This is a genomic window from Oligoflexus sp., assembly GCF_035712445.1.
Classification (GTDB): Bacteria; Bdellovibrionota_B; Oligoflexia; order Oligoflexales; family Oligoflexaceae; genus Oligoflexus.
The window spans coordinates 57,672-102,953 of record NZ_DASTAT010000014.1 but is presented as its reverse complement, the minus strand read 5'-3'; the positions used below and the strand labels follow the sequence as shown (position 1 = coordinate 102,953).

Sequence of the window (45,282 nt, the reverse complement as noted above, 5' to 3'; positions counted from 1 at the left end):
GCCTTGGTATTGGCTGAAGGGTTTTAGTTAGCCAGAAGCGAAATTTGAAAGCCCGCAACCACCTTGGAGCTGGAAGAATGAAGTTATAACGATCATCGGCTAAAAAATAGGCTGAGATTGTTGGCAAGTCGACCAGCATCTCGTTGCGGTAATAACCGATAACGGGTTTGACGAAAAGGCCCCACGGAGTCTTAAGCCAGCGGGTTTCATCGCCGTCTGCATTGCTTGCACCAGTGAGTCTTTTATTCAGCTTTCTTTGCGTTTGGCCTCTTAAAAGCAAAAAGCACAGCCCTATTCCCAAAATTACTAGAACAACGGCCATGCTCTTTGAAGAAAAGAGGATTCGCTGCAGCGAATCCATTTTCATTGCTTATGCCCTCCCCGCCTCTGTTTTGCTTTCATTTTTGCTCTCTTTTTTTGTTGGTGGGGTCGCTGCTGCTGGTTTGACCAGCAACGTATTGAGGTCAGCTTGGGCAATGACACGAATAACTTTAAAATCACCATCCTTACCTTTGGCCTCGACTTCGCAAAGCCATTCGCCGCTCTGGGGCGGTTCGAAGTCGCAATTGACTTCCTTGCTAGACATTTTTTTTATTTTGCTCTTAGCGATTTTTGAATATTGACTATCAGCGTAGTCAACATCCGCAATGTAGGTTGCACCTACAGTAATTTCTTTTCCTGACTCTTTGTCTTTGAAGGATGAGGCTTCGCGAAAGATAGACTGCTTGAAGCGTAGGATTGTCAAAATTAACATTTTTTTCTCCTTAGTTAATATTCAAGGTTTACGTTAGGGTCGATCGGGAACAGATTGATTCTAAGTCTGCATTTTTCACCTCCTTTATTTTTAGAATATCGACAAACCGTGTTACTGATTTCTATTTCATCTATCGGAAATCAATTTTTGTTTGACTTGAAATTCTTCTTAATACGCTTGCATCATTGAAGTTTATTCCGCGCAGGCCTTTGTCGTTGGCCTCGTGAGTGTCTTTGTCATGATTTACGAGGGGGGTTTTGCTGGTGATATTTATTGGGTGAGGAGGGGATGTGATCTTATTTTGATAACGATCGTTGCGGAGAAAATCAAGATGAGCGGAGGCATCGCGATCAGGACCTGACTTCAAACAAATCCAGGCGGACTGGAAACCAATTTCCGATACCCCCTTTAACTGGCCAGTTACTAGGTCAAAAAAAGCATCACTCACATTTTGAAGCTATCAGTTACCACCCTTTCTGCAGGGTATGGCACCTAATCTATTGCGTATTTTGGACATATAGCGAAATGGTAGACACGCTGGATTCAAAATCCTGTGTCCGCAAGGACGTGTCAGTTCGAGTCTGACCTGAGGTACCAAAAAAAGCGCTTGAACAGGCGCTTTTTTTGTTTGTGTTTTAAGTGTGGTTAGCTCGCTGCGTTCCGCATCTCGCACAATATTGATCGACCTAATTTCGGTTTAAGAATGCAAGCTTACTCGGACGACAAGCGATTACTGAGCTAATACCAGGCAAGCGACGTAAAAATTTCTCATCATTCGTCAAGAAGTAGTCAGCTTCCACTACCACGGATTCAGCATACTGCCGTCCATCATTGTGCATCTTTTCAGGTAGCATGCTACTAAATGTTGCGAAGCATCTATCTCGATCCACGGCGATACCGTTTCTCCCTTCCTCCAAGTAAACATCATGGCGATGCTCAATCAAGCGATCCAGCAGTGATGAGTGCGTGTTTTGCTTTATGATGCTTTTAATTCTGGAAATTTCGTCCAGGGCCAGATCTGAAAATAGAAAGGTGAAATGGGCTACACGATCTAGTGCGTACAATTTTCGTAGAGCATCAATTTCCAGGAACATTTTTTCATCGATTTGTCTGCCCTAATGACGTTCCCAGAATAACAATTCGGCTTCAATTTCCCTCTGCCCTTCTATAAGAAATCCTTCGAAGAACGCGACATAGGTCAATAGATTGGTATCAAAAAATAACCTCATTCAGCTCTGACTTTCACCAGTGGAATAGCTTCAACATCATCTGCTAGTGGAAAAGAAAGGGTTCCAGGATAAACAACATAAAGCTTCTCAAGTCCCAAGGTTTCCTTGGCGGCAAGCATAGATTTAGTCAACTTTGGACTCTCAGTAAATTTAATTTCATAACCGACAGGCCGTCCATTTTGAAACGTGAGAAGATCCAATTCCGCTTGCTGATGGACTGCCCAAAAGAATATTTCTTCAGGTCTCAATGACAGTTGTCGCAGGAGTTCCTCCATCGCAAATCCTTCCCACGACGCCCCCATCTTTGGGTTGATCTGCAGCTCGCCTAAAGACGAAACACCCCACAAATGATGCAGGATCCCCGAATCTCGAAAATAAACTTTGGGGGCTTTAACCTGACGTTTCGAGATATTTGCGTGCCAGGGTTGAAGCCGCCTAACCATGAACGTACCTTCAAGAATATCAAGATACCGTCGCACTGTCGCATCCGAGATATCCAATGATCTGGCAAGATCGGAATGGTTCAAAACCTGCCCATGGACATGGCTGAGCATCATCCAAAAGCGTCGCATGGCCGAAGCAGCGATGTTAAATCCAAGCTGTGGAATATCGCGTTCTAGAAAAGTACGGACGTAGGATTCTCTCCACAACGTACTATCAGCATCGGAATCAGCAAGGAACGACCGGGGATAACCACCTCGTACCCATAACTTCTCCAACTCAGAGGCTCCAACCTCCCGTGAATCGAAAGGGTGAACATCAATATAGCGGATGCGTCCAGCTAGCGATTCAGAAGCGCCCTTTATCAAATCAAGGGATGCGCTTCCTAGAATGAGAAATTGTCGGACATTTGGTTGATTGTCAGCCAGAACACGCAGGACGGGAAACAGCTCCGGCATACGCTGAATCTCGTCAATGATAATTAAGCCATCGAGAGATTCCAAAGCCAAGCGAGGGTTCGCCAACCTCGCCAAAGCTATCGGATCTTCAAGATCAAAATAGTGAGTCAGAGGAATGGCGCCACCATAACGCTCTGAGGCATATTGACGAGCCATTGTCGTTTTGCCAACCTGCCTGGCTCCTATAAGGGCTACAATCGGAAAAACAGTCCATGATCTCTCAATGGTGTTCAAATATTCTTTTCGTTTCAAGGTATTACCATTTTTCATGAAAATTCGATACTAAATATCGAATTTTCACAATATGTCTTAATTCCCTTGAATGCAAGGGTAAACGATACGAGTCTGACCAGAGGTACCAATCCTTAGCTGAGATGGGTTTCCCAGCGCAACTACTAGACCTTGGCTCTTATAACTCACGACACTTTCAGTCAGAGGGCAGGTCGGCCTTCAAAGAGCTGATGTTCCATGCCTTCGTAATCAATCACCTGCCGATAACGGAAGCCAATTTTTTCCAAAACACGGATCGAGGCGCTGTTTTGTTTCACGGCAAACCCATAGAGGGAATGCGCACCGACCTTGTGAAAGAGGTAGTCACGCATGGCCAGCGCCGCCTCACTTGCGTAACCTTGACCCCAATGCGCCAGCAGCAAGCGATAACCCATCTCCATCTCGGGCCTGGACTCGAATTCAAAAAAATCGGCGCCGCAGGTTCCTATAAAAACTCCATCCTGCTTGCGAAAGATTGGAAACTTACTGATGCCATGCCTGTCGAAGGTATCCATACGTTTTTGAATTTTAGCGTTGAGGTCGTTAGCGTCACGGGCCAGATAAACACCAGGACTTGCAAAGCAGTTATAGCCGATATCCTTGGACATCGTTACATAGTGCGGCGCATCCGCGAGGCTCCAGGGACGTAGGATCAGTCGTGGGGTTTCAATCTGCATGACCGGCCTCCTTATGAGGCCGATCCTCGCATAGAATTGAGAGAGCGTCACGGGGTTTCAGCCTGCGTGCGGAACTTTATCTAGACATGCATGGTGTTCATGAAACTATGAGCGTGAAGCTGCTCCTGAGGATTCCGATTCTGGCCCAGTTTCCATTTGCTCGTCAGCGATTCGATCGTGAAATGAAGCACGGTGATCATCTTCAGCGAGGGTCCATAGAAATCGAGGTTAGCCTGGATCGGAAGATAACCGCCCTCCGGCTGATAGCGTTTCATCATCGAATCCAGGATAGCTGCAGCTTCATGCTCCGCTTCGATAACCCGTGCACTGGCCCTGATCTGAACAAAGCGGTAGAACATCGTGGCGAAGCTCGCATCCTCGGGGTGCTTCGCATACGAGGGAACATAGCCATGAAAATCCGTGAAGACCAAAGTGGCCTGCGGATTTTGCTGGAGCTGCTTCAGCTGGGGATCCTGCCGATGCAGATGTAAGTAAATATTCTGGTCCTCGACCAAGGGGTTAAAAAAGCCGGTTTCAGGGGGACCCGTATGCTCGGATGTTATCAGAAGACAATAAGGGCGTTGCCGCAGAAACTGCTGGACCATGGATGGCGACTGGGGTTGATAGATGGGATAGAGTTGCATGTTTCTGTCCTCCTTTATTCTCACTTTGCCTTGCTCCTGGTATAGTGAGGAGTACCAGTTTTCGTTTTTCTATTATACCAGGTTAACTATATGAATTTATTATCAATATTCGTCAATCAGGACGCAGGCCCGATTTATCGTCAGGTGGCTTCGGCCGTTCAGCGGGCGATTCAAAGAGGCATTCTGCGCGCGGGTGAACAGCTGCCATCGGCCCGTGAGCTCGCAGATCAGCTTCAGGTGAACCGGCATACCGTTCGAGCGGCTTATGAAGAGCTCCTGGCTGAAGGCTGGATTCGTGCGGAAGAACGCATCGGCTATTTCGTGGCGAATGATTTCCCGCAGGACTTCACAGGCCAGCCAGGTCTTTTGCGAGCCACGGGACCGGGATTGATCTGGGAAAAACTAAAGCAAAGCGGTGCGGAAAGCTCTCGATTGGGGCGGGCCGAGGAACCTCAGGTTGCAGCGTTTCCCTTTAATCTTCAAAGCAGTGTGCCGGACCTGAGACTCTTTCCGGTGCAGGAACTCAAATCATGTTTTTCAAGAGCATTGCGGCAGCTCACCTCGCATCTTGATTATCATGGGGCGCAGGGCGATCCCTTGCTTTTAAGTGTCCTGAGCGATCTGGTCCGCCAGCAGAGGCAGTTGACTGCGCATGAACTGATACTAACCCAAGGATCGCAGGAAGCCATTTTTATAGCCGCAAGTCTTCTCCTCAAGCCCGGTTGCGCGGTGGCCGTCGAGGAAAAAGGCTATCAACCCGCCTGGCAATGTTTCCGACATTTTGGGGCCGAGCTGGTGCCAATTCGTTTGGATGGGGAAGGCATAGTGCCTGAGGATTTGGAACGCCGTCTTCAGGAAAAGCGGATTGATCTGCTTTACCTTACGCCCATGCATCAGTATCCAACGACTGTGACCCTGACACCGGCTCGCCGGGCGCGTATTATGAGTCTACTCCGCGTTCATCGCGTGCCTTTGCTCGAAGATGATTACGATCACGATGTGCACTTTGATTCCTTTCCTCCGCTGCCGATGGCCGCCCAGGATCCGGAGCAGTTGGTGATTTATGTTTCCACCTTATCGAAGTTAATTTTTCCCGGCGCACGGCTTGGGTTTATGGCTGTTCCTGCGGCTACACTGCCCTGGTTTATTCAAATGAAGGCTTTTACATCGCGGGTGAACGAAACGCTGGCGTCGCGAGCTGTAGCCCTTTGGATACAGGATGGTGGATTTGAGCGGCATCTGCGACGCCTCAGACGAATCTATCGCGAGAGGCGGGATCATCTAATAGAGCGTCTCACAGCGCAGGCCTTTTTTCGTGATCACTGTGCGTTTATCGCGCCGCTTGGCGGAATGAACCTTTGGCTGGATATTGGCTGTCATCCTGGAAAAATTGTAGAAAAGGCCAGACAGCAGGGGCTGCTTTTATCAGGCGAGCATCTTTATTTAACGGCCGATCGCCGCCACGAAGCCAGGCATCTCCGCTTGGGGTATGCAGCTCATGATGAACGGGAAATGAAAAAGGGTTTGGGTATTCTGCAGAAGATTTTACAAGAGGAAAACCCTGACACAGATGTCCAGGGCAGGAGTTGAACAGCAGATTACGGCATGCGACAACGCCTCTTGCACATACTGGGAGTTCCCAGGCCTGATGAGGAAAAGCTGGGGCGCGGTCAGCAGCTCCTGGATATGGTCCAGCTCAAGAGGACCGGCTTTCCTGATGAGCTGACCATACCCGAAGCATTGGAGCAATCCTTGATGGATAGAGACTTTCTCCCCTTCCGCTTGGTTTTATACCTGCCCCGCAGCTAGGGAACGGAATGGAGCGGACTACTGCATTTGATCGTCGAAGCAGACCATGGTTTTGCGCGCTGGATAGAAAAATCCAATCGCCCCGCACATTTCTGTGGGATAGCTGAGCGGCTTATCAATCTTGTCTTTATATGTGCAGTCCACGATCAGCTCATCGCCTTTTCGCACCTGAATCTGCTCGAGATAGGCGGGAGGGACGGCGGTGAAATGAGGATTCCATGCATGATCGATGAGAGTCATGGTCTCGCCTTCTTTTCTCTTTAGAGTTACTTTAACGTGCTTGCCATACTCATGCATGTGCCCGGCCGTCATGAAAAAGGTCAAATCCTCGCGCATTGTACAGCGCCCTTGAGCCTCGCGATGCTTGTCCTCGGGATTAAGGTACAGCTTCGATGTGCTTACAAAGAAGAAGTCCGCGATTTTATCAGAGGGTTCGGGCTTTCTGCTTTGGATATGGAACACAGCCTGACCACGGAGGGGCTGATTCGTATAGTTCAGCCAGTGGGTTTGAATCATGATTTGCTGGCCTTTGGCGGCGCGGAAGAGGACACCGGCAGGAAGATTCACCTTGGTGCCCGGACCGGTTGGTGAATCACCGCCAGTTCCTGCGAGAAAGGTGGTTTCTTCCTGCATGCTTTCTTCAATGCTGCCACACTCGTAGGTTCCTGGAGCGCGATGCTTCTTCACTGTGTAAAGCACGGCATGGTGAGCCCCAACTGATGATTGAAAGGCACCGTAACTTTCGATGTAGAGATCGTCGGCAAGCTCACCTTCCAGGTACGTGCAAAGGATAGCTTCCTTGCCCGCCTTCACCTCGCCGAGTATCGGCGTTTGGATTTCCAGGACGCCGGGATCAGGCGCGGGCACGTTAAAGCCAGGGAGACGCCCAGGAGCATCCGCCATGAGAGGGATGGTGAAAATCAGGGAAAGATAGCAGCTGTGCAGTATACGCATAAGAACTCCTATGGATTCCATGAGTTTTTCAGGTGTGATGGAGCGAACATTAGAGGGAAGCGTGGCAGCCTGCAAATCAATAGGAGAAAAGTTTCTCTAATTTATGAATTGCAAGAATTTCTTCAGCAGCCATAGGTACTGACTTTTCCGGTATTCTCTATGAATTTTAGTGGATGATTTTGCAGTGTGCGCTTCAGCCTGCAAACGCATGAGCTGTGCCGGCAGCTGGGTGCACCAAAGGGTCGCGCATACTGTTTTGGACCGTTCGGAGAAACTAGATAAGAGTCTAATGCCGGTGCTGAGACTTAACCTCTGGTAGACGCCCAATGCTCATCCCGCCTTTCGCAGCGCCGCGCGGGCTTTGGGTATCCGCAGCGCGATCAAGGTACCCCGACCTTCCTCGCTGGAAATCGTGAGACTGCCGCCGGCATTTTCCACGGCCTGCTGGACGGCGTGCATGCCGACGCCGCGGCCTGAGATATCGGTGACGTTCTCCGAGGTGGACATGCCGCTGAGGAAGATGAGGCCGAGCCTTTGCTCCCGGGACATGGTGCCGAGGCTGCTTTCGTCGATATGCCCATTTTTTAGGGCTTTTTGAATGACTTTGGTGAGATTGACGCCGCGGCCGTCATCGGCGAATGTGATGTGCCAGGCGTCGGTATCCGCGCGGCAGTTGATGACGATCGAGCCGCGGATGGGTTTATGGATGGATTCACGCTCGTCTGGTGATTCAAGGCCATGGTCGATGGCGTTGCGGACGAGGTGGATCAGCGAATGCATCACGGGACGCATGACCTCGGGATCCATGCGGGTGTCGGTGCCTTCGATTTTGATCTCGACGGATTTTTCCAGGCGTGAGGCGAGACGCTCGCCGTATTCGGGAAGGGCGCCGATGAGCACCCGGGCCTGCTTATAGCGCATGTCCGCGACCCAGTCGTTCACGCGGGAACGCATCTCCTCGCTGCTGCTGCTCTCGCCGATGCGCAGAACGATGTCGTCGAGCTGCCTTTGCTCGATGACCAGGGTGCTATCCGTGCTGTCGCCCGAGAAATTGATCTGAAGGATCTCGTAGTTTTCCTGCAGGAAGAGTTCGAATTCCTTGATGTCTATGGAATCCAGGCCGATATCCGGCAGATCCTCGATGTTATGGATAAGGGTGGCTATATCCATAAGGTCGAAGGCCGCAGCGTTCCCTTTGATGGTATGCATCTCGGCCCGGACTTTGCTGTGCTCGCCGGCGCGGACAAATTTCCTGGTCAGGTTAAGACGGGCCTTCGTCTCGTCCAGGAAATTGCGGAAAGCCTCGATCTCCCGTAAAAGCCTGACCAAAGTCTTGTGACGCGTGTTCTCACGCTCGACTTTTTCCAGACTGGTCGCGTCAGCGATGGTAAAGAGGAGACTCGAAACCTCATGCCCACTGCGGACGGTCGTCACCTGCACATGAAGCATCCGCTCACTGATGTGGAGGCGACTGGGAATCTGCCGCAGAGTCATCTCTTCCGGCAGGAAGTCCTCGAAGGCCTGTTCAATGAAGGCTTCATAAAGCGCGACATTCCGATGGTCCTGCAGGTGGAAGAGCTCGCGAAAAGGCAGGCCGGCTCGCAGATTATCCCCCAGAAGATCGAGGCAGCTCTTGCTGAAACCTTCACGCAGACGAAGATCGCGACCCAGGAGGAGGAAACCAAACTTCACGTTATCGAGTATGGTATTGATGGTCACCGTGCGCTCGGCCACAATCTTTTCCAGATTCTGGTTCACACCCTGAAGATCGGCGTTCTTCCGGGCAATCTCGCTGTTCAGTCGGGCGACGTTATCCGTCATCTGATCGAAGGACTGGGCCAGCGAGGTCCACCGCACTGCGAAAACGCGCAAGATCAAAATCCCCGGTCTTTTTCACCTGACCCAATTCCTGCAGATGCTCGATGATGGGCGTGACGCTCTGCGAGACAAGCTGAAGACCGAGCGGCAGGGTTTTCTGCATGGAACTGTTCGTTCCGTAAAAGTTCGGATCTTCATTCAGAGCCGTCTGGGAACTGAGGACGATGCGATCCCGATCGGCTTCCTTCAGGAAGGCAGCATAGACGCTGGCCTGAATGCGCTCCTTATCCGTGATCACAGCGCGCGCGTGAATCTCCTCCACGAAGACAGCGATCTCCTGCATACGATCCTGGATCTGTGGCAAAGCGAGAAGACTCACGTCCATCAGATAATAGGAATCCAGGTCCGGATCGAGGATCAGATTGGATGTGTCGCCGGCATGCGTGATCATGGTTCGAATATGCTGAAAAAGGCTCGCGTAATCCTGCGGCGTAAGAGTCGCAGGATCCTTGTCTATAAGTGACCTGAGTCCAAGCCTCAGCCGCTCCGCTGTGAAAGCTTCGCGATTCCTTTTGCCCAATCCATCAGCTGTGAACTGCAGATCCTTTCCGATTTGGGCATCAACAGTTATAAGCTCCTGCAGATGAGACTCAAGGACCTGACGAATGCCCTGGAGCTGGACTGCTGATTCCGCGTGACCGGCCTTCATCCTGACCACCGCCACGCGATGGCGGCTCAGGTCATCCATGATGCGTTCCAGTGGCTTTTGATAGCTATTCCCAAGGGTTTCCTGAACAGCGAAATCAATATCCTTCTGCTTGGCTGTACTGATCAACGAAAGCATCGTGGCGATCGGCAAGGTGAATGAAAAACCCACGATCGCCAGTTTTGTGCTGATTCGATTTAAAAACACGACCGTTTCCTCGCGCAATGGGACCACCCTGGGGCCATAGGAAAGCTTTCGGATAACCGCGACGTAAGACTTGAGATTTTTTCCGGTATGAATTTTTTTTCAGAGTTTTCCGCCAGTTAAAGGCGAAATCCAACCAAGCCTTTTCGGCCTATCATGCCTGTACCCGGAAAGAGTACACAAACTTCAGCTCAGCCGCGCAGAGTGCTGTCACTCACAGAAGGCTTATGCGAGAAGAGACTCGTCTGAAGAACACACAGAAGGAAAGGGAATCCCATGAAAAAGTCTCTCATCACATTAGGCCTTGCGCTCTTCGCTTCCATCGCTTCTGCTCAAAGCAGCCGCGCTCCCAAAAGCGGGGTCGGCCTTAACATTTACTGCGAGCCGCTTGAAACCATGTATGCGGGCGGCAGCCCACTGTTCAACGAAGCCACTGGCGAATTCACCGAGCTGCAGGATTACCTCGCTGCCAAGCAACTGAACATCTACTGCGAACCTGCTGATCGCATGTATGCGGGCGGCAGCCCATTGTTCAACGAAGCCACCGGCGAATTCACCGAGCTGCAGGACTACCTGGCCCGCAAACGCTGGGCCCGCGGCGTGAATCAGTATTGCGATGCCCTCGGCACGGTTTATATCGGCGGCACTCCACTGTTTGACGAGACGACCGGCCGACGCATCTCGAAAGTCGACTACCTGGCCACCAAAGGATTTAACATTTATTGCGACGCCCTCGGCACTGTGTACGCAGGCGGCAACCCCCTGTTTAACCCAGCCACGGGCCGCACCCAGTCCTTGGCCTCGTATCTGGCGAAAAAATTCGTGATCCTAAGATAAGCCAAAAGGTTTGGTTGTCCCTGACCTCAAAGGCAGGGACAGCTTGACCTACATACTCTTCAGGCTGATCTATTCGTATAGCATTGCATTGACTTAAGGCCCTTCTTAGCCTACTAAAGGTGCGGAATCTTCTCGCGGACCCACTCCTTTCGGTGTCTATGCAATCCATCGTTCATTCCATACTCCTCTCACATCCAGGCATTCCAGCATTGGAAAAGCTCATTGTGATGAAAAAAATGGAAAACAGCGCCTTCACCAAAAACCACCTCACGAGGCGGGTGGGACTCAGCTCGCGCGCTTATCTTACCGATGTTTTCAAAGGTCGGAAAAAACTCAGCGCCCGCTATGTGCGGCCTTTGGTGGCCACGCTGGATCTGGAGGCCTTCGAAGCCTCGTATCTGGAAAAAAAGCTGCTTCTGGAAACCGAATACGCTAAGTCACCCGGCATCCGCGAGGAACTTCAGAACGAACTCGTTATCCTGGAACGCAATTTCCGCTCCATGACTCTGACGGTGGACGACAGCTTCGATGTCTATGCGCTGTCCCTCGTCTATCTGAGCCTCTTCCTTTTCCCCGGGAAAAAAGCCAGTCAGCGCGAACTCATGAAGGTGCTCGACATGCTGCCGGCTGCGACTCTGGAGCGTTCCATCCATTTCCTTTTGGCAAAGAATCTGATCGTCGACCAGGACCATCGACTGGCGGTGAATCCGGAAAAGGATTTTTCCTTTCTGAGCGCCCAGTACAGCGCGGCTCAGGAGGCTGATTATCTGAAGAAGAGCTTCACCGAAGGCATCAACCGTTTGCCGCTGCTGCAGGAAAAGCGGGACGATGTGATCTTTCACAGCTCGATCCTGACGGTCAAACGCAGCGTTTATCGTGAATTCATCAAAAAAATAAAGCAGGATTTCCGAACCTATCATGCGGAGCTCGATCATGAGCATCCGGATACCCTGGTTCGTTTCAATGTACAAATTTATCCACTATGAATATCAGGAGTCCAAGATGAAGACATGGCGTCTCGCACTGGCCAGCGTTGCCCTTTTCGTATCGACCAGCGGTTTTTCCAGGGCTCCGGCCGCCGACTGGAGACAGCAGATGTTCGAGCGTCTCTCGGCCCATCCCGATTTTGAAACGACGCTTTATAATAAGCAGGCTTTGATCATGGAACGCGGCGGCACGTTCTATGCGGCGGTCGCCGTCGTGCAGAGCGAGTTCAGTTCCCTCGTCTGCGCCTATGCCGCGCCTTTTCCCGTGAATATCGGCGACAAGCCCGGGTCCTATGTGCTGAAACCCCGCTATCTCTGCGATTCAGCTGCGAAGCTGAAACCCTACATCGGTTACTTTGAAATCAAGTATCCCTGGTGCGGCGGCGAGGTCTGCGCGAACCCTGCGATCGGCGTCGGCAACCTCGACATTCTTCCTGACTATGATTTCCCCGTGACCAAACTGCCTCGCCTTTTGCCGGTGAAGGTCACAGGGCGCTTCGACTTTCAGTATGATGCTTCGCTGCCCGTCGCCGGGCGGCTGCCGGAACTGAACCCCTGATTCAAAGATTCTGGCTCAGGACCTTGTGGATGGGCTCCAAGCCCAAGGCCTTGACGCTGAGCTGAAAAATTTCGGTGTTATCCAGACTGCGGGCAAAGGCCTCGGCGCCCTGCCCGGTCGCATACACAGGAACGTTGACTCCACTATGGGTCAGCGTTCCGTCCCCGGACTTCGGCATCGTCCACTGATGATCCGGCAGATTTCTGGCCCCACGATTGGCGCCTACTTTCAAACCGCCGGTCTCATGATCCGCCGTGACGATCAGAAGCGTATCGTTTCGTCCTTCCATCCACTTCAGAATCTCCGCCACGCTCTGAGCCAGACCCTGGACTTCATAAACGGTCTTATAAAGATCCGCATGATGCGAAGCCCAATCTATCTTGCCGCCTTCCACCATCAGAAAAAATCCATCAGCATCCGTGCTCAGCATCTGCAGGGCCTTGCGGGTCATTTCATGAAGGCGCGGGGCCTGACCCTGAGGCTCGAATTCCCAGGCGAGTTCACTGCTGGCGAAAAGTCCGGCAATGCGCCGATTGTCGAGATTGCCGGAAAGATTCTCCAGATCGCTGAGATTATTCAGAACGGAATAGCCCTTGTATTGGCACCATTCGGGGTTGATTTCCGTGGCCGCGCCCCACAGAAGATTGGGGCGGGTGTCACTCAGAAGGCTATCGACGATTCCGTTTTTCTTTTCACGGAAATCCTCATGTGCACCGAATCCGGCCGGCGTTGCATGGGACACGGCCACGCTGGTCAGAAGCCCCGTGCTTTTCCCGGAGAGCTTGGCGATCTCGGTGATATTGGGCACATCACGGGCACGGGCGTCACGTCCCACGTAACCATTGATCGTCTTCACGCCGGTTGCCATGGCCGTTGCGGCAGCAGCTGAATCGGTGACCTTGTCCGAAGCGGAGGCCGTGCTCATATCCCCTTTGTGTGGAAACGATTCAAAGTTCAGCGAGCCTTCCCGGCCGTTGAAATACATGCCCGTGGCTTTGATCTGTTCATAGCCCATCCCATCACCGACGACGATGATCAGGTTTTTCACAGGGCTTTGGGCCCAGGACTGCGTGGTGAAGCCAAGGAGCAAAAGCCAGACGCTGCGTTTCATAGGTCCCCCTCTTTACGTTTCTGCATATGTCCGCTGAATGGGGGGCCGAGGTCAAGGCTGCTTTTCCCCACTTTTTGACTCGCCAACGCGCCGGTACCTTACGGTTTTCCAGCGACAAATCCTTGGACATACGGGGGTTTATCAGACCTGATCGTCCGAATGAATTAATCCGGCTAATGCAAAATTAAGTTGTGCAAAATTCGCCCCTTGCCGAGCGGCTTGGGCGACTTAGCCGACGCTTTTAATTTGCATAGGGTCCTGACCGAAAAGATGCCGTTCTTTATGAAGCCGAAACCGGTGAAAGGAAGCATTCATGTTGAAACTCGTCGGCGCTCTTTCGATTTTATCCCTGGGCTTTGCCCTCGCCTGCAAAACCATCGAACAAAATCCTTCGGAAACCAACGCTGCCCGCGATCTGCGCTATGACAGCACTGTTCTGAAAGCGGCCCTGCAAAATCAGCAGGAAAAATTTTCAAGAATCGTGATTTTCGGGGACAGTCTAAGCGACGAATACTGGCTTTACCGGACCACGCTCGGTATCGTTCCGAATCGAACCTATTATAAAGGTCGTTTCAGCAATGGTCCCTTATGGTCCGAATACCTGGGCGAAGGCCTTCAGAGCCCACGGCTTAACCTTGCGACCGGCGCGGCCACGACAGTGAACGATAACAGTCTTCTGCGGCAGCAGATTCCGATCCTGGGCAAGGTCACCTTCCCAAAATCCATAGATAGCAGCGTCGATGACCATATCCGCTCACGTGATTTCAAAACGGATGGCGTTCTTTTCATCGTTTGGGGCGGCCCCAATGATTTCTTCGGCGGCACCATCAACCCCGAACAGATAGCGGCCAACATGAAGACGAGCGCGGAAAAACTTTTGAAGGCGGGCGCCAAACTCCTTTTTGTTCCCGGCATGTTTGATCTGAGCCGCCTGCCGAAGAATGTGCCGGGCGTCACCCGGCCCGACGATGCGACTCTGTCCAAGGCCTCGGTGGAATTTAATGATCGTCTGCAAAAAAATCTGAGCGAGCTGCGACTGGCCTATCCTTCTGCGCAAATCGTCAGCTCCCAACCCGATAGCCTTGTGGAAAGGATCATGCAGAACAGGAGTTTTCTTGACCTTGATAACACCGAGGACGCCTGCTACATCGGTGGCTTTCAGATCGGATCGGGTGGTGACGCCAAAGTAAAATGCGCTGACCCCGACCGCTATGCGTTCTGGGATCGCGTCCATCCCTCGACGCGGGTTCACTGTGCGATCGCCGTGGATTTCATCGGGTCTTTGCAGTCGGCTGGGCTCATCGACGGCAGCATGGACAGCAACCAGCTGCTGAGCACCTGCCGTGAGGTTCGCGGCCAGCGTTGATCAGCCTTGCCCTTCCCATCACTGTGACGCATTAAGCGCCGGTTCAGGCGCTGACTTTCGCTATAATTCCTTGTCATTATGATGGGATAAATTTTTTGAAATATTTCGGAAGAAAGTTCATCCTTCCGTTGGCCCGGGTCCTCCTCGGGTCGACCGATTTTTAACCGTGGATGGATGATTGTCATGCGTCGATTATATTCCTGGGCCCTGATCCTTCTCCTGAATTCAGCGTGCACAACGACGAGCACGCCCGTCTCGGTCTTTCATCGTTTTGATGAGCTGGACATGAGCCGTGAATTCACCAGCCAGACCATTGCCGGCAAGCCCTTTATCCTTAACGTCAGCAATCTGGAATCCCCGCAGGACGCTCTGCGCCTTCTGCAAAAAGAATTCCAGCGCGTGCGTCCTGAATTGCAGGTCAACACCCCTCGCCTGAATGCCACCGAAGAAAAGAATCTGCGCGATATCCTTAAGCGCTTTGCCGGACAGCAGGAATTGCCAGCCGATGGCTACACCTTTATGCAAAAATCCGCTCTGGTTTCCTCGTGGTTTTTGATCGCCGATGTGGAAGAGGCGTCCACTCATCAGAATGTGAAAGAAGAGGATATCAAGGATCAAAAAGGCCAGCGCGTCGATACCAAATACAGCTTTATCAGTTCGCGGGACGTCAGCGTCCGCTACTTTATTTACGACCCTGCCGCCCGTCATCTCGTTTTCTCGGGTCTGGTGCGCTCCACCAGTGAAGCCATCCATGATCGTGTCGGCGGCGGGGATGAACGCGACTACCCAGAATTTCCGAGCCTGGAGAAAGCCCTGGGTCAGAATTTTGAAAAATTCGTACGCGCATTGCCTTCAGCTCAAGGACATTAATATGAAAATCCTTCCCTATGCAGCCCTCGTTCTGACCTTTCTGTCCACGGCCTTGGAAGCCAGGGATCAGATCCCGCGCGAGAAAAAAGCCGCGCTCACTCCTTTGGAATATAATGCTGTGGACCAGACCATCATGTCGGGCACAGGACAGTATGCTCCGAGCATTCGAGGCCTTCGCGAATATATGGATCGCGAGGTCGCATCCGGTTCAGGCGATTATGAACGTCTGAGCCAGCGCCTGGAGGAACTGGAAAGACAGGATGCCTTTGCATTCCGTGCCTCCATGGTCCCTTTTGGGCTGGGTCTTGGCAGTCTTCTGGTGGGTTCACTTTTACGGGAGGATGAAGAGCCGACTGATCCGCGCTTGAAGAGCGTTCATGAGACCGGAGGGCGCCTCATGCTCTATGGTTTGGGCGGTATCGCGGCCGGTTTCCTGGTGAATGTGGCCCTGGCTCCGGGTGAAAGCGATGTCCGTGATTTCATTCAGCTGCATAACGGCCAGGCTTCCACCACTCGTCACGGAGGGGGTTCCCATCTGAGCCTGCGCATACTTTCCGAGAATACGCTCGTCTCGCTATCCTATTCCTTCTGATACGAATCGCTCGCAGCGGACAGGCGGCGGCGCAGCTGATCCTCGTGGGCAAGGGTGGAACGAGCAGCTGCCCCTGGACTGCGCCCGTCACCCAGTCCCAGGGCTCCGTTTCACCTTTCTGGAGCGGCGAGTAGCGGGACCAGCATCCATTCCCCTGAGATTCTGACCTGATGACACAGGATATCCCATCAGCTTGTTAAAAATTCCAAATCAATTTATCGTGAAGACTGTGTGAAAAGTGCGAATTCGCCCAAAATATCCCCACTTTCGTGCAGGTGCTGCAGTTCTGTGCATGCTTTGCAAAAAGATGGATGGATCAGTATGATGGGTTCAAGGGGGATATTATGGCAAACGTTTTAACAGCTCAGCAGCGGCACTTCATCGAGGAAGCGGCTCAGTTCCTTGAAAAGCCATCGGCTCTGGTCAAGGCCACGGATCGGCTCGGCAAGCCCCTGGACAAGCTTCAGGATTATCTGCCTGAGCCTTTGCAGCAGCTGGTGAAACAGGCGCTGAATCACGCCCTGAAATCCGCGCTGCAGGCGGCGATCAAAACTCTTCCCAACCAGCCGCCCCAGACGCTGTCCTGGGACGCTGCGCATGAACTCACGCGCCGCATCGCCTGGCGGCATACTGCGGCTGTCACCACAACAGGAGCCATCGGCGGCGCACTGGGAACAGGGGCCATGCTCATCGAGCTGCCCCTGACGACCAGCCTTATTCTTCGCAGCATCTCCAGCATGGCCCAGGAATGGGGCCATGATCTGAGGCAGCCCGATATTCAGCTGCAGTGCCTCTATGTGTTCACTCTGGGTTCGCCCCGAACCAGCGCCGATGATGAGATGGATGCCGCCTATATCAGCGCGCGCCTCGCCTATCATGGTCTGATTCGCGAGCTGGCGAGTTTTATCAGCACGCATTCTCTGAAAGAAGTTCTTCTGACTTTGGAAAAAGGCACGCTGCCCGCGCTCGTGAAATTCGCGAGTCTCTTCGTCCCTGCCTTGGAACGCACGCTTCTGCGCGGGGCCTTATCCAAAGGCATTCCCGTGCTGAGCGCGGTCGGTTCCGCAGCTTTGAACGCGGGATTCTGTCAGTATTTTACGCGTGCCGCTCGCTATCATTTTGGCCTGATGCATCTGGAAGCCATCCATGGTGCCGAGGCGGTGCATGATCATTATGCTTGGGCCTGCCGTAGCCGGATGATCTTGCCAGAAATTCGTATGATTTCCTGAGTTCCCGCGCCTCATAATCCGCAGCTGCCTTCGTCCCTCGCAGTCTCAGGCTCGTCGGTACAGGATTTGCACCCCCGCAGGAGCGTGGATACAGATCCGCATGTTCTCTCAACAACTGTCCGTACGGGCATTCAAGACATTCTAGGAGTTACCCATGCTTCTCAGAGACATCATGACTGCGAATCTTGAAGTGATATCGCCTTTCACACCCCTGCAGGAAGCTGCGGAAAAAATGCGAGTTTTTGACACTGGATCCTTGCCGATCTGTGATGGAAAAAAAGTCCTTGGCATGCTCACCGATCGCGATATCGTGGTTCGCGCCGTGGCCAAAGGCATGCATCCCGAGCAGACCATGGTCAGCGATGTGATGACGGAAGATGTTATCTATCTTTTCGAGGATCAGGATGTATCGGAAGCCGTGAAGCTTATGGAGGATCGGCAGATCCGCCGTCTGCTCGTTTTGAATCGCGATCAGGAACTCGTGGGCATCGTGTCCCTCGGGGATCTTTCGCAGTATACCAACGTGCAGGTCGCAGGTCATGTCCTCGAACAGGTTTCCGAGCCTGGCTCCCGCGTGATGCTCTGATCCATGCCCCTGAAAACTCTGCCCCGCCTCAAGCCCACGAGGCGGATGCCCCTGCTCCTTTTTTAAACTGGCGCCCCATCATCACCATGCTATCATGAAAAAAAAATGTCCAGAGCGTGCCTCAGGTCTGAGTCAACGCCTGTGACTCATCACCCCAGGATGAGGATTCACGATGTCGCGCACCCGGCTTATGAAGCGTCTCTCACGTCTGCTTAACGTTGCCATGTTTCAAGAGAGGCGTCAGCTGCGGGATCAGGATGTCAGTGAAGCTCTGGAATGGGGCCGGGAAGCGGTTACACGCCGCCGCTTCCTCACGCAGGCCGGTCTTGCCGGTCTAGGCGTTCCGGCTGCCATGGCCTGCCAGACTCCGGGTTCCGCGCTGCAATCCCCAGCTCCGACCCGTGATGTCGTGATTGTGGGAGGAGGCACGGCGGGACTCACAGCAGCCTACTATCTGGCCAAAGAGGGTGTCGGCAGCGTAATTTATGAAGGATCGGGACGGGTCGGTGGCCGCATGTTCACAGCGCAGAAGTTCAACGACGCCGGCATGTTCTGCGAACTGGGTGGCGAATTCGTGGACACGGAGCACGAGGACATTATCAAACTCTGTCAGGAATTGGGTTTGGCAGTTGATGACCTCATGAGCGATGAAAAATTTCCAATGCAGGAAATCTTTTTCAGCCAGAATAAAGTCCGCACGGAAAAGCAGGTGATCGCCGCCTTCAAACCGCTTGCGCAAAAACTGCTGAAAGATAGCAAGGCCCTTATGGTGGATGGTGAAGTGGAAGTTCCCACCTATCATTCGGATCTGGCCCTTTCGCCTTTGGTGAAGGCCCTGGATCGCATGACCCTGGTCGAATATCTGACCGAGGCTCGCATCGACGGCTGGCTTTTGGATCTCATCAGCAACGCCTATGTCGGGGAATATGGACTTGATGCCGATCAGCAGTCGGCTTTGAATCTGATTATTCTGATCGAGCCCGACACCAAAGAAGGATTTAAAATCTTTGGCGCCAGTGATGAAGCGAAGCGCATCCGGGGTGGCAGTGAAGCTCTGCCGAAGGCTCTGCTCAAAGCCATTCAATCCGCAGTGCCCGTTGAATACGATCACAAACTCATGGCGGTTCGCGATCAGGGCACGCACTTCACACTGCACTTTGATCATTCCGGAAAAACGGTCGAGGTGCATGCCAAACGTTTGATTTTGGCCATGCCCGCTCCCCTGCTGCAGGAACTTGATATGAAAACTTTGGAATTGAGCCCTGTCAAGCGTCAGGCCATTCGTGACTGGGGCTTCGGCACGAACAGCAAGCTCATGCTCGGCTTTCAAAAACGCAGCTGGGAAAAGCCCGATGGTCTGCGCGGTTTCTCCGTGCTGCCCGATCGTCTGGCTCAGGAATTCTGGGACACGAGTCGCGGCCAGGAAGGAAGCCGCGGGATTGTCACCTGCTTTCTTGGGGGAAAGGATGGTCTTGTGATCGCGCCCACCCAACAGGTTCAGTCGCTCGATTTCCTGGATCGCCTTTTTCCCGGTACCAAGGCCGCATTTGATGGCCATCGCATGCTGATGCACTGGCCCAGCCAGGATCTGGCGCGTGGCTCCTACACCTGCAGCAAGCCCGGGCAGTACACCACGATCTATGGAGCGTTCGCGGAAACAGAATTGAACGGGCGCCTTATTTTCGCCGGTGAACACTGCAGTGCGGATTGGTCGGGTTATATGCAGGGCGCGGTGCAGAGCGGGAAGCAGGCCGTGGACCTTCTGCTGGGTCGCAAGCCTGCTGCTGAGTGAAGGCCTCAACCCGGAACATGATCCTGCGATGGGATCAGTCCGGGACGTTTCTTATCCGGGGACGCGGGACGATCCCGCGCGAGCGCATGCTCGATCTCGGCGTTGAATTCCACTCCGAGCAGGACCGCATAGGACACCAGATAAAACCAGAGCAGCAGCACCACAACTCCCGCGAGGCTGCCGTAGGTCTTATTATAGGCGCCATACTTTTCCACATAGAAGGCAAAGCCCACGGACGCGAGCAGTATCATAAACGTCGTGACAGCTCCCCCTATCGTCATCCAACGCCAGCGCAGCTGATGCCGCGACGGACCAAAGCGATAGAGTATGGCAAGACCCGACATGAAAAGAAGCAGCAGCACGGGCCAGCGCAGCACCCTTATCAGCGTGCTGGCAAAGCCGCCAAAGCCGATCAGATCCATAAGAGGCGGCAGCACCGCAATGGAGCCGACGGCCAGCACTGTGGTGATAACCGCTCCGAGCGTCAGGACCAGCGCTGTGGAGTTGAAGCGGAAAAAGCCGCGCTTCTCCTTCTCCCCATACGCAATGTTCATGGCTTCCATCAGAACCTTGGTGCCTTTGGAAGCTGTCCAGAGGGTGATCAGAATACTCACCGCTGCACTGAAGCCGAGTTTGCCCGACGAATTCTGGACGATGGACATCAGCTCGTGATCAATAACCCGCAGGGCATCGCGCGGAACGAACTGAGCCATGGTTTGAATCTGCTTTGCGACATCAAGGGGATCAGCAAATATCCCGTAAATGGATACGGTCGCGATCAGAAGCGGAAAGATCGAAAAAAGTGCGTAATACGCAACGGCAGCTGCAATGAGCCCGATGCGGTCGTTCTCGACTTCGCTCTTCACTTTTTTCAGGATGGTCTTCCAATCCGACCAGTGTAGGGTCACCGATGATCCAGGATTTTGATTCATGTCCACTCCTTGCTCGCGCGTCGGGCTTGGACGGAGGATGAGGTGTTCGGCCCTCTTCTCAACCACCAGGGGTTGGCGAAGGCCGAGGCAAACGGCAGCTAAACGGTAATCGCTTCGTCATTCCTTTGGAAATCAACGATCCGGCTGGCGAGATACTGACTGATGATCGTATCCACAGCGCGGGTTTCCTCTTCATAAGAAGAGTGCTGATTTTCAAATTCATTCAGCATACGACTATCAAACAGAGGAGCGATGAAGAGCGGGGGCGATATTTTCTTGATGATCTTATTTTGAAGGTTCATTGTGCTTGTCCTGTTCTCTAAAGAGTGACGTCGACCACCGGACGACGTCCATCACGTCTGGGGGCTGTATTTCAATAAGCGTGCCAATAGCCTATTTGACAGCCTTTGAACCCCAACCTAATAATTGGTGTTCGCAGGACTGCTCGTAATATCAGGCTGATCCGCAACATTGCGCTGCAGATACTGCACAACCCAGGTGCCGCTATAAACCTGGGGCGGAATTACGGGCACCACGAGACATACACTCTGTGTCGGCAAAACCTTGCGCCAGTCCTCGATCAATTTTTTATAAGCCTGGCCCACGGGCCGAACCTTTCGATTCAAATCATAAAGCCCGAGCGGATTCACCCGATTATTCTCCTCCCGCAGCGCGGTATCCCAATCAACCTGGTCGGTCAGCGAATACCAGGTGAAGCCCACGATCGGTGTTCCCTTGTTGCGAATCTGAAGCACGTTCGCCCATTGCTTCCAGAGCCAGTCGACCGCTTCAGTTCCCAAAGGACCCTGTTGGAGATTGGTTTCCGTATGCATGACGGGAAGCAGATAGCGCTCGTAGTATTGCTCGGTGATCTCGTCATAACCGAAGACTTCACCAGCAGGCACAACCGATCCATCGTCACGAACCCGGTGTTCATTGGTCATATAGTAGTCATTGCCCATGATACAATGCTGCTTCAGGTGATTATCCAGGAAGAAGTGATATTCTTCCTTGCTCATGCCATTGTCGAAGAGATACTCGTACATCTCCGAATCCACCCGCCGCCCATAGTTCAGGTCCAGACTCAAAAAGCGTTTGGCGTTCATGCTTTCGGCATGCTTGATCGCCATCGGACTTTCCGCGTGATAGTATTCCGACGATTCGCTCTGAATGAAAATCGCATCAGGGCGCACTTCGAGAAGTGCATGCATGGCCAGAACATTGGCCTTCACGATATGCTTCAATGCGGTGACAAAGGTGAAGTCCGTTGTCCCGCGCTCATTCCACCAGCCATTGTAGGCCGAGAAAGTGGCGCATATGTACATCTCATTGATGGGTGTATAGAGCTGCACCCAGGGATAGCGTTCAGCAAAGGCCTTCGCATAACGAGCAAAAAGCTGAGGAAATTCCGGGTTCTGAAAATCACCTAGCCATGATGGTAGTCCAAAGTGGCAAAGGTCAGTGATCACCACAATATTGCGTCGTTTCAGATCCGCGTAGACGATGTCGGCAAACTCCCAGTCGTAACGCCCATCACCCAGCCATGTTCGATGGATGGGAGGGCCATAACGCAGGCATGTCACGCCCAGATCCTCCACCAGGTCAAAATCCAGCTTCCAGTTCTTATAGTGTCCGCACTTTTCCATCTGATCTATGCGGATTCTCTGGTCCCCTATCGTCGGGTTGCTGTTTTCTATTCCAGTCGCGAACATAAAAGAATGATGACGAGTCACATCCAACCTCCTTCTTCATACCAATTTCCCTTGCAAATACTGAGCCCTATTGCGTCCACGCAGCGCTGAACCCGCCTTGCGCGGACGACCCTGCAATAATGTTAAGGCCATTGAGTCATAGGAGCGCTCGATCACTCTCGCAAAGGACACTCCCATGTTTCGTACCCTTCTTGTCTCGCTTATCGCTCTTTCGTCGGCTGCCATGGCTCAGGATGCGCAGCGTTTCGGGCTTGGTACACAGCTCAGCGTGCACGGCGGCGTTCCGGTAAGCGGCCTTGAGTTCGTGATGCCGGTGGCTCCGGATCTGCAATTGAACTACGCTTATGTCCAGGGCCGCACGGATATTGCGAGCGAAGTCAATACCACCGTCGTCCCCTATATTTCCCGCGCGGACTTCGGCCTTTCGGAAACCTCGGTGACCCTCCGCTATTTCTTCTCGAACTCCTTTTATGCAGGCGCCGGAGCCGGCTATCGAACCCTGGACATGAAGATCGAAGGTCTGGATTATATCGACGGGACAACTTTTGATGGCCACTATAAAAGCCAGGCTCTGCAGGGCAAAGTTTTGATCGGTAATGGCTGGACATTCTCCAACGGTCTTTACCTGGCGGTTGACTGGATTGGCCTCGCTGCTCCTCTTACCGTGACTCAATCGGAATTCGGCGCGACGGAAACAACCCTGGATCGCAGCCTCAGCCTCACGCGCAGTGAAGAGAACGACCCCGAATACAAACGCGCCGCTGACCGCATCAGCCGCACCACGATGGGAACGCTTCTGACTCTGCGTCTCGGTTTCAACTTCTGATGCAAGGCCCACCGCTGCGTGGGTCTGTCATAATTAAGAGATGCAATCCAGGCATCAGATCGTAAAGTGGACCTCGGAAAAAAAGGAGGTCGTATGAAGCCTGGTCCATCCACCCTTCGTCTTTGCATACTGATACTTGCTGCCCTCGCCCTCGGCATCCCGGATCGTCTGGACGCCGCACAAACTCTGACCCTGAAGCTCTCTCGCATCCCGGATAACACCCCGCTCCACGATCGCATCCATGCCGCAGGAACTTTCAATCAGTGGAATCCCGCGGATCCCAACGCCGTCTTTCAAAAAGATGCGGATGGCGTCCTGACCCTGACTCTTTCCGTATCCGGTCCCGTGGCCTTTAAAATCACCCGTGGATCGTGGGCGACGGTGGAGCGTGACGAGGACGGGCGCGATATCCGCAATCGGGAAGTCGTGCTGAAGGGCGAATCGGGAACCAAGGCCCTTCATGTCGGCAGCTGGGCCGATAGCCAGGGAGTGCCCGGCAGCACGCGCAGTGGACGCGTGGAGGTGCTGGATTTTTCCCTAAAGGGTTGGGGAACGCGCAGGATCTGGATCTATCTGCCGCCGGATTATGCACGTTCGGATAAAAAATATTCCGTCCTTTACATGTACGATGCGCAGAATCTTTTCGATCGTCGCAGCACGGCCTTTGGTCAGGAATGGACAGTCGATGAAAGTCTTGAGGAACTTTATTATGAAGAGAATCATCCCGGGCTGATCGTGGTGGCCGTTGATAATTCGAACCGCAGGGGCTGCGAGTATAATGTCTTCCCGGACGATCCGCATCCTTACTGCGCCGATGGATCTGCGTTGGGCCAAAGCCTGAACGAAGCCATCGTGAAAGAACTGAAGCCCTTTGTGGATCAACGCTTCCGTACACGCCCGGAACGCGAGCAAACTGCGATCATGGGAAGCTCGATGGGTGGACAGATGGCCCTGGCCATGGGTCTCACTTATCCTGAAACTTTTTCCCGCGTTTTCGCTCTGTCTCCAAGCTATCAAAACCAGCTGCACAATCCTCTGCGCATGCCGCAGTGGATTCGTTCCTTGAACCCGGCTCCGCTTTTTTCTGTCTATCAGGACATCGGAGACGCTGAAGTCATTCGCGACATCAAACCCGAGACTCTGATCGCCAACATGAAGGCCGTTTCAGAGGCCTTAAGAAACCAGGGCTTTACTTCAGAGCAGAATGAGGCTTCTGTGATACCGGGAGCCGTGCATAACGAGAAAGCGTGGTCGGCCCGCTTCAAGGACCTTGCACGACGCCTGAATTGATAGGATGTGGATCCGGGGAAGCCTGTCCAAGGTTTTCCCGATCCTTCTGCCCTTGTTCAAGCCTTGGACAGACTTTCACTCCTTACCCATTTGAATTGCTTGGTTTTTTCCAGGTATAGGCTTTGCAAAATGCATCGCACAAGCTACGGCTTAAAACAATTCAAGGGTATCACGATGAAACACAAGAACTTGCTGCTGGGCATGGGAATCGTTCTGAGTCTTGTCAGTTGCGCGGAAAAGTCCACGATCAGCCAGCGTTCTGAAAAGGTGGAGCAGTCCGTGACACAGGGTCCCAGCGCGGATGCCGAGGCACCGAAGGATAATGCGGACGTCAAGACGGAACCCAAGACCCCGGCCGCTCCCGCGGAAAAAATACCTGAACTTCCCGCCGTGACTTTGGTGAAACCATTTCCCGGCGATACCTATGGCTGCAAGGATCCCTATCAAAAGCCATGGGCCTGTGAGAACCTCACGCTCAATGGAGTGGCGCAGGGATCTTTCCTCACCGTTCAAAGACCGGAAGCCAAATACCTTCTGGCCGCTCCTCATGGCTGGTTTGATGCCGGTACGGATGCGATCACGCACAGCATCTTTCCCGCAACCATCCCCGCCGGTTATCCGATCTGGAGTCAGATGATTGCGCATTCCTTTCGCGGCAATGCGCCCTCGGGACTTCAGCATAACGTGAATCGCCCCAGCACCCTGACCAATGATGTCTGCACGAACCCTGCGAACCTTGCCACATCGAAAATGGTGTATGACGCCTACAAAGCGCATATGGATAGGCTCGCGCCGAAGCCTGCACTTTATTTTGAAATTCATGGTCAAAGCGAAGTCGGTCTGGAAGCGAGTCTGGAAGTTGCCACCGAACGCATTACAGCCGCTGAAGCGGAGAAAGTTCGGAAAATCTTCAGCGAAGAGCTGGCCAAGGCTGGCATTGCCGGTATCACCATCGTGATCGAGCCGGTGGATACGGTTTTCTTCAACGCAGGTCAGACCAAGCAGTGTGGTTCCATCAATCATGTGACGCCGGGTCCAGCCATTCACACGGAAATTCCACGCGTGATGCGCGAAGGCGATGAGGCCCAGCTGAAGTCAGCGAAGTTTTATCGCGCGGCCCTGAATCGCCTGGCTGTGGAAGTCTTCCCACCCACGCGGACACCGATAGCCGCAGCAGGAGGCGCGATGCTGCTCGACCTGAGCGCGATCCCCAGCCGCGATTGATCAGTAACCTGGCGGCAGAATCACACTGCGGAGGAAGGGCTGGAAGCGTCCGGTCTCTTCCTCAAAATATCGGCTCCTGAGATAATCCCAGGTGATCCGACTGTATCCGTCCTTGAGCCAGGGACGATCCGTGCGATCGAAACCCCAGGAATTTTTTGCCACCAGATAATCCAAATTTCCCTGCAGCGCCGCTTCTTTGAGCTGGGGATCCATGTCCCCTTCACCAAGCGAGGTGAATCCGGCTTCTTCCGGTATATCCTTCACGGTATAGTCATGCAGCACCAGCATATGGCCGCCGTTATCCCCGAGGCTCCCGGCTTTCGCCAGCGTATTCAGGTTGAAAAAGCCGTCGGCGTTGGGCGCATTGAAACTCACAAAGAAGGAAATCATTATGGGTTGGTGATCATTCAAAGCCTTTTTGATTTTTTGCTCAATGACCTTGAAGCCATTGAATTCGGATTCCGTTCCCAGCTTTTTGCCTTCATAAGGGCCCCAGGTGTTGTAGGCGGGACTGCTGATTTCCTGCCAGCGGTTGAGCCAGACGGCAAGGGTGTTCTCATCACCAGTCTTCACATCCTTAATGATGGTGTCTTCGGCCTTGTGCCGATTGTTCCAGGTCTCATCCATATTGAAATTCACAGTGCCATAGCAGCTGAAGGCTTTATTGAGTTCGGAACGCACCAGCTCGGGCGAGCGCTTTTTAATGTCAGCGAGCGTACCGCCGGGTTTTCCCTGCAGAAGGAGATAGGCTTCGGCACAGTCCTGAGCAGGTGACATGACTGCATCATTTTCCGAGGCAATGAACTGGCCTTCCTCCACCCAGCCATATTTCTGGATAATGGATTTGGAGCGAAACCACGTGCCGCCGGCATTGAGTTCTTTTTCCGGGATCGGTTCCCCAGCCAAGAGCTTTTCGTAGAAGTCCCAGTATGTCCAGTAGGTTTCAGACACATTGATATCCTGGCCCGTGGTGCTCTTCAGAAGCGATTCCAACCAGGTGGCCTGCGCATAGAGCCAGCAATTGCCGATGGCCTGACGCTTGACGGGCGTATGATTCACATTGGTAACCTTGACCTCGGACCCTGAATCCGGTTGACAGCCAAGGGCAAAAAGAGCCGAAGACAAAGCGGAGAGCCTGAGAAGTCTGTTCATGAACGACACTCCTTACTGCACGTGAACAAGCCGCATGGCGACATAATCGAGATAGCGCTGAATTTCCTTGGGATCCGGCTGCAGGCATTCACCGGGACTGGCGATCACTTCCCACACCCAGCTTCCCTGCTGAAAACGGCTCATGGTCAAGGAAGGCCGCTGATCTTCCCGCATCCAATGCCAGAAGTAGGCGTCACGATCGAGACGCCTCAGATCACTGCGGCGTCCATCAACCGGCACGACGTTGACCAGGAAGATCAGCTGCGCGGTGGTGCCGCCACCGATCAAGGCCCCGAAACGTTCTTTCACCGAGGCTTGATTCTGAATGATGGAAAAATTCTGCCGGGCCTCATCCAGGCAGTCTTTGGCGAAGTCCGGCATATCCTTGGATGAGCGCACGATGCCATTCCCGGCGACCTTGTCCCAAGGACTATTGAAAGAAAGCATTTCACGATTCAGTCGATAGACCCAGAACTGATCCTCTTTATGCTTCAGCATGGGCTCTTCGCTCGTGAATTCAGCTTCGGCCAGCTGTCCTCCAAAGGCAGCGCGGACTCCCACCTTGCCCTTCTTTTTGGCCTTGATATGACCATCACTGTCCAAAGTGGCCTCGGCCTCATTGGTCACAAGAGTCCATACGGCAGGGACATCACGCTGCACTCCGGCATCATACTGGGCGATGGCCCGCAGCTTTTTTTTGTGTCCGATCAGGAAGGCGCCTTCACTCTGAATGCTGAGGCTGATCACACCTTCTGTTGGAGCAGGTTCCTGAGGAGGAGGGGCGGCCGGTCCTGCGGGTTTTTCAGGGTTTCCTGGTCCTGGCGGCAGTCCAGGCACGACTCCGCCTGGAGATGGCCGAGCCCCCGAATTTTGTTCGGACGGCGTTTCAGGATTTTGAACGCTTGAGTCCACCGTGTTGATGGGCGGAGTGTCCTCGCCCTTGCTTTCACTTTTTTGACAGGAAGATGAGAAGAGTGCCCAACCGAATAGGGGTACGATCAGCAGCTGTCGCATATCCGCCCTCCCAAAGATCACCCGAGACTACAGCCCAGGATGCTCAATGCAAAAACATTGCCTTTGGGATGGCAAGGACTCAGGCCAATTTCTGGGGCGTCTGATAGCTGTCGATCATCTGCTGGATGCCAATCTGCAAAGCCGTTCGCCATTTCTTATCAAGCTCAGCCGTAAAATTCTGATCGAATTCCTTCACGGTCTTCATCAAAGCCTCGACCCAGTAGCGATAGAGTTCAGGCTTCACATTCAAATGAGACGGGTCGTGACGTACGCCGAGTTTTTTCATTTCGGTTTGAGCAAAGGCCGACCCACCCGCACTCATCAGAAGAAAGGTGATGCCTTCCTTCAGAAGCTTATGCTGCGTGGCCATGTTCGTTTTCACAAAGAAGGGTGGGATCGAAGGATGACTGGCTTTGAAATTCGTATAGAACTTTTCCATGAACCCGGAGTGCAGGATGCAGCGTCCCAGGCTCTGATTGACTTCGTGAATAAGGCTCTTGTCGACCGTCATGGCTGAAACTCCTCAGGGTGTTCCTCTCCTTAACGGAAAACCGCGTTTCAACCTGAGTGCCTGGCTCTGCTCAAGGGTTCCAAGTCCTGAATATTTTGAACAAAATAGAAAGGGCTTTTATTTATGGTGGGTACGGGGTGAGGCCGTGAAATCGTCCCTGGTTCCCTCGATGCGGTCAAAGCCCGCGCTGGTCACCGAAAAACTTTCCCCACTAAACTCAATATGAACAGGGTTATCGAGGCAGTCGCGGGAAAATTCCTTATTCAAAAACATGGCCCGATCCAGGCCGTGGACCTTATAGTCTTTTTGTATACGGTCAGCATAGGTCTGCAGCTCATCTTCACAGACTTTGGCGTTCAGTTCCTGACCCATGGCCCTTTCACTCTGAACGGAGCGACGCCAATTGAAATAATGCAAGGCCAGAAAAATGGTTGCCACCGCAAATGTAAGTCCAAAGATCCTTCCGACAAAACGCATAAGCCTTCTCCCTCGTTCCAAGCAACTTAACTAGCAGTACCCCACGCTCGCGACAATAGGGGAATACAACTAGCCGAAAGATGGCAAGGCGTCGGCTGGCGGCTACAGTCCAGCCGACTGAGGGTCGCGCTTCAGCCGCGAGGGTAGTCCGTGTAACCTTTTGCTCCCGGTGTATAGAAGGTCGTGAAATCAGGATCCCGCAAGGGACGCCCGGCTTTCAATTTCTCGACGAGATCAGGATTGCTGATGAAGGGACGTCCAAAGGCGATCAGCTCTGCACGCTTTTCCTGGAGGTCCTGTTCGGCTCGCGCTGCGTCGTAGCCGCCGGAAAGAATCAAGGCCCCCTCGAAATTCGCGCGAATTTTTTGTTTCACCGACGCGCCGACTTCAGGGGCGCCCATCGCGCTGTGATCCACGATATGGATATAAGCGAGTTTCAGAGGCGAAAGACGTTGAGCCAGTTCCGCGTAGGCTGCTTCGATTTCAGGAAAGTGCTGCATCTCGTTGAAGACACCATAAGGTGACACCCTGATGCCAACCTTCGCACTGCCAATGGCCGCAGCCACTTTCTGGGCGACCTGCACCGCGAATTCAAGGCGCTTGCTCGGCGTTCCGCCCCAGGCATCGGTTCTTTGATTCGAGGCCGGATTGATGAACTGATCGATAAGATAACCGTTGGCCCCATGCAGCTCGACACCATCGAAGCCGGCGTCGATGGCCAGCTTCGCCGAGTTCACATATTCCTGAATCGCATTCTGGATATCGGCTTCGGACATGGCTTCGGGTTCAGAATGAGGCTGCATCTGCGCGACATCTGTATGAATCTCACCCTTCATGCCAATCGCCGAAGGAGCCAGCACGCGGGTGCCGGCCGGCATGTTCTTAAGTTGAGACACGCGTCCGGTATGCATCAGCTGCACGAAAATTTTCCCGTCCTCCGCGTGCACAGCATCGGTGACTTTGCGCCAGCCTTTGACATGCTCCTGGGAAAAGAGACCCGGAATGCGAACGTAACCCAGACCATTGGGCGAAGGGGATGTGCCCTCGGTGATAATAAGACCGGCCCCGGCCCTTTGCCGATAATATTCCGCCATCAGTTCATTCGGAACTGAGTCGGAAGCACGATTCCTGGTCATCGGTGCCATCACAATATGATTCTTGAGTTTCAGAGAGCCGAGCGTTGCAGGCGAGAACAGAATGTTTGACATAACGGTTATCCTTGGTCGAAAACGGGTTAACGAACTCAGAACTTCAAGATAAGTCGGAAAACGAAACTGGCAAGAGGCCATACGTGCTGGACAGCATGAACCAAGACCTCTGCACGGGATGAGTTGCCTTGCACAGGTTTAGCTGCACATTTGGCGTGAAAGCTGCAAAACCGTGAACGCGCGCTCCTTCGCGTGGTTGCTGCTGCTGTTCCCTTGCTCATGTGCTGGATGTTTTGGAGCCGATTATCATGCACTTACCTGTATCCCTTTATCTGCTCGTTGCCCTGAGCGCGATGCTCACTGGAGCCTGCTCTTTTTTCTCCAATACTGTCGATGAGATAAAGATCCAGTGCGGGATCAATGAGGTCGATGCAGATCGTTCATATGTCAAGGTCTTGGACAGTGAAGGAAAGGGGCTCAAAGCCTCGGAATTTGCTTTCCGTTGGCTCGATCATCCGGGAAAGCCCCTTGCGACGCGTGGCCACTGTCTTCAGCTCGATCCCAAGGAACGTGCCGCGCTGATCGTCCGTTCACGCGTGGGGTCCGAAGGTCTCATCCTGGACCCGGATAGCCTGGAAGGTGAACGCCTGAGCCGCATCCAGCTTGAACCCTATACCTACGGCACCCTCAGAAAAACCTGTGATCAAATCATCAATAGCAATCAGCTCACTCTCGCGCTCCCCATTAATTTTGAAGATCACTCCGCCACCGGCTATGAAATCAAGGCGGACGCCATCGCGGATGGAAAGGCTCGTGGCAACTGGAATTTTGTCAACGAGAAGGCGGCAGCTCCGACCCTGGATATCAGTGGTTTGAACAACGGCCGCTATGATCTCCGCTTCGAGCTGAATCCTCTTTTTTCTGAAGGCGCTGTGCCGCAATTTTTCAACTGCGATCTTGTGGTCGATCGCAAGTCGCCCCAGATCGAACTCGTGGCCGCCGATGGCCTCGCACTCTCCAATGAATTCATTGAGCTGCGGCCCAGCACGCGGGTGGCCTGGCAGTCTTTGAACAGGACGGCGACGGAACTGGTCGAATATTGTTTTGTCGCAGCCGGCACCGCGGCCAGCGAGTGCAGCAATCCTTCGATCAGTAATGACCCTATCGTGGTCCCGGACAATGGATCCTGGAAATTTGTCTATCGCGGGATCGATGCGGCTAACAATCGCAGCGACTGGGCGGCTTTGGATATCGACATCGTGGACGAAGTGAAGCTGGCTGACATCAGAAACAAGCTGGAGCTGGCCCGCGTCTATCAAAAGTCGGGACAGACTCAACTCGTGGCCACGCAGCTGCTCCTGGCGCTTGAAACCTATCGCCATCTTGCCAGTGAAAATGAGCGGAAGCGCGTGAAAAAGGCCTTGGACCTTGCCGTCTTTCAGCATCAGCGGGATGCCCAGGATTTCTTTGTGGCCCAGTGGGGCCTTAAGGAAGCGGTGGATTACCAGGGAACACTGAGGGGCACGAAGGATGCGAGCGCTCATGTGTTCCTGCGCGATATGGGACCGGCGGCCTATGGTCTTTCTTTTGTGCGGGATGGGGCGCCCCTGTTCCCTGAAGTCAGTCTGACGAATCGCTCGGCTCTATCCACCTGCAGTTCTCAAAGCTATACGGCCTATGTCCAGAATGGTCGTCTGCAGGTTTTTGATGGGAATACGGTCACGACCCTGCCGGGAGATGCCAAGCGTCTGGAGGGCATCAAGACTCTTAAATTTTCAGAAGATTGCCGTTTCATTGTGATGAGCGATTGGATTGGGGTCTTTTTTCTGATCGACCGATTAACGGGCAAGACCGTGGAGTTCCCTGAGTTTGAATATGATATGGAGTGCCGCTTCAGCTTCGCCCTGGGTGGGGCGGATGCCACGCGTTATTATAGTTACTGCAGTCGGTTCAATCGCAATAGCTTTAAACTTTATGGTTTTAACGCTTCGGGAACCATCGAAACTCCCAATGTACCGATCCTGAATCAGCTGCCACAGCAGTTGATCAGTCAGGATAATTTTATTTTCGTCCTGGCCAATGATAAGTCCTTTGCTGTCCTGGACGAAGCTTTCAGTTCACTTTTCTCGGCGGCAGCCGGTCGCGTGGGCGAGATCAGTTGGGATGCTCTGCGGAGCCGGGTCCTGGCTCGGTATGAAGGCCTGGGTCTTTATGATAACTATGAATTGAGTCGCGTGTTCGGCAGCCCGACGACGGTCAAAAAGCTCAGTCCTGCTGAACTGAGGATTCCTTATCCTGTGAAATTCGGCGATTCGCTGACCGTCTCGCAGCCCTCCTTCTCCCCTGATCTTTTTTATGCTCGCATGGACGATGCGACCAATGCGTTTTTGGGTCAACTTCCGGTTGATCGCGATCGGCTTTTGGCTATCGACTTTGCCGACCTCGCTCTTTTACAGTCGGAACAAAATCTTTTCCGTGAAATCAGCCCGAACGCTTCCCTTCTGAGGCGCACCATCCGCCTTCTGCGTGATGAGCTTTCGGTCTTTCCCATCGCCCGGGGCGGCGAAACCGTTCTTTATACGATGCCGGTTCAAACAGGTCTTTACAATCGCTATGAGCTGAGCCTGAATCAAGCTTATGCATCACTTGCTAAAAATCCGGGTGTGAGTCGAACTCTTCCCAAGGATCGCATCATGACTGTCTATCCTTACGGAAGTCAGGAACTGATCCTTCTGAAAGGCAGCGAGAAGCTGCAGTTTGTCCTGCAAAACCAGGATGGAACGGAACGTTCCGTGGACCTTTCCATTCCTCCCAGCGCGTTGGCCATCCCCAGCAGCGATCCCGATCTTTTCTGGTTCTATGTTCCAGGCGAAACCAGGATCTATACCGTCAAACCCAGCAGCGGCGCGATTCTGTCCACGACAACGGTGGCCACAGGGACTCTGGCGGCACCCCTCCAGATTTTTCACGATCGTTTCGCGGGGGAGCTTTACCTTGGCTATCCTGAAATCCTTATCAAGCTGAGCTATCGTGGAACGCTTGAGAAACCGGAGTTCTTTGCCGTGGCGAAGAAGGCCTTGAAATCCCGCGTGACAGCCCTTGCGCCCTCGCGCGATTTCAAGAAATGGGTTGGGATGAGCAGCAGCAGCCTGGACATTTACAGTGACTCGCTGGAGCCCGAACTGTCTCTCAGCATGAATGAGGTGTTCGGCAAAAAGAATAATCCCAACTTTGATCTTCTGGCCCAGGGTCTCGATCCGGACACGGTATTTGTTACGAGCAACAATGGGCAGATCGCGCGCGTCGATCTTAAAAGTGCCGTCGCCACATCGCTGACCTTCGATCGTCAGCCTTACAGCAACATGATCAAGCATCTCAGCGTCGATGACAGCGGCCGTCTGCAGTACGCGACAGGGAGCGATTGGTTCACTCTGCCTTTGGACCTTGATGACAATCGCGAGCACCTTTGCCGTTATCTGACTGGCCTTGGCAACCGGATGCATCCCGAAGTGAAGACGCAATTCAAACAGACGACCTGCGCGCTGTTTAAAAATTGAGCCTTATGTCCCGGAGCAGAACGAAAGTTCTGCTTTGTCGTGAGATCGACAGAAGTCACGACGTGAAACAACATTCTCAAATGTAACTTCGCTTTCTGCTTCTCATAAAAAGTTTTGACTCTTCATCACGAAAAATTTTAAAAGCGCACTGGTTTCAGGAAACATCCGCAAACCAGAATCGACTGCTAGTTTTCTTGCATGAACTTTATGAAAGGGACTTCGTGATGTCTGCAAAGATCCTCGTACCAAGTGTTCTGTCGCTCCTTCTGGCTTCACCACTCGCCGCTGGCACTCTGAAGCAGGATTTCAAAGATGCTCAAGGTGATGATAAAGGCGACGGTCTGTACACTTATCCAGCAGGCGTGCCGGCAGGTTCTGCTGACCTCTGCCGCGTATCGTTTGAAGAATCCGGCGAGAACTTCGCTGTCACTGTCGGCGTCAGAGCCTTCACACCCAATACCCGCGTCGCCGTTGTGCTCTTTGATGAAGCAGCGTATACCGACACGGCGCGTGAATGGGCGATCGGTGGGACCGAGCTGAAACTCCCCAACTGGAAAGATCGCGGCGCGGCCTTCATCCTCGGTCTGCCGGCTTCCCAGTCGCCTCTTTTCGATATCAACGTGACCCAGGCCACACCAGTGGACGCGCCCACGCCGGATAACGTGATCTACGTGGAAGGCGGCCCGGCGGCCTGGATCGCTGAAGACGGCGGCCGTTCGCAGGATCCTTCCCTGGCTTTCCGTCTTCAGCCTCAGGCTGTTCAGGACGGCGACTGCCAAAGCTATCGCTACGAGTTTCCGAAAAAATTGCTCGACACCTACCTGCCTGCCTTGGCTGATGAAAGCGCGGCGCTTTACGCAGCAGCTTACAGCTATGTCGTCGTTGAAAGCGGTGCCAATGAATTCGGTGCGTTTGAACTGACAGCGGCTCAGGGCGCATCGGACAGTTGGGAAGATGCGGATGTTTACGACATCGCCTTCACCGGCGCTGAATCCACCCAGGACCAACTGCTGAAAGTCAGCGGTGAAGGTGAGGAAGCGGTCGTCCAGTTGCAAACTGTCGACGCTGGTATCGCCCGTCTGCGCTAAGACCTTGTAATAAAAATGCCATGGCCTTCACGGGCCATGGCAGAAGTCAGGAAAGGTCTTACGACCAGTCTACGAGGTCTTTCCAGGCTTCAGGATAGGCAGAATGACTTTGGTTTCCCCAAAGTTCAGCTCCACCTCTGATTTTTCATAGGTCGCCGGCACGATCAAAACGAGATTGCCTTTCTCTTCCGCATCCGGCGCCAGCACCTGATTACAGAGCGAGCAGATCAGGCGAACGGCAGGATCGGTTTGCACGGTCAGGGGATGCGCATCGCGACTCCGATTGACGACTCGGATGCTGAAATAATTCCCGATGTGCGTCTCATCCATCATCGTATAGGTCGTCTTCGGCTGGCGCAGGACAGTGACCTGAAGATCCGAGCGCGTCCCGAGGGCCACAGCCATGATCCCGATATTGATCAGGAGCAAAGTCAGATAGATGGCAGGACGCAGCCGGAAGCGCCGCGGTTTTTTACCTTCCAAAGCGGCTTCGGATGCGGTTCGAATCAGCCCCTTGGGCCTTTTGATATTGGTCATGATCATGTCGCAGGCATCGGCGCAGCGGCCGCACTGAATACATTCGAGCTGCAGTCCATTTCTGATGTCAATCCCGGTGGGACAGACGCGCACGCAAAGTTCGCAGTCGATGCAGTCGCCATCCTTGTGCTTGCCCCGCGGCTCACCGCGCTTCATATCGTAAGCAATGGTCGGCGTCGCTTTGCTGATCATCACCGACTGAAAGCGCGCATAGGGACAAAGGAAGGAGCAGAACTGCTCGCGAAACCAGACCAGATCAAAATAGAGCGCACCGAAAGTGAGCAGCATAAAACCGAAAGCGAAGGGGTGCGCCACGGGACTTGATGAAAACCAGGTCAGGAGACGCGCGGGTTCGACAAAGTAGCCAAGGAATGCGTTGGTGATCACCCAGATCACCAGGGCGTAGAGTGCATGCTTGGATAACTTTCGCAGCCAATAGTTGAGGTTCTTTGGTCCTGCGTCCCGGCGTCTCCGCTGCAGAGCCGTCCCCTCGATCCATTCTTCAATGGGTCGGATAATCCACTCCACGAAGACGGTTTGCGGACAGGCATAACCGCACCAGATCCGGCCCCACACACTGGTCACAAAACCAAGGGCCAGGGCGCCGGCCAGAATAACGAAGACAAGATAAAAGCCATCAGAAAAGCGAAAGGTCTGCCCGACCGCATAGATGATGCCCTGCTGGACATCAAAACGGAAAAGCGGCAGACCGCGAAAGGTCGAGAACGGAACCAGTATGTAAATCGCCATGAGCAGGACGGCGAGCTTCCCGCGGATGCGACTCAGACGACCGGTTCGCCGATCCGGGTAAATCCAGCGCCTTTTGCCACTGGCATCAACGGTAGGGGCTCGCAAAACATCAGGTTCATGGGACATACAAATTCCTTCCTAGTACGCGTCACCTTCAGGTGCCTTGGCATTGGGTGGATTGCTACCCTGAAGACTCAAGACATAGGCCAGCACCGATTCAATCTTCTGCTGACCCAGGATCGGTCCCCACGCAATCATGCCTTTTGCAGGGACACCGTCGGTGATGGTGGCCAGCACCTGATCCGGCTCGCCACCATGCTTCCAAAATTTATCCGTCAGGTTGGGGCCGACCGTCCCCTCACCCGCTGGACCATGGCAGGGAGCGCAGTTCGCAGCATAAATTCCCTTGCCTTCTTCCACGCGCGCTGGATTCTTAACCAGGGCCGCAAGATCATCCGCACTGGCATTGGCCGGCTTCTGCATGGCTGCTTTTTGCGCAATTTCCTGGCGATCCGCGGCAAGCTCCGCATCAAGCCCTGGCTTATCCAGAACATGATACCAGATCATATAAGCCAGCCCGAAAAGGATGGTGAGGTTGAAGAGCCAAACCCACCAGGGCGGCAGCGGATTATCGTATTCCTCGATGCCATCGACTACATTCGGGCGAACCACGTCCTGGACTTTTTTCTCGCTCATGCTCTTTATTCTCCCTTGACCACGTCGATGGCAATCTTTTCATAGTAAGCTTTCGCGCCCGGCAGATAGACCCAAAGGCAGACTCCGATAAAAAGGAGCATGAAGGCCAGAAAGGCTCCGAGCTGAAACCAGACGACATTCGACTGGCCCAGGACCGTCTTCACAAGACTCATGTTCATCGGCTGGCCTCCTTCGCATCCTTGTTGTAATCGCGACCGAGTTTTTGCATGTAAGCGATCAGAGCGACGATCTCCGCTTCGGGAACAACCGTCACACCATCCTTGGCGAGGCTTTCGGTGATGGTCTGCGCCTGCTGCTTATAGGCCGAGACCGGATCTTTCTTCGTGGCTTCTTCGTAAGGTACGCCCAAAGCATTCAGCGCATTCAATTTGGGCCCCAGCTCATCGACGTTCACGTTGGTATCGTAAAGCCAGGGATACGCGGGCATGATCGAACCGGGCGAGGTGCTGCGCGGGTCGAGCATGTGACGGTAATGCCAGAGGTCCGGATATTTTCCGCCCAGACGCTGCAGGTCAGGGCCGGTCCGCTTGCTACCCCACTGGAACGGATAGTCATAAACGAACTCCGCGGCGGTGGAGGCAGGACCGTAACGCATTTCTTCCTTGGCGAAGGTGCGGATCTGCTGACTATGGCAGTTGTAGCAGCCTTCCCGCACATAGATGTCACGGCCTTGCAATTCCAGCGGCGTGTAAGGACGGGCTGTCACCATCGGCGCTTTGATTTCCATCATGAAGGCCGGAACGAATTCGATGATGCCGCCGATGACGACGACGATCAGAGCCCCAACAGACAGAGCAACGGCGTGACCTTCCATCTTCTCGTGAATGGTCTTCGCTTCGCCGTGACGTTCGTCCACGATCTCTGCGGTTTCATCCACCAGCTTGCCTGACTTCGCTGTCTTCCAAAGGTTATAGGCACACATGATGGCGCCGAGGAGGTAGATCGTCCCCCCCACCATACGGGTCCAATAGAGCGGCTTCATGGCCACCACGGTTTCAATGAACTGCGGATATTTCAGAAGACCATCATCGTTGGTCGCGAACCACATGAGGGCCTGCGTGAAACCCGCAGCATACATCGACGAGATATAAAGGAGGATACCGATGGTCGCGATCCAGAAGTGGTTGTTGGCCATCGACTTGCTATAAAGAGGCTTGCCCCAGATTTTGGGCACCATGTAATAGGCCATGGCGAAGACAAAGCCGCCGACCCAACCGAGAGCACCGCCATGCACGTGCGCAATGGTCCAGTCGGTGTAGTGGGAAATCAGGTTCACCGACTTGATCGACATCAGAGGGCCTTCGAGCGTGGCCATACCGTAGAAGGTCAGAGCCAGGACGAAGAACTTCAGGATGGGTTCGTCCCGCACGCGATTCCACGCGCCGCGCATGGTCAGAAGTCCGTTGATCATGCCGCCCCAGCTGGGAGCGATCAGCATCAGGCTGAAGACCATGCCGAGCGACTGCGCCCATTCAGGGAGCGAGGTATAAAGGAGATGGTGAGGACCGGCCCAGATATAGATGAAGATCAGCGACCAGAAGTGAAGGATGGAAAGGCGATAGGAATAGATCGGACGGTTGACTGTTTTAGGAATGAAGTAATACATCAGGCCGAGGAAGGGCGTGGTCAAGAGAAAGCCCACCGCGTTATGCCCGTACCACCACTGAACCAAGGCATCCTGGACACCGGCATAGAGCGAATAGCTCTTCATGAAGGACACAGGAATGGAGAGGGCGTTGACCACGTGCAGCATGGCGATGGTCAGGATCGAGGCGATGAAGAACCAGATGGCCACATAAAGATGTTTGACGCGGCGGATCGCGAGGGTTCCGAAAACGTTGACGGTCATGACGATCCAGATCACGGCGATCAGGATATCCAAAGGCCATTCCATTTCCGCATATTCCTTGCCTTGGGTGTAGCCCAAAGCCAGGGTCACGGCGGCGGCCAGAATAATGAACTGCCAGCCCCAGAAGTGAATACGGGATAGAAGATCCGACCACAGGCGAACCTTGCAAAGTCTTTGCAGGGAGTAATACATGCCCGAGAAGAAGGCATTACCGGCGAACGCAAAAATCATCGCATCGGTATGAATGGGGCGGATGCGTCCGAAAGTGAGAAAGGAAACTCCACCGTTGGCAGGCCAGAAGGCCAGCTCCAAGGCCGCCCACACACCCACGAGCATACCGACTATGCCCCACATGAGAGTGGCTGCCAAAAACCAGGCCGCAATCTTATCGTCGTACGTTACCACTTCCCTCTTAGACTGGACCAAAGCTGACTCCTCTCTTGCGTGACGGGAAAAATGAAGATCAAGACTTATGACTATCCTGATCTTCAAAAAGGATCTTCTCAGCGGGACCTTTCAGGTCCCGAAACTGCCCTGATGCATTGGCCCAAAGAAAGGCCAGAAGGCCGACGCCGGCCATGGCGAAACTCAAGGCGATCAAGACATAGAGGACTTCCAAAAGCGAACTCCTAATGCCAGCGGCGGGCGATGGCAAAGATGGAAAAGGAACTGATGGGCATCAAAATAGCGCCCAATACGGGCGTCGCCCACCCGCTTATAGCAAGGCTCATTCCTATCAGATTAAAAAACAGCGCAAATCCAAAACACCTTTGTAATGCCCGTCTTGTGGCGGATGACAATTCAATTGCGCGCATGAGAGGATCCAGTCCCGGCGCAAGCAGCGCAATATCCGCTTTTTCGCGCAGGGATTCTGTAGCATTCGCAACAGCGATCCCGATTTCGACCTGCGCCATCGCCAACGTATCGTTGATTCCATTGCCCACCATGGCGTTGCGTTTTTTGTCCGCTATTCGGCCAAGTTTCTCATTCGGGCTCAATCGCGCGACCACATGATCTTTGTCCAGACCCAGCTCATGGCCCACGGCCTGCGCCCTATCGAGCGAGTCGCCGGTGAGCATGAAAACATTCCGCTTCGACATGAGGAGGCTGTGAACGGCTGCGCGGGAATCGGGTCTCAGTTGATCCTGAAGGCGGAATCGAAGGAGACTCTTTCGATCCCTGCTTACATAGGAATATTCCAAGGCCTGTTCATCACGCGGCGGTTCCTGAAAGCAAAAGCCGTAGCGACCGATCCGAACTTCCGCGCCGCGCCAAACAAGGGAGATGCCCTGACCAAAAACCTCGCGCACGGCCTTGATGCTTTCGCGACTCGAAGGCCCTGGTCCGGCAAATGCCGCCAGCGCGGCCAAACTATGATGGGCGGAAAAGTCCGGCAGCTTTCTGAACAGCTCCAGAAGGTCCTCCTCGGGTATGGATAGAGCTTTCAGCTGTATCTCGTTCCATTGGGCTTCGCTTACTTTGCTGTCATCTTCTGTCAGGGTGCCGGTTTTATCAAAGAAAAAATTCTGGACCAGGGCCAGACGTTCCAGGGCATTCTGCGAGCGAAACAGCACCCCACGCTGCAGACCCAGGAGCAGCGCGCGCGAGAGAACCATGGGCGCGCCAAATCCAAAGATACAGGGGCAGGCGATCAGGAGCACGGTGGCAAAACGTGTGATGGCGCGCTCGCTGGACGCCTCCCAATGCCATGCGAGGGATCCAAAGGCCATGGTCAGAACAAAGATGACGAAGGCCTTCGCCATGCTTTCCGAAAGAGCAGCAAATCCCCCTTTGTGTTGATAAAGAGTCTGAGCCGCATTCTGAAGACGCAGAAGAAAGCTCTGCAGTCCTGTTTCCAGGCTGCGGATGATGATCGGCTGCCCGCCGTTCATGGAACCCGCTTCCAAAGTCTGACCCTTATGCACCGAAACCCAATCCGCTTCGCCTGTCAGAAGACTGCGATTCATTTCCGCACAGTCGCTCACGAGTTCCGCGCGCAGGGGCACGACTTCGCCGGCCAGAACTTTCAGGGTTTGACCGCTTTCCACGGACGCCAGCGGTGTTATGGCTTCATCGCCGCTGTCCTTCAGAACGCGGACAAAGCGGGCTTCGCTTGCGAAGTACTTGGATTTTTCCCGCATGATGCGGCGCAGAGCCTTGCCCTGGGCCCAGCGACCAATGAGGAGAAGGGCCACCACCGCCGCCGTTGAATCGTAATAAACATGCGGGTGCCCCTGCCAGGTGTGAACGAGGCTATAGAAAAAGCAGACTACGATCGCAAGGCCAATGGGCAGATCCAGATGCAGCTGCCCGCGGCGTAGACTCGTCAGGGCGCCGCGAATGAAAGGCCAGCCCGAATAGAAAACGCTGAGCGCGGCCAGGACCGTGGATATCCAGCGGAAAAGATCGCGGAAATGATTTTCGAGGGATTCTGCGCCCAGATATTCAGGGAACGCCAGCATCATGATGTTCATCACGCAGAAAAGCGCCACGCCGATGCGGGCGATCTCCTGCTTTTCATCCTGCTGATAATCGCTGTTGGGACTGACGGGAAAGCCCATGGTTTCAAAGCGGGACAAAAATTCCGACAAAGCCACCTTGGAAGCCTTGAAATCGAGGGTCGCCTCGCCGCTGGAAAGATTAATGGACAGGCTGGCCTCGGGGTCGATCTGTTTGGTCACCTGCTCACAGACCCACACGCAGGCATAGCAGCTCATGTTTTCCAAATAAAAGTGCGCGGTTTGCTGCCCGGCTTTGCTCTTTTCGACAAAGCCTTCCTGGAATTCCGCAGCATCGAAGAGGCGATAATCCAGCTTTTGCGGACCAGCGGGTCTGAGGGTGTCACGGTTTTCCTGTACAATTTCGTAAAAACGCTTTAACTCAAAACTTTCGATGAGTTCATAAGCAGAGCGGCAGCCGTGACAGCAGAATTCATCCGCCAGCTGTGCATCAAGTTTGCTTTGACAGTGGCGACAGGTGCGTTGCGTGGGCACCGCATCGGCCACAGGAGTAAGAGTATGGGTCTGGAACATCTGGGTCATGAACATCACCATCATATGATGAATACGTTTTCGTTATCGTCCGTGGATCCACTGCAGCTGGCGGGCTTTGCCGCGATCTTTTCCTACAGCTTCCTCGTCTCCTGGCATTGTGCCGGGATGTGTGGCCCCCTGGCTTGCTCCATCCTTGCCCGCCGTGATCGTCCTTCGTGGACGGCGAGCCTGCTCTATAACCTTGGCCGCTGCCTGTCATACGTCGGTGCTGGCCTTATCCTGGGCGCATTCTCCGCGCAGATCGCGCAAAGATCCCTGGCCTGGGGGCAGATCCTGACCCGGCTTGCTGGACTCTGGCTCATCATCTGGGCCCTCTTTCCTTTTATCCCCTGGCAACGTTTCACACCCAATCTTGCCCCACTCTGGATGCCAGGTCTGCGAAAATTTCTTCCGACGCGTTCCGCGAGTCTGCAGGCCTTCGTTTTGGGCCTCGTGACCATCTTCATGCCCTGCATGACCCTGCATCCTCTTTTGCTGGCCAGTGCTGGCACCGGGCATCCTGTGGCCGGTGGCCTGACCATGCTGGCCTTCTTTCTCGGGACTTTGCCCGTTATGCTGACAACAGCCACCATGCCAGCAGTCATGGCCAAGATCGTCCCGACCCGAGCCTTCATGCTCGCCGGTCGGGGTCTTCTGGCTCTGGCTGGTCTTGTCACCATCTGGCGAACGCTTTAAATCCGTTCGTCAGGGTTTGATGATGCCGTGCTTTTCCAAACGATAGCGGAATGTGTGTCGCGAGATGCCCAGGAGGTCAGCGGCCTTCGTTTGATTATTATGAGTCTGTTCCATGGCCTGCAGCAGCAGGTCGCGTTCCAGATCTTCCAGGTTGATGCCTTTTTCCGGCAGGATCATAGGATGCTGCGCGGAATAATTCGAACGGCCCTGGGCCCCGTTGATCGCGATCGGGGATTGCGCCTGAAGGGAAGGCGTGGGACTCGGCTCGATATAGGTATCGAGTTCAATCTGCTGTGATTCCAATTCGGGCGTGCCATAGAAAACGATGGCGCGCTCCAGCACGTTTTTCAGTTCCCGCATATTGCCGGGCCATGCATGCGAACGCAGTTTCTCCCGCGCCGCTGCGGTCAAGCGCGGAGTCTCGGCACCGAGTTCCCCGGCCACGCGCTGCACAAAGAAATCTGCGAGGGCGTCCAGATCTTCCATTCTTTCGCGAAGGGGCGGAAGGTAAACGGGCAAGGCCGACAGTCGATAGTAAAGATCGCTGCGGAAATTTTTATTTTGGATTTCTTCCAGAAGATTCCGGTTGGTGGCCGCCACGATGCGGGCCGAGAAGCTGATGTCCTTGGTTCCGCCGAGTCTTTTGAAGCGCCGATATTCCAGCGCGCGGAGAAGCTTGGTCTGCAGCTTCATCGGCATTTCACCGATTTCATCCAGGAAGATGGTTCCGTTCTGGGCCAACTCGAAGAGACCGAGCTTGCGATCGCGGGCATCGGTGAAGGCCCCTTTTTCATAACCGAAGAGTTCACTTTCCAGAAGGCTTTCCGGAATGCTCGCGCAGTTGATTTCGACAAAGGGGCTATTGGCGCGCTCGGACCATTCATGAATAGCGCGGGCTGCGAGTTCCTTGCCCGTTCCGCTCTCACCCAGGATCAGGACAGTGCTGGAGCGGGATCTGGCCACGCGTTCCAGCTGCTCCCTGATGCGTTTCATGGCCGGCGAATCCCCGATCATGCGGATCGGTTCACGGGCCACCTCATGGCCGGTCAGTTGGCTGACCTTCTGCCGCAAAGAAGAAAGTTCCGCACCGCGGTTGGCGGCGGCCACCAGCGCCTTCATATCGAAAGGTTTTTGCAGGTAATCGAAGGCTCCAAAACGCAGCGCATCGACCGCGGATTCCACCGCTCCGTGCGCGGTGATGAGAATGATGGGCATATCCGGCTTTTCAACCCGCCATTTCTTTAAGAGCTCCATGCCGCTGCCATCCGGAAGCCGCAGATCGCAGATGGCGAGATCCGGACTGAAGCCTTGAAAATTTTCCAGAGCCGTACGCAAGGAGTTGCAGGACAGAACATCAGCACCGTTGGCTTTCAATTCCGTTTCAATACTCCAGGCGAGCATTTCCTCGTCATCAATAATGAGGACGCGGGTTCCATTGAGGGCATTACGGGGCAGTTTGGCTTTGGGGTTCGTGGACATGGCGTTGTGTGCTCCTATTCACAATCTTCCCTTTAACAAGAAACATACCAGCCAATACCCATGCCTTTTTTATCTTTAATTTTAGATAGTTGGAGATGGAGATAGGTCGAGGTGCGTGATTATTTACAGCAGTTTGGGGCATTTGACGCAAGAAAGGGAGGGTCGAATGACCCTCCCTGAATGGGGGACTTATTACTGAATATTTATGTAGCGGTTGAGCGAGTTCCCATGGAGCGTGCGCACATGCAGGAGGCCTTCCCCTTTGAAAGGTTCGGCGAGTCCGCTGGTGTATTCGAAGGCACGATCTTCGGGCTGGCTGGCACATACCGCTTCATCTTCCACGATTTCGGCGATCGGTTGGACGACCAGGACATCGGTGGGGCTTTTCAGAACACGAACGTCTTTCAGCACCATGCAGCCGATGAAGAAGAAGGGGAAGTGACCCTGCATCTTGAGAGCCTGCTTGCCGCTTTCGCTATTCACGTCGATATAGGCGTTTTCCACGGTGGCATAAAGATAGTCATCCGGGGATTCCGTTTTACGGCGCGTGACCTGCAGACTGCTGCGCACCTGCTGGTCTTTCGAATAGATCACCTGATAGTCGCCTTCGGGGATAATGCCGAGTTTCACAGTCTGGATGAAGGGCGTGATACTCTGAATGCAGAAGGTGCCAGGATATTTCAAACTGGTCGCCGAGACTGTGACCGTACGGGATGCGGCATCGACTTTGGCTTCCGCATTTCCCACCTGGTAGCAGGTGTTGGGGAAGTTCCCGTGAAGGACGACCTCCACGTTATCGTTATCATCGAAGCCCTGCGGGATAAAGATTCTCTCGATCTCAGCGGGAACTTCAATGGGATTCGGAGACTGTTGATTCTGAGCAGCATGAGCCGCAGCAGCAACGTTTAAACCCAGGCCGAGCAAAAGAATGAGGTGTTTCATAATCTTCTCCAAAATGTCTTAGCAGATAATCAGCTGAACTTACTTTCCATTGAGCAAGGACCGTACCGAAATCTCAAAAGCCTCCCTGTCGCGGCTCCGTCTTCGAGGCTTTGTTTCAGGAAACCGTATTGCGGCAAAAACTGAAGCATATGCCGCAAATTTTCCAACATACCGCTTCATCCGCTCCCATCCATGACCAAACTATGACAGCAGAGAGCGAGAAGAAGGCCTACAATAACTTGGAATGCGGCATGATCCGCAAATTCAACGCATTGAGGAGTTTGCAAGGTGTCATCCCCTAAAACCACCCACTTGGTTTCGCCAGCTGAAGAAAGCTGGAATACAATCAGTCATGGGCTGGGCCTTTTGCTCAGCATCCTCGGCTTCATTCTTCTGTTCACCTGGCATCCTGAGCCCTTGACCTTGAGCAAGGCGCTGATTCTTGCGGTCTTTGGCT

At 53.6% G+C, this 45,282-nt stretch carries 44 protein-coding genes (1 of these 44 cut by a window edge); 18 read left to right on the top strand and 26 right to left on the bottom strand.

What is annotated here, in order from left to right; translation table 11 throughout:
* The 6 genes from VFO10_RS02550 to VFO10_RS02525 form a co-directional block, all read right to left on the bottom strand.
* Positions 1–367: hypothetical protein (locus tag VFO10_RS02550; protein WP_325137103.1), on the bottom strand; the 367-nt coding region annotated here is incomplete at its 3' end.
* Between the two features lie 3 nt (positions 368–370).
* On the bottom strand, positions 371–754 hold the full coding sequence (locus tag VFO10_RS02545) for a hypothetical protein (RefSeq protein WP_325137102.1): 384 nt from the start codon (positions 752–754) through the stop codon (positions 371–373).
* Positions 755–1,440: 686 nt separating this feature from the next.
* Entirely contained in the window at positions 1,441–1,848 is a 408-nt protein-coding gene (locus VFO10_RS02540) for a hypothetical protein (RefSeq protein ID WP_325137101.1), read from the bottom strand.
* A 131-nt stretch (positions 1,849–1,979) separates the two neighbouring features.
* A complete protein-coding gene (locus VFO10_RS02535) occupies positions 1,980–3,134 on the bottom strand; it encodes an ATP-binding protein (protein WP_349259344.1) in 1,155 nt (384 codons plus the stop codon).
* 179 nt (positions 3,135–3,313) lie between these two features.
* A complete protein-coding gene (locus VFO10_RS02530; RefSeq protein WP_325137099.1) occupies positions 3,314–3,829 on the bottom strand; it encodes a GNAT family N-acetyltransferase in 516 nt (171 codons plus the stop codon).
* An 80-nt stretch (positions 3,830–3,909) separates the two neighbouring features.
* Complete coding sequence (locus VFO10_RS02525; protein ID WP_325137098.1) at positions 3,910–4,473, bottom strand: FMN-binding negative transcriptional regulator; 564 nt, start codon at positions 4,471–4,473, stop codon at positions 3,910–3,912.
* Between the two features lie 90 nt (positions 4,474–4,563).
* Between VFO10_RS02525 and VFO10_RS02520 the strand changes: the two genes are divergently transcribed.
* Both VFO10_RS02520 and VFO10_RS02515 read left to right on the top strand, forming a co-directional pair.
* Positions 4,564–6,063: a PLP-dependent aminotransferase family protein gene (locus VFO10_RS02520; RefSeq protein ID WP_325137097.1), complete on the top strand. Its 1,500-nt coding sequence runs from the start codon at positions 4,564–4,566 to the stop codon at positions 6,061–6,063.
* A gap of 15 nt (positions 6,064–6,078) precedes the next feature.
* Positions 6,079–6,282, top strand: a complete 204-nt coding sequence (locus VFO10_RS02515) for a hypothetical protein (RefSeq protein ID WP_325137096.1) — start codon at positions 6,079–6,081, stop codon at positions 6,280–6,282.
* An 18-nt stretch (positions 6,283–6,300) separates the two neighbouring features.
* Here VFO10_RS02515 and VFO10_RS02510 read toward each other — a convergent pair whose 3' ends face one another.
* The 3 genes from VFO10_RS02510 to VFO10_RS02500 all read right to left on the bottom strand — a co-directional run bounded on the left by VFO10_RS02510 (position 6,301) and on the right by VFO10_RS02500 (position 9,967).
* The gene (locus tag VFO10_RS02510) at positions 6,301–7,236 is read right to left on the bottom strand and encodes a hypothetical protein (protein ID WP_325137095.1); all 936 of its coding nucleotides are present in this window, start codon (positions 7,234–7,236) and stop codon (positions 6,301–6,303) included.
* Positions 7,237–7,566: 330 nt separating this feature from the next.
* Positions 7,567–9,108, bottom strand: a complete 1,542-nt coding sequence (locus VFO10_RS02505) for an ATP-binding protein (RefSeq protein WP_325137094.1) — start codon at positions 9,106–9,108, stop codon at positions 7,567–7,569.
* The gene (locus VFO10_RS02500) at positions 9,047–9,967 is read right to left on the bottom strand and encodes a hypothetical protein (protein ID WP_325137093.1); all 921 of its coding nucleotides are present in this window, start codon (positions 9,965–9,967) and stop codon (positions 9,047–9,049) included. Before VFO10_RS02500 ends, VFO10_RS02505 begins: the two co-directional genes overlap by 62 nt.
* 273 nt (positions 9,968–10,240) lie before the next feature.
* Here VFO10_RS02500 and VFO10_RS02495 point away from each other — a divergent pair, with 273 nt between their 5' ends.
* The 3 genes from VFO10_RS02495 (at position 10,241) to VFO10_RS02485 (ending at position 12,346) form a co-directional block, all read left to right on the top strand.
* A complete protein-coding gene (locus VFO10_RS02495) occupies positions 10,241–10,801 on the top strand; it encodes a hypothetical protein (protein WP_325137092.1) in 561 nt (186 codons plus the stop codon).
* A gap of 227 nt (positions 10,802–11,028) precedes the next feature.
* The gene (locus VFO10_RS02490) at positions 11,029–11,787 is read left to right on the top strand and encodes a TIGR02147 family protein (protein WP_325137105.1); all 759 of its coding nucleotides are present in this window, start codon (positions 11,029–11,031) and stop codon (positions 11,785–11,787) included.
* A 16-nt stretch (positions 11,788–11,803) separates the two neighbouring features.
* Positions 11,804–12,346: a hypothetical protein gene (locus tag VFO10_RS02485; RefSeq protein WP_325137091.1), complete on the top strand. Its 543-nt coding sequence runs from the start codon at positions 11,804–11,806 to the stop codon at positions 12,344–12,346.
* Between the two features lies 1 nt (position 12,347).
* Here the strand turns inward: VFO10_RS02485 and VFO10_RS02480 are convergent, their stop codons facing one another.
* The gene (locus VFO10_RS02480) at positions 12,348–13,457 is read right to left on the bottom strand and encodes an alkaline phosphatase (RefSeq protein WP_325137090.1); all 1,110 of its coding nucleotides are present in this window, start codon (positions 13,455–13,457) and stop codon (positions 12,348–12,350) included.
* 313 nt (positions 13,458–13,770) lie between these two features.
* On the opposite strand from VFO10_RS02480, the gene VFO10_RS02475 reads away from it, so the two are divergent.
* The 6 genes from VFO10_RS02475 to VFO10_RS02450 all read left to right on the top strand — a co-directional run bounded on the left by VFO10_RS02475 (position 13,771) and on the right by VFO10_RS02450 (position 19,892).
* Positions 13,771–14,823, top strand: a complete 1,053-nt coding sequence (locus tag VFO10_RS02475; RefSeq protein ID WP_325137089.1) for an SGNH/GDSL hydrolase family protein — start codon at positions 13,771–13,773, stop codon at positions 14,821–14,823.
* Between the two features lie 183 nt (positions 14,824–15,006).
* Positions 15,007–15,693 carry a hypothetical protein gene (locus tag VFO10_RS02470; RefSeq protein WP_325137088.1) on the top strand — a complete coding sequence of 229 codons (687 nt, stop codon included), beginning with the start codon at positions 15,007–15,009 and terminating at the stop codon, positions 15,691–15,693.
* A 1-nt stretch (position 15,694) separates the two neighbouring features.
* Positions 15,695–16,285: a hypothetical protein gene (locus VFO10_RS02465; protein ID WP_325137087.1), complete on the top strand. Its 591-nt coding sequence runs from the start codon at positions 15,695–15,697 to the stop codon at positions 16,283–16,285.
* Positions 16,286–16,629: 344 nt separating this feature from the next.
* The gene (locus tag VFO10_RS02460; protein WP_325137086.1) at positions 16,630–17,514 is read left to right on the top strand and encodes an EcsC family protein; all 885 of its coding nucleotides are present in this window, start codon (positions 16,630–16,632) and stop codon (positions 17,512–17,514) included.
* A gap of 154 nt (positions 17,515–17,668) precedes the next feature.
* Complete coding sequence (locus tag VFO10_RS02455) at positions 17,669–18,100, top strand: CBS domain-containing protein (protein ID WP_325137085.1); 432 nt, start codon at positions 17,669–17,671, stop codon at positions 18,098–18,100.
* Between the two features lie 172 nt (positions 18,101–18,272).
* The gene (locus VFO10_RS02450) at positions 18,273–19,892 is read left to right on the top strand and encodes a flavin monoamine oxidase family protein (protein WP_325137084.1); all 1,620 of its coding nucleotides are present in this window, start codon (positions 18,273–18,275) and stop codon (positions 19,890–19,892) included.
* A gap of 5 nt (positions 19,893–19,897) precedes the next feature.
* Here the strand turns inward: VFO10_RS02450 and VFO10_RS02445 are convergent, their stop codons facing one another.
* From VFO10_RS02445 to VFO10_RS02435, 3 genes are all read right to left on the bottom strand, one after another.
* Positions 19,898–20,824 (bottom strand): YihY/virulence factor BrkB family protein, encoded by a 927-nt coding sequence (locus VFO10_RS02445; RefSeq protein ID WP_325137083.1) that lies wholly within the window; start codon positions 20,822–20,824, stop codon positions 19,898–19,900.
* Between the two features lie 98 nt (positions 20,825–20,922).
* A complete protein-coding gene (locus VFO10_RS02440; RefSeq protein WP_325137082.1) occupies positions 20,923–21,126 on the bottom strand; it encodes a hypothetical protein in 204 nt (67 codons plus the stop codon).
* A gap of 117 nt (positions 21,127–21,243) precedes the next feature.
* The gene (locus tag VFO10_RS02435; RefSeq protein ID WP_349259343.1) at positions 21,244–22,536 is read right to left on the bottom strand and encodes a family 1 glycosylhydrolase; all 1,293 of its coding nucleotides are present in this window, start codon (positions 22,534–22,536) and stop codon (positions 21,244–21,246) included.
* Positions 22,537–22,711: 175 nt separating this feature from the next.
* Between VFO10_RS02435 and VFO10_RS02430 the strand changes: the two genes are divergently transcribed.
* The 3 genes from VFO10_RS02430 (at position 22,712) to VFO10_RS02420 (ending at position 25,876) form a co-directional block, all read left to right on the top strand.
* On the top strand, positions 22,712–23,362 hold the full coding sequence (locus VFO10_RS02430) for a hypothetical protein (RefSeq protein WP_325137080.1): 651 nt from the start codon (positions 22,712–22,714) through the stop codon (positions 23,360–23,362).
* Between the two features lie 93 nt (positions 23,363–23,455).
* Positions 23,456–24,652, top strand: coding sequence for an alpha/beta hydrolase (locus tag VFO10_RS02425; protein ID WP_325137079.1), 1,197 nt, complete (start codon positions 23,456–23,458; stop codon positions 24,650–24,652).
* 174 nt (positions 24,653–24,826) lie between these two features.
* The gene (locus VFO10_RS02420; RefSeq protein WP_325137078.1) at positions 24,827–25,876 is read left to right on the top strand and encodes a hypothetical protein; all 1,050 of its coding nucleotides are present in this window, start codon (positions 24,827–24,829) and stop codon (positions 25,874–25,876) included.
* Here VFO10_RS02420 and VFO10_RS02415 read toward each other — a convergent pair whose 3' ends face one another.
* The 5 genes from VFO10_RS02415 to VFO10_RS02395 form a co-directional block, all read right to left on the bottom strand.
* Complete coding sequence (locus VFO10_RS02415; RefSeq protein WP_325137077.1) at positions 25,877–27,028, bottom strand: hypothetical protein; 1,152 nt, start codon at positions 27,026–27,028, stop codon at positions 25,877–25,879.
* Between the two features lie 12 nt (positions 27,029–27,040).
* A complete protein-coding gene (locus VFO10_RS02410) occupies positions 27,041–28,042 on the bottom strand; it encodes a hypothetical protein (protein ID WP_325137076.1) in 1,002 nt (333 codons plus the stop codon).
* Positions 28,043–28,121: 79 nt separating this feature from the next.
* On the bottom strand, positions 28,122–28,553 hold the full coding sequence (locus tag VFO10_RS02405; protein WP_325137075.1) for a hypothetical protein: 432 nt from the start codon (positions 28,551–28,553) through the stop codon (positions 28,122–28,124).
* A 117-nt stretch (positions 28,554–28,670) separates the two neighbouring features.
* Entirely contained in the window at positions 28,671–29,030 is a 360-nt protein-coding gene (locus VFO10_RS02400; protein WP_325137074.1) for a hypothetical protein, read from the bottom strand.
* Positions 29,031–29,161: 131 nt separating this feature from the next.
* Positions 29,162–30,238 (bottom strand): alkene reductase, encoded by a 1,077-nt coding sequence (locus VFO10_RS02395; RefSeq protein ID WP_325137073.1) that lies wholly within the window; start codon positions 30,236–30,238, stop codon positions 29,162–29,164.
* A 248-nt stretch (positions 30,239–30,486) separates the two neighbouring features.
* On the opposite strand from VFO10_RS02395, the gene VFO10_RS02390 reads away from it, so the two are divergent.
* Both VFO10_RS02390 and VFO10_RS02385 read left to right on the top strand, forming a co-directional pair.
* Complete coding sequence (locus VFO10_RS02390; protein ID WP_325137072.1) at positions 30,487–33,735, top strand: hypothetical protein; 3,249 nt, start codon at positions 30,487–30,489, stop codon at positions 33,733–33,735.
* Between the two features lie 224 nt (positions 33,736–33,959).
* Positions 33,960–34,823, top strand: a complete 864-nt coding sequence (locus VFO10_RS02385; RefSeq protein WP_325137071.1) for a hypothetical protein — start codon at positions 33,960–33,962, stop codon at positions 34,821–34,823.
* Positions 34,824–34,892: 69 nt separating this feature from the next.
* Here VFO10_RS02385 and ccoG read toward each other — a convergent pair whose 3' ends face one another.
* The 6 genes from ccoG to VFO10_RS02355 are packed head-to-tail and all read right to left on the bottom strand — an operon-like array spanning position 34,893 to position 41,717.
* Positions 34,893–36,236: a cytochrome c oxidase accessory protein CcoG gene (ccoG, locus tag VFO10_RS02380; protein ID WP_325137070.1), complete on the bottom strand. Its 1,344-nt coding sequence runs from the start codon at positions 36,234–36,236 to the stop codon at positions 34,893–34,895.
* A gap of 12 nt (positions 36,237–36,248) precedes the next feature.
* Complete coding sequence (locus tag VFO10_RS02375; protein ID WP_325137069.1) at positions 36,249–36,806, bottom strand: cbb3-type cytochrome c oxidase N-terminal domain-containing protein; 558 nt, start codon at positions 36,804–36,806, stop codon at positions 36,249–36,251.
* Positions 36,807–36,811: 5 nt separating this feature from the next.
* Positions 36,812–36,985: a hypothetical protein gene (locus VFO10_RS02370; protein WP_325137068.1), complete on the bottom strand. Its 174-nt coding sequence runs from the start codon at positions 36,983–36,985 to the stop codon at positions 36,812–36,814.
* The gene (gene ccoN, locus VFO10_RS02365) at positions 36,982–39,102 is read right to left on the bottom strand and encodes a cytochrome-c oxidase, cbb3-type subunit I (RefSeq protein ID WP_325137067.1); all 2,121 of its coding nucleotides are present in this window, start codon (positions 39,100–39,102) and stop codon (positions 36,982–36,984) included. The genes VFO10_RS02370 and ccoN overlap by 4 nt, the downstream gene beginning before the upstream one ends.
* A gap of 37 nt (positions 39,103–39,139) precedes the next feature.
* Complete coding sequence (ccoS, locus tag VFO10_RS02360; RefSeq protein WP_325137066.1) at positions 39,140–39,295, bottom strand: cbb3-type cytochrome oxidase assembly protein CcoS; 156 nt, start codon at positions 39,293–39,295, stop codon at positions 39,140–39,142.
* 10 nt (positions 39,296–39,305) lie between these two features.
* Entirely contained in the window at positions 39,306–41,717 is a 2,412-nt protein-coding gene (locus tag VFO10_RS02355; RefSeq protein ID WP_325137065.1) for a heavy metal translocating P-type ATPase, read from the bottom strand.
* Between VFO10_RS02355 and VFO10_RS02350 the strand changes: the two genes are divergently transcribed.
* A complete protein-coding gene (locus tag VFO10_RS02350; protein ID WP_325137064.1) occupies positions 41,694–42,404 on the top strand; it encodes a sulfite exporter TauE/SafE family protein in 711 nt (236 codons plus the stop codon). The genes VFO10_RS02355 and VFO10_RS02350 overlap by 24 nt on opposite strands.
* 9 nt (positions 42,405–42,413) lie before the next feature.
* Here VFO10_RS02350 and VFO10_RS02345 read toward each other — a convergent pair whose 3' ends face one another.
* The gene (locus tag VFO10_RS02345; RefSeq protein WP_325137063.1) at positions 42,414–43,883 is read right to left on the bottom strand and encodes a sigma-54 dependent transcriptional regulator; all 1,470 of its coding nucleotides are present in this window, start codon (positions 43,881–43,883) and stop codon (positions 42,414–42,416) included.
* Between the two features lie 192 nt (positions 43,884–44,075).
* The gene (locus VFO10_RS02340; RefSeq protein ID WP_325137062.1) at positions 44,076–44,825 is read right to left on the bottom strand and encodes a hypothetical protein; all 750 of its coding nucleotides are present in this window, start codon (positions 44,823–44,825) and stop codon (positions 44,076–44,078) included.
* 288 nt (positions 44,826–45,113) lie between these two features.
* Here VFO10_RS02340 and trhA point away from each other — a divergent pair, with 288 nt between their 5' ends.
* A protein-coding gene (gene trhA, locus VFO10_RS02335; protein ID WP_325137061.1) for a PAQR family membrane homeostasis protein TrhA crosses the window boundary here: on the top strand, positions 45,114–45,282 show its 5' portion. Its footprint extends 476 nt past the window's final position; 169 of the gene's 645 nt are visible here — the first part of the coding sequence; its start codon is at positions 45,114–45,116; its stop codon lies off the right edge, out of view.

Excerpts from the sequence above, each read along its gene's own strand:
- VFO10_RS02545 (WP_325137102.1), bottom strand. The coding sequence starts at position 754 with ATGTTAATTTTGACAATCCTACGCTTCAAGCAGTCTATCTTTCGCGAA.
- VFO10_RS02540 (WP_325137101.1), bottom strand. The coding sequence starts at position 1,848 with ATGTTCCTGGAAATTGATGCTCTACGAAAATTGTACGCACTAGATCGT.
- VFO10_RS02530 (WP_325137099.1), bottom strand. The coding sequence starts at position 3,829 with ATGCAGATTGAAACCCCACGACTGATCCTACGTCCCTGGAGCCTCGCG.
- VFO10_RS02525 (WP_325137098.1), bottom strand. The coding sequence starts at position 4,473 with ATGCAACTCTATCCCATCTATCAACCCCAGTCGCCATCCATGGTCCAG.
- VFO10_RS02520 (WP_325137097.1), top strand. The coding sequence starts at position 4,564 with ATGAATTTATTATCAATATTCGTCAATCAGGACGCAGGCCCGATTTAT.
- VFO10_RS02515 (WP_325137096.1), top strand. The coding sequence starts at position 6,079 with ATGCGACAACGCCTCTTGCACATACTGGGAGTTCCCAGGCCTGATGAG.
- VFO10_RS02510 (WP_325137095.1), bottom strand. The coding sequence starts at position 7,236 with ATGCGTATACTGCACAGCTGCTATCTTTCCCTGATTTTCACCATCCCT.
- VFO10_RS02495 (WP_325137092.1), top strand. The coding sequence starts at position 10,241 with ATGAAAAAGTCTCTCATCACATTAGGCCTTGCGCTCTTCGCTTCCATC.
- VFO10_RS02490 (WP_325137105.1), top strand. The coding sequence starts at position 11,029 with ATGAAAAAAATGGAAAACAGCGCCTTCACCAAAAACCACCTCACGAGG.
- VFO10_RS02485 (WP_325137091.1), top strand. The coding sequence starts at position 11,804 with ATGAAGACATGGCGTCTCGCACTGGCCAGCGTTGCCCTTTTCGTATCG.
- VFO10_RS02480 (WP_325137090.1), bottom strand. The coding sequence starts at position 13,457 with ATGAAACGCAGCGTCTGGCTTTTGCTCCTTGGCTTCACCACGCAGTCC.
- VFO10_RS02475 (WP_325137089.1), top strand. The coding sequence starts at position 13,771 with ATGTTGAAACTCGTCGGCGCTCTTTCGATTTTATCCCTGGGCTTTGCC.
- VFO10_RS02470 (WP_325137088.1), top strand. The coding sequence starts at position 15,007 with ATGCGTCGATTATATTCCTGGGCCCTGATCCTTCTCCTGAATTCAGCG.
- VFO10_RS02465 (WP_325137087.1), top strand. The coding sequence starts at position 15,695 with ATGAAAATCCTTCCCTATGCAGCCCTCGTTCTGACCTTTCTGTCCACG.
- VFO10_RS02460 (WP_325137086.1), top strand. The coding sequence starts at position 16,630 with ATGGCAAACGTTTTAACAGCTCAGCAGCGGCACTTCATCGAGGAAGCG.
- VFO10_RS02455 (WP_325137085.1), top strand. The coding sequence starts at position 17,669 with ATGCTTCTCAGAGACATCATGACTGCGAATCTTGAAGTGATATCGCCT.
- VFO10_RS02450 (WP_325137084.1), top strand. The coding sequence starts at position 18,273 with ATGTCGCGCACCCGGCTTATGAAGCGTCTCTCACGTCTGCTTAACGTT.
- VFO10_RS02445 (WP_325137083.1), bottom strand. The coding sequence starts at position 20,824 with ATGAATCAAAATCCTGGATCATCGGTGACCCTACACTGGTCGGATTGG.
- VFO10_RS02440 (WP_325137082.1), bottom strand. The coding sequence starts at position 21,126 with ATGAACCTTCAAAATAAGATCATCAAGAAAATATCGCCCCCGCTCTTC.
- VFO10_RS02435 (WP_349259343.1), bottom strand. The coding sequence starts at position 22,536 with ATGTTCGCGACTGGAATAGAAAACAGCAACCCGACGATAGGGGACCAG.
- VFO10_RS02430 (WP_325137080.1), top strand. The coding sequence starts at position 22,712 with ATGTTTCGTACCCTTCTTGTCTCGCTTATCGCTCTTTCGTCGGCTGCC.
- VFO10_RS02425 (WP_325137079.1), top strand. The coding sequence starts at position 23,456 with ATGAAGCCTGGTCCATCCACCCTTCGTCTTTGCATACTGATACTTGCT.
- VFO10_RS02420 (WP_325137078.1), top strand. The coding sequence starts at position 24,827 with ATGAAACACAAGAACTTGCTGCTGGGCATGGGAATCGTTCTGAGTCTT.
- VFO10_RS02415 (WP_325137077.1), bottom strand. The coding sequence starts at position 27,028 with ATGAACAGACTTCTCAGGCTCTCCGCTTTGTCTTCGGCTCTTTTTGCC.
- VFO10_RS02410 (WP_325137076.1), bottom strand. The coding sequence starts at position 28,042 with ATGCGACAGCTGCTGATCGTACCCCTATTCGGTTGGGCACTCTTCTCA.
- VFO10_RS02405 (WP_325137075.1), bottom strand. The coding sequence starts at position 28,553 with ATGACGGTCGACAAGAGCCTTATTCACGAAGTCAATCAGAGCCTGGGA.
- VFO10_RS02400 (WP_325137074.1), bottom strand. The coding sequence starts at position 29,030 with ATGCGTTTTGTCGGAAGGATCTTTGGACTTACATTTGCGGTGGCAACC.
- VFO10_RS02395 (WP_325137073.1), bottom strand. The coding sequence starts at position 30,238 with ATGTCAAACATTCTGTTCTCGCCTGCAACGCTCGGCTCTCTGAAACTC.
- VFO10_RS02390 (WP_325137072.1), top strand. The coding sequence starts at position 30,487 with ATGCACTTACCTGTATCCCTTTATCTGCTCGTTGCCCTGAGCGCGATG.
- VFO10_RS02385 (WP_325137071.1), top strand. The coding sequence starts at position 33,960 with ATGTCTGCAAAGATCCTCGTACCAAGTGTTCTGTCGCTCCTTCTGGCT.
- ccoG (WP_325137070.1), bottom strand. The coding sequence starts at position 36,236 with ATGTCCCATGAACCTGATGTTTTGCGAGCCCCTACCGTTGATGCCAGT.
- VFO10_RS02375 (WP_325137069.1), bottom strand. The coding sequence starts at position 36,806 with ATGAGCGAGAAAAAAGTCCAGGACGTGGTTCGCCCGAATGTAGTCGAT.
- VFO10_RS02370 (WP_325137068.1), bottom strand. The coding sequence starts at position 36,985 with ATGAACATGAGTCTTGTGAAGACGGTCCTGGGCCAGTCGAATGTCGTC.
- VFO10_RS02350 (WP_325137064.1), top strand. The coding sequence starts at position 41,694 with ATGGGTCTGGAACATCTGGGTCATGAACATCACCATCATATGATGAAT.
- VFO10_RS02355 (WP_325137065.1), bottom strand. The coding sequence starts at position 41,717 with ATGACCCAGATGTTCCAGACCCATACTCTTACTCCTGTGGCCGATGCG.
- VFO10_RS02345 (WP_325137063.1), bottom strand. The coding sequence starts at position 43,883 with ATGTCCACGAACCCCAAAGCCAAACTGCCCCGTAATGCCCTCAATGGA.
- VFO10_RS02340 (WP_325137062.1), bottom strand. The coding sequence starts at position 44,825 with ATGAAACACCTCATTCTTTTGCTCGGCCTGGGTTTAAACGTTGCTGCT.